44 protein-coding genes and 1 tRNA gene (1 of these 45 running past the window's edge) are annotated in these 57,671 nt (G+C 40.1%); 28 read left to right on the forward strand and 17 right to left on the reverse strand.

Translation table 11 applies throughout. The features are described 5' to 3' along the window. The first annotated feature begins 413 nt into the window (after positions 1–413). From rhaT to ACK2WI_RS00375, 4 genes are read left to right on the forward strand one after another with little or no spacing between them, the layout of a single operon-like run. Positions 414–1,487 (forward strand): L-rhamnose/proton symporter RhaT, encoded by a 1,074-nt coding sequence (gene rhaT / locus ACK2WI_RS00360; protein ID WP_409149180.1) that lies wholly within the window; start codon positions 414–416, stop codon positions 1,485–1,487. 20 nt (positions 1,488–1,507) lie between these two features. Then, the gene (locus tag ACK2WI_RS00365) at positions 1,508–3,616 is read left to right on the forward strand and encodes a bifunctional aldolase/short-chain dehydrogenase (RefSeq protein WP_409149182.1); all 2,109 of its coding nucleotides are present in this window, start codon (positions 1,508–1,510) and stop codon (positions 3,614–3,616) included. 30 nt (positions 3,617–3,646) lie between these two features. After that, entirely contained in the window at positions 3,647–4,921 is a 1,275-nt protein-coding gene (locus tag ACK2WI_RS00370) for a TIM barrel protein (protein ID WP_409149184.1), read from the forward strand. A 9-nt stretch (positions 4,922–4,930) separates the two neighbouring features. Next, positions 4,931–6,286 carry an FGGY-family carbohydrate kinase gene (locus ACK2WI_RS00375; protein ID WP_409149186.1) on the forward strand — a complete coding sequence of 452 codons (1,356 nt, stop codon included), beginning with the start codon at positions 4,931–4,933 and terminating at the stop codon, positions 6,284–6,286. A gap of 151 nt (positions 6,287–6,437) precedes the next feature. Here ACK2WI_RS00375 and ACK2WI_RS00380 read toward each other — a convergent pair whose 3' ends face one another. Both ACK2WI_RS00380 and ACK2WI_RS00385 read right to left on the reverse strand, forming a co-directional pair. Then, positions 6,438–7,082: an outer membrane lipoprotein carrier protein LolA gene (locus tag ACK2WI_RS00380; protein WP_093100220.1), complete on the reverse strand. Its 645-nt coding sequence runs from the start codon at positions 7,080–7,082 to the stop codon at positions 6,438–6,440. 3 nt (positions 7,083–7,085) lie between these two features. Next, positions 7,086–9,689 carry a DNA translocase FtsK gene (locus ACK2WI_RS00385; RefSeq protein ID WP_093100218.1) on the reverse strand — a complete coding sequence of 868 codons (2,604 nt, stop codon included), beginning with the start codon at positions 9,687–9,689 and terminating at the stop codon, positions 7,086–7,088. A 212-nt stretch (positions 9,690–9,901) separates the two neighbouring features. Between ACK2WI_RS00385 and ACK2WI_RS00390 the strand changes: the two genes are divergently transcribed. Beyond that, entirely contained in the window at positions 9,902–10,603 is a 702-nt protein-coding gene (locus ACK2WI_RS00390) for a DUF4397 domain-containing protein (RefSeq protein WP_409149189.1), read from the forward strand. A gap of 70 nt (positions 10,604–10,673) precedes the next feature. Here ACK2WI_RS00390 and tyrS read toward each other — a convergent pair whose 3' ends face one another. Beyond that, complete coding sequence (gene tyrS, locus ACK2WI_RS00395) at positions 10,674–11,954, reverse strand: tyrosine--tRNA ligase (RefSeq protein WP_409149191.1); 1,281 nt, start codon at positions 11,952–11,954, stop codon at positions 10,674–10,676. 84 nt (positions 11,955–12,038) lie between these two features. On the opposite strand from tyrS, the gene ACK2WI_RS00400 reads away from it, so the two are divergent. Both ACK2WI_RS00400 and ACK2WI_RS00405 read left to right on the forward strand, forming a co-directional pair. After that, a complete protein-coding gene (locus ACK2WI_RS00400) occupies positions 12,039–12,722 on the forward strand; it encodes a hypothetical protein (protein WP_093100214.1) in 684 nt (227 codons plus the stop codon). A gap of 41 nt (positions 12,723–12,763) precedes the next feature. Beyond that, positions 12,764–14,455: an amino acid permease gene (locus tag ACK2WI_RS00405; RefSeq protein ID WP_409149193.1), complete on the forward strand. Its 1,692-nt coding sequence runs from the start codon at positions 12,764–12,766 to the stop codon at positions 14,453–14,455. Between the two features lie 48 nt (positions 14,456–14,503). Here the strand turns inward: ACK2WI_RS00405 and ACK2WI_RS00410 are convergent, their stop codons facing one another. Beyond that, positions 14,504–16,444: a KUP/HAK/KT family potassium transporter gene (locus ACK2WI_RS00410; RefSeq protein WP_409149195.1), complete on the reverse strand. Its 1,941-nt coding sequence runs from the start codon at positions 16,442–16,444 to the stop codon at positions 14,504–14,506. 207 nt (positions 16,445–16,651) lie between these two features. Between ACK2WI_RS00410 and ACK2WI_RS00415 the strand changes: the two genes are divergently transcribed. Continuing rightward, entirely contained in the window at positions 16,652–17,098 is a 447-nt protein-coding gene (locus ACK2WI_RS00415; RefSeq protein ID WP_093100209.1) for a T9SS type A sorting domain-containing protein, read from the forward strand. 137 nt (positions 17,099–17,235) lie between these two features. On the opposite strand, the gene ACK2WI_RS00420 is transcribed toward ACK2WI_RS00415, so the two are convergent. After that, entirely contained in the window at positions 17,236–18,525 is a 1,290-nt protein-coding gene (locus ACK2WI_RS00420; protein ID WP_093100208.1) for a citrate synthase, read from the reverse strand. Positions 18,526–18,838: 313 nt separating this feature from the next. Between ACK2WI_RS00420 and ACK2WI_RS00425 the strand changes: the two genes are divergently transcribed. After that, positions 18,839–19,201 (forward strand): BlaI/MecI/CopY family transcriptional regulator, encoded by a 363-nt coding sequence (locus tag ACK2WI_RS00425; protein WP_093100206.1) that lies wholly within the window; start codon positions 18,839–18,841, stop codon positions 19,199–19,201. A gap of 4 nt (positions 19,202–19,205) precedes the next feature. Continuing rightward, entirely contained in the window at positions 19,206–21,176 is a 1,971-nt protein-coding gene (locus ACK2WI_RS00430) for a M56 family metallopeptidase (RefSeq protein ID WP_409149198.1), read from the forward strand. Between the two features lie 73 nt (positions 21,177–21,249). On the opposite strand, the gene ACK2WI_RS00435 is transcribed toward ACK2WI_RS00430, so the two are convergent. From ACK2WI_RS00435 to pth, 3 genes are all read right to left on the reverse strand, one after another. Continuing rightward, positions 21,250–22,035 carry an SPFH domain-containing protein gene (locus ACK2WI_RS00435; protein WP_093101668.1) on the reverse strand — a complete coding sequence of 262 codons (786 nt, stop codon included), beginning with the start codon at positions 22,033–22,035 and terminating at the stop codon, positions 21,250–21,252. Between the two features lie 17 nt (positions 22,036–22,052). Next, positions 22,053–22,235: a hypothetical protein gene (locus ACK2WI_RS00440; protein WP_409149201.1), complete on the reverse strand. Its 183-nt coding sequence runs from the start codon at positions 22,233–22,235 to the stop codon at positions 22,053–22,055. 78 nt (positions 22,236–22,313) lie between these two features. After that, on the reverse strand, positions 22,314–22,877 hold the full coding sequence (pth, locus tag ACK2WI_RS00445; protein WP_093101671.1) for an aminoacyl-tRNA hydrolase: 564 nt from the start codon (positions 22,875–22,877) through the stop codon (positions 22,314–22,316). Positions 22,878–23,036: 159 nt separating this feature from the next. Here pth and ACK2WI_RS00450 point away from each other — a divergent pair, with 159 nt between their 5' ends. From ACK2WI_RS00450 to ACK2WI_RS00480, 7 genes are all read left to right on the forward strand, one after another. Beyond that, positions 23,037–24,017: a hypothetical protein gene (locus tag ACK2WI_RS00450; protein ID WP_409149203.1), complete on the forward strand. Its 981-nt coding sequence runs from the start codon at positions 23,037–23,039 to the stop codon at positions 24,015–24,017. A 236-nt stretch (positions 24,018–24,253) separates the two neighbouring features. Then, the gene (gene azu / locus ACK2WI_RS00455; RefSeq protein ID WP_409149205.1) at positions 24,254–24,802 is read left to right on the forward strand and encodes an azurin; all 549 of its coding nucleotides are present in this window, start codon (positions 24,254–24,256) and stop codon (positions 24,800–24,802) included. Between the two features lie 66 nt (positions 24,803–24,868). Next, positions 24,869–27,106 carry a nitric-oxide reductase large subunit gene (locus tag ACK2WI_RS00460; RefSeq protein WP_409149207.1) on the forward strand — a complete coding sequence of 746 codons (2,238 nt, stop codon included), beginning with the start codon at positions 24,869–24,871 and terminating at the stop codon, positions 27,104–27,106. A 4-nt stretch (positions 27,107–27,110) separates the two neighbouring features. Next, positions 27,111–27,833, forward strand: a complete 723-nt coding sequence (gene ric / locus ACK2WI_RS00465) for an iron-sulfur cluster repair di-iron protein (RefSeq protein WP_409149209.1) — start codon at positions 27,111–27,113, stop codon at positions 27,831–27,833. Between the two features lie 274 nt (positions 27,834–28,107). Further along, positions 28,108–29,547, forward strand: a complete 1,440-nt coding sequence (nirK, locus tag ACK2WI_RS00470) for a copper-containing nitrite reductase (RefSeq protein ID WP_093101365.1) — start codon at positions 28,108–28,110, stop codon at positions 29,545–29,547. Positions 29,548–29,596: 49 nt separating this feature from the next. Then, positions 29,597–30,361 carry a formylglycine-generating enzyme family protein gene (locus ACK2WI_RS00475; protein WP_409149211.1) on the forward strand — a complete coding sequence of 255 codons (765 nt, stop codon included), beginning with the start codon at positions 29,597–29,599 and terminating at the stop codon, positions 30,359–30,361. A gap of 8 nt (positions 30,362–30,369) precedes the next feature. Then, positions 30,370–30,984 (forward strand): SCO family protein, encoded by a 615-nt coding sequence (locus ACK2WI_RS00480; RefSeq protein ID WP_197700943.1) that lies wholly within the window; start codon positions 30,370–30,372, stop codon positions 30,982–30,984. A gap of 86 nt (positions 30,985–31,070) precedes the next feature. Here ACK2WI_RS00480 and ACK2WI_RS00485 read toward each other — a convergent pair whose 3' ends face one another. The 5 genes from ACK2WI_RS00485 to ACK2WI_RS00505 form a co-directional block, all read right to left on the reverse strand. Next, a complete protein-coding gene (locus ACK2WI_RS00485) occupies positions 31,071–31,667 on the reverse strand; it encodes a 50S ribosomal protein L25/general stress protein Ctc (RefSeq protein ID WP_312696838.1) in 597 nt (198 codons plus the stop codon). Between the two features lie 173 nt (positions 31,668–31,840). Then, positions 31,841–32,797 carry a ribose-phosphate pyrophosphokinase gene (locus tag ACK2WI_RS00490; RefSeq protein WP_093101373.1) on the reverse strand — a complete coding sequence of 319 codons (957 nt, stop codon included), beginning with the start codon at positions 32,795–32,797 and terminating at the stop codon, positions 31,841–31,843. Between the two features lie 202 nt (positions 32,798–32,999). Beyond that, positions 33,000–33,632 carry a response regulator transcription factor gene (locus ACK2WI_RS00495; protein ID WP_312696837.1) on the reverse strand — a complete coding sequence of 211 codons (633 nt, stop codon included), beginning with the start codon at positions 33,630–33,632 and terminating at the stop codon, positions 33,000–33,002. Next, a complete protein-coding gene (locus ACK2WI_RS00500; RefSeq protein ID WP_409149215.1) occupies positions 33,625–35,586 on the reverse strand; it encodes an ATP-binding protein in 1,962 nt (653 codons plus the stop codon). Before ACK2WI_RS00500 ends, ACK2WI_RS00495 begins: the two co-directional genes overlap by 8 nt. A 576-nt stretch (positions 35,587–36,162) precedes the next feature. Further along, a tRNA-Gln gene (locus tag ACK2WI_RS00505) sits at positions 36,163–36,233 on the reverse strand. Between the two features lie 264 nt (positions 36,234–36,497). Between ACK2WI_RS00505 and ACK2WI_RS00510 the strand changes: the two genes are divergently transcribed. The 11 genes from ACK2WI_RS00510 (at position 36,498) to ACK2WI_RS00560 (ending at position 53,893) form a co-directional block, all read left to right on the forward strand. Beyond that, positions 36,498–39,521, forward strand: a complete 3,024-nt coding sequence (locus ACK2WI_RS00510) for a protein O-mannosyl-transferase family (RefSeq protein ID WP_409149217.1) — start codon at positions 36,498–36,500, stop codon at positions 39,519–39,521. 1,080 nt (positions 39,522–40,601) lie between these two features. Further along, complete coding sequence (locus ACK2WI_RS00515; RefSeq protein WP_409149219.1) at positions 40,602–42,521, forward strand: Ig-like domain-containing protein; 1,920 nt, start codon at positions 40,602–40,604, stop codon at positions 42,519–42,521. A 151-nt stretch (positions 42,522–42,672) separates the two neighbouring features. Continuing rightward, positions 42,673–43,218 carry a bifunctional pyr operon transcriptional regulator/uracil phosphoribosyltransferase PyrR gene (pyrR, locus tag ACK2WI_RS00520; RefSeq protein ID WP_093101390.1) on the forward strand — a complete coding sequence of 182 codons (546 nt, stop codon included), beginning with the start codon at positions 42,673–42,675 and terminating at the stop codon, positions 43,216–43,218. A gap of 21 nt (positions 43,219–43,239) precedes the next feature. Next, the gene (locus tag ACK2WI_RS00525) at positions 43,240–44,175 is read left to right on the forward strand and encodes an aspartate carbamoyltransferase catalytic subunit (RefSeq protein ID WP_094257766.1); all 936 of its coding nucleotides are present in this window, start codon (positions 43,240–43,242) and stop codon (positions 44,173–44,175) included. 511 nt (positions 44,176–44,686) lie between these two features. Further along, positions 44,687–47,716 (forward strand): tetratricopeptide repeat protein, encoded by a 3,030-nt coding sequence (locus ACK2WI_RS00530; protein ID WP_409149221.1) that lies wholly within the window; start codon positions 44,687–44,689, stop codon positions 47,714–47,716. Between the two features lie 12 nt (positions 47,717–47,728). Then, entirely contained in the window at positions 47,729–49,444 is a 1,716-nt protein-coding gene (locus tag ACK2WI_RS00535) for a hypothetical protein (protein WP_409149223.1), read from the forward strand. A 37-nt stretch (positions 49,445–49,481) separates the two neighbouring features. Further along, positions 49,482–50,531, forward strand: coding sequence for a hypothetical protein (locus ACK2WI_RS00540; RefSeq protein WP_409149225.1), 1,050 nt, complete (start codon positions 49,482–49,484; stop codon positions 50,529–50,531). 34 nt (positions 50,532–50,565) lie between these two features. Then, positions 50,566–51,264 (forward strand): MotA/TolQ/ExbB proton channel family protein, encoded by a 699-nt coding sequence (locus ACK2WI_RS00545; protein WP_093101400.1) that lies wholly within the window; start codon positions 50,566–50,568, stop codon positions 51,262–51,264. A 31-nt stretch (positions 51,265–51,295) separates the two neighbouring features. Then, complete coding sequence (locus ACK2WI_RS00550; protein WP_093101402.1) at positions 51,296–51,703, forward strand: biopolymer transporter ExbD; 408 nt, start codon at positions 51,296–51,298, stop codon at positions 51,701–51,703. Positions 51,704–51,760: 57 nt separating this feature from the next. Beyond that, positions 51,761–52,582 (forward strand): energy transducer TonB, encoded by an 822-nt coding sequence (locus ACK2WI_RS00555; RefSeq protein ID WP_093101404.1) that lies wholly within the window; start codon positions 51,761–51,763, stop codon positions 52,580–52,582. Between the two features lie 9 nt (positions 52,583–52,591). Then, a complete protein-coding gene (locus ACK2WI_RS00560) occupies positions 52,592–53,893 on the forward strand; it encodes a bifunctional folylpolyglutamate synthase/dihydrofolate synthase (protein WP_409149228.1) in 1,302 nt (433 codons plus the stop codon). Here the strand turns inward: ACK2WI_RS00560 and ACK2WI_RS00565 are convergent. The 4 genes from ACK2WI_RS00565 to ACK2WI_RS00580 all read right to left on the reverse strand — a co-directional run. After that, the gene (locus tag ACK2WI_RS00565) at positions 53,880–54,902 is read right to left on the reverse strand and encodes an asparaginase (RefSeq protein ID WP_093101408.1); all 1,023 of its coding nucleotides are present in this window, start codon (positions 54,900–54,902) and stop codon (positions 53,880–53,882) included. The two genes, ACK2WI_RS00560 and ACK2WI_RS00565, sit on opposite strands and share 14 nt — an antisense overlap. 3 nt (positions 54,903–54,905) lie before the next feature. Next, positions 54,906–55,700: a TatD family hydrolase gene (locus ACK2WI_RS00570; RefSeq protein ID WP_409149231.1), complete on the reverse strand. Its 795-nt coding sequence runs from the start codon at positions 55,698–55,700 to the stop codon at positions 54,906–54,908. Positions 55,701–55,809: 109 nt separating this feature from the next. Continuing rightward, the gene (locus ACK2WI_RS00575; protein ID WP_093101412.1) at positions 55,810–56,802 is read right to left on the reverse strand and encodes an FKBP-type peptidyl-prolyl cis-trans isomerase; all 993 of its coding nucleotides are present in this window, start codon (positions 56,800–56,802) and stop codon (positions 55,810–55,812) included. A 27-nt stretch (positions 56,803–56,829) separates the two neighbouring features. Beyond that, positions 56,830–57,671: the 3' portion of a DHH family phosphoesterase gene (locus ACK2WI_RS00580; RefSeq protein ID WP_409149233.1), read on the reverse strand. 166 nt of this gene lie beyond the right edge of the window; 842 of the gene's 1,008 nt are visible here — the last part of the coding sequence; its start codon lies off the right edge, out of view; the stop codon is at positions 56,830–56,832.

The following is a 57,671-nucleotide window of genomic DNA, read 5'->3' on the forward strand; positions in this document are numbered from 1 at the left end:
TCCATCAAAATTTAAATCCGTATTTTGTCGTAGCATAAGATTAGGATTTATGTTGTTATTTTGGTTATATAAAAATATAAACAAATAATCTTATGCTATCTCTTTGTGTTAGCACGTCCTAAATACAAACATACGGCCTACGAATTTTGGTGAAATTATTGTTGAATTTAATGCCAACGATAATCCTGTGCCGGGTCTCGACTTCGCTCCTCCATCGGGACAATGATCTTGGTCCATCCGGTGGGTGAGCGGCATCTCGGCTTCGCTCGATAACCGTCGAATCCAATCCTAGTTCAAATTATCTAATGCCTTATGTCTAAATTACCAACAGCATGACAGTGCATAACAGTTGAATGAAAGAATTAAAATATCTTCGAAATAACTTAAAAACCTAAATCACTTTTTGATCACGTATGAATGCATTAGCAGGAGTAATATTTCATTTTATTGGTGGCTTTGCGTCTGGAAGTTTTTACGTTCCGTTTAAGAAGGTAAAAGGCTGGTCTTGGGAGGCTATGTGGATTTTAGGTGGTTTGTTTTCCTGGATCATTGTTCCGCCGATTGCGGCATGTTTGACTATTCCTAATTTTTGGAATATTATCAGCAATACAGGAAGCAGCATTTTGGGTTATACGTTCTTATTTGGAATACTGTGGGGAATTGGGGGCTTGACCTATGGCTTAGGGGTGAGATATTTAGGAGTATCCTTGGGAAGTAGTGTAATACTGGGGCTTAGTATGGTTTTTGGATCATTGATGCCTGCGATCTATTACTTTTTCAATAAGACTGATGGGAAACATGGTATTGATTACTTCTTTACGGAGAATGCAGGGATATGTGTGATGGTAGGCTTATTGGTCTGTGTGGTTGGGATTTATTTATGTGGGAAGGCCGGCGTGTTGAAGGAAAGGAGTTTGGGTGCCTTGGCTTCGGAGGCTAAAGCGGATTATAATTTTGGGCTGGGGATTGTAGTCGCTATAGTATCTGGGGTGTTGAGTGCCTGTTTTAATTTTGGGATAGAATCGGGCAAACCTATGGCAGAGGTCGCCAATAATTTATGGAAGTCTGCGAATCCGGGGCAAGGTGAGTTTTTGTATCAAAACAATGTGACCTATATTGTTATCCTTTGGGGCGGATTTACCACGAATTTTTTATGGTGCTTGTACCTATTGATCAAGAACCATTCGTTTGTAGATTATACGAAAAAGAATGTCCCATTAGGAAAGAACTTTTTGCTCTGCGCCATAGCGGGCACAACATGGTACCTACAGTTCTTTTTCTATGGCATGGGTGAGAGTAGGTTGGGCAATGGGGCGAGTTCCTGGATATTGCACATGGCATTTATTATCTTGATTTCGAATGCCTGGGGAATTGCCTTGAAGGAATGGAAAGGTGTCAGTAAACCAACATATACAGCGATAATCGCTGGAATAGCCACTATCATTTTATCGATATGCATAGTGGGATTTGCGAAAACATTAGAATAATAAACTAAATACATATAACTGTGAGAACATACAAACACGTTAATTATTTATGGGACGATGAGTACGCTCAACAGCTTGCGGGTGATGAGGTAGCTCTGTTATTATACCGTTCTAACATTTTAGGATCGGATTTAAGGATTACCAATTACGGCGGAGGGAATACCTCTTGCAAAGTAATGGACAAGGACCCCTTGACAGGTGAGGAGGTAGAGGTAATGTGGATCAAAGGTTCGGGAGGGGATATAGGGACATTGAAGAAGTCAGGCCTAGCTGCTTTATATGTAGATAGGCTTCGGGATCTTGAAAAAGTTTATCGAGGGATAGAACATGAGGACGAGATGGTTGAACTGTTCAACCACTGTATCTTTGATCTGGCTTCGAAAGCGCCTTCGATCGATACCCCTTTACATGGATTTTTACCATTCAAACATATTGACCACCTTCACCCCGATGCAGCGATTGCTATCGCAGCGGCAAAGGATGGCCAGAAGATTACGCAAGAGCTTTTCAACGGGACCATTGGTTGGGTTGATTGGCAAAAACCAGGCTTCGACCTTGGTCTTCAATTGCGTGAATGTCTTGAGGAAAATCCTGGTATCCGTGGTATCATGTTGGGTTCCCATGGTCTATTTACTTGGGGCGATAATGCCAAGGATTGCTATATCAATTCTTTGGATGTGATTGAGGCATGTGCGAATTACCTTGAAGAAAACTATGGTAAGAACAGGGCGATTTTCGGCGGTCAGAAAGTGGAAAGTCTGGACCCTAAAGGAAGACAAGTACAGGCGGCTAAAATAGCGCCTATTTTAAGAGGGTTTTGTTCCAGTGAACGCCACATGATTGGTCATTTTACAGATGACCACCGTGTACTGGAATATATTAACTCCAATGATCTGGAGAAATTGGCGCCATTAGGTACCAGCTGTCCAGATCATTTCTTGAGAACCAAAATACAGCCCCTGATCCTGAACTTGGACAAAGATGAGGACTTGAGTGATGTAAATGCACTGAAGGAGAAACTTGCACCTTTGTTTGAGGATTATAGAGCGATGTATACGGAATATTATGAATCCTGTAAACATCCGAATAGCCCTGCAATCAGGGATCGAAATCCGGTGATCATTATTTATCCTGGAATTGGGATGTTTGCCTTTGCGAAGGATAAACAGACGGCAAGGGTAGCAGCTGAGTTCTATACCAATGCGATCAATGTCATGAAAGGTTCGGAGGCGGTAAGTGAATATACTTCATTGCCAAGGCAAGAGGCCTTCAATATTGAATACTGGTTGTTGGAGGAAGCAAAATTACAGCGTATGCCGAAGCCAAAAGCTTTATCTGGAAGAATTGCCTTGGTAACGGGCAGTGCCGGCGGAATAGGAAAGGCAATCGCCAAGAAATTTGCAGAAGAAGGAGCGGTCATTGTATTGAATGACCTAAATGCAGAGCGATTGGCAGGTGCTAAAAAAGAATTTGAAGCTGCTTTTGGAAATGACAATGTAGTATCTGTACCTTTAGATGTAACCAATGAAGAGCAGATTAAAGTCGCATTTGAAAAAGCATGTTTGAATTATGCGGGTGTTGATATCGTGGTAAACAATGCTGGACTTTCCATTTCTAAGACGATTGAAGATCATACCGAAAAAGATCTTGACCTTTTATACGATGTTTTGGTGAAAGGACAGTTTTATGTTACCCAACAAGCGGTACGCGTTATGAAGTCGCAAGGAGTCGGTGGTGATATCCTCAATATAGTTAGTAAGAATGCATTAGTGAGCGGCCCAAACAATGCTGGTTACGGCAGTGCGAAAGCCAGTCAGTTACACCTTAGCCGATTAAATGCTGCGGAATTAGGTCCGGATAAGATCAGGGTAAATGTGGTTAATCCAGATGCGGTTATTTCAGATAGTAATATCTGGGCCGGCGGATGGGCAGAAGGAAGGGCAAAAGCCTATGGGGTCTCGGTGGAAGAATTGCCGGCTTTCTATGCCAAACGGACCTTGTTGAATGAGGTTATCCTTCCTGAGGATATTGCTAATGCATGTTTTGCCTTTGTTGGAGGATTGTTGAACAAGTCAACCGGGAATGTATTGAATGTGGATGGTGGCGTTGCGATGGCCTTTGTAAGGTAAGAGCCCTATCCAAAATATAAAGCAGATACGATGAGAATTGCGAAAGAACAGATTGAAATACACAATAAGAGATTGGAAAGTAGGCATCAGCGTGCTTTCCAATTTCTGAAAGAAGATATTCAAGGGATTGAAGCGATTGTATCAAAGTTAGAAAAGTTTCAGATCGCCATACCGAGTTGGGCATTGGGAACGGGGGGTACTCGTTTCGGTCGATTTACAGGTAAGGGTGAGCCTGGAACTTTAGAAGAAAAGATTGAGGATGTAGGTTTATTGCATGCCTTAAACAGGTCGAGTGGTGCCATTTCATTGCATATCCCTTGGGATATCCCTAAAGATTCCCAAAAGATCAAGGATTTGGCGGCTTCTTTTGATTTGAAATTTGATGCGGTAAACTCCAATACTTTTCAGGACCAGAAGGATCAGGAATTAAGCTATAAGCATGGTTCTTTGCATCATGTGGATCCGAAGGTCAGGAGACAGGCGGTGGAGCATAATAAAGAAGTCATCGATCATGGTATAGCCTTGGGATCAAAAGCGCTGACCGTTTGGTTGGCGGATGGTTCTTCCTTTCCAGGTCAATTGAATTTTCGGGAAGCTTTTCAGCATACTTTAGAAAGCCTGAAGGAAATCTATGCCCATCTACCTGAAGATTGGAAGCTATTTATAGAGTATAAAGCTTTTGAACCCTTCTTTTATTCGATGACCATTGGAGATTGGGGGCAATCCTTGTTATTGGCCAGTAAATTGGGGCCTAAGGCATTTACACTGGTTGATCTGGGACATCATCTCCCTAATGCGAATATAGAACAGATTGTTTCTTTATTGCTGATGGAAGGAAAGTTAGGTGGTTTCCATTTCAATGACAGTAAATATGCTGATGATGACCTTACTGCCGGAGCAATTAAGCCTTACCAACTGTTTTTGATCTTCAATGAATTAGTGGAGGGAATGGATGCCCGAGGTATGGACCATGCCAGTGATTTGGGTTGGATGATCGATGCTTCGCATAACCTGAAAGATCCATTGGTTGATTTATTGCAATCCGTTGAAGCAATTATGATTGCCTATGCGCAGGCACTATTGGTGGATCGTAAGGCATTGAAAGAAGCTCAGCAAAATAATGATATCGTAAAAGCACAGAATATATTGCAAGATGCATTTCGCACGGATGTTCGTCCGATCGTAGCGGAGGCAAGATTAAGGGCTGGAGCAGCTTTGGATCCTTTGCAACTGTTTGATGAATTAAACGTTAGGACGCAATTGGTAAAAGAAAGAGGTGAAAACTCGGTAGCAACTGGATTATAGCATAAAGAAATGGGACAAAAAGATCGTATACCTGTTGTTGCCATTTTTGATGTTGGCAAAACGAACAAAAAGTTGTTCTTGTTTGATGAACATTATCAGATCGTTTTTGAGAAGTCAGCGCGCTTTTTGGAAACGGTAGATGAGGATGGGGATCCTTGTGAAAATATTGAGAGTTTAAGGTTGTCCGTATTTGACTCCTTGCATGAGATTTTCCGTAAAACGGAATTTGAAGTCAAGGCAATCAATTTTACGGCTTATGGAGCCAGTTTTGTGCTGATCCGAGAGGATGGACAGCCTTTGACTCCTCTGTACAATTACCTGAAGGAATATCCGCAGGAACTGAAAGATGAACTCCATAATCATTATGGAGGATTGGAAAAATTCAGTTTGGATACTGCATCTCCGGATTTAGGAAGCCTGAATTCAGGTCTGCAATTGTTTCGAGTGAAAAAAGAAAGGCCGAAGGTATTCGATGAAATCCATTGTGCGCTTCATCTCCCACAATACCTTAGTTTTTTGCTGTCTGGAAAGCTTTATTCGGATAAAACCAGCATAGGTTGCCATACAGCATTATGGGACTACAATAAGCAGGATTATCACCAATGGGTGAAAGATAATGGCGTTGATAAAAAGTTGGCGCCGGTTGTGCAAGCGGAGGAAGTGTTTTCGGCAAATTTTCCGGGGAGTACCTTCCTGATCGGTTCTGGTCTTCATGATAGTTCATCGGCTTTGATACCGTATTTATTGAATTTCCACGAGCCATTTGTGCTGATTTCTACCGGAACTTGGTGCATCTCGTTGAATCCATTCAACCATAGTCCACTGACTAAATCTGAGCTGGAACAGGACTGTTTGTTTTACCTGTCCTATGCGGGTGATCCTGTCAAAGCTTCGCGTTTATTTGCAGGTCATGAACATGATGTGCAATCGAAGCGGATAGCTGATTATTTCGGTGTAACCACTGCCAAGTTCAGGAATATGGAGATTGATTGGAACTTGATCAGGGCTTTACAAACCGAGGAGCTATCTGATGAGTTGGATGCTTTCTCAAAACTGGATTTAAGCCAGTTTAAGGACTTTAAAGAAGCTTATCACTCCTTTATGTTGCATTTGGTCAAGGCGCAGGTGCGATCGACCAATTTGATCATGAATGAAGGAAAGATCAGTAGGGTGTTTGTGGATGGTGGATTCAGTAAGAATTCGATCTATATGAACTTGCTGGCGAAGGAGTATCCGGAGGTGGAGGTTTATGCCGCATCCATGGCACAAGCTACAGCTGTAGGGGCAGCCTTGGCGATACATGAGCATTGGAATTCATTGCCAGTGCCAAACGACCTGATTGAGCTTCGCTTTTTCAGAGCATAGATTAGAATTTTCATTATAATTTTTTAGAATAAGTATAAAAGGGCCTCGACTAAGAGGCTTTTTTATTTTAGGGACTTAAAAACCATCGGTATCAAAAAGGCGAGCAACTTTGGGTTGACTCGCCTTTTTATTATATGAAATGTTTGGTTTCTTAACGTAAATCTACCACTTCAAAGCCTGGGTAATTTCCTTTGTTGAATTGGAAAGTTGAGCTAGCAATAGGGCTGTTGACATAAAGTCCATTGATGGTATATGTATATTTTGCACCAGATTTGTCAAAGATGGTTACATCATGGATATGTTTGTTCTTGTTGATGCGAACCTGGATCTTTGAATAGTTGCTTTTAGCATCTTCAGGAGTCAAGTCGATTGCGGTCAGTTTCCCTGCAGCAGCATCCGACTGATTGGAAGAACTTCCGAATTTATATCCTGATTTGTAAAAGGTGAAAATATTGTTGGGTCCAATGGCTTGTCCTGAGTTATCAGCTTCAGAGACCTGAACTTCTTTATCTTCTTTAAGAACAGACCAAGTGGATTTGCCATCGGATATCAGATCCTGTGCTGCTAATGAAATCTTATACTGATTGGAAGGTTTGTTCAAGAACAGCTTTCCTTTATCGGTATAATTCTCACCATTCGCTTGAGTGGCTTTAAAAGTAAATTCAGACTGGATGGTTTTGTAACCATCGTATTTTTGGGACACTTCATCCAAGATTTTCTTGGCTGAACCATTTTGTCCGAACGCTAATGTTGCACTGAAAAGGGCAACAAATACATACATAAATCTCATCATCATTAATTAATCTTTTCTTAATGTTTCCAAATATTGTTCCAATGAGTATTCATCTGGGTAGAGCACCTCGCGTGCTTTACTACCTTCAAAAGGACCTACAATACCTGCAGCTTCCAATTGATCGATGATTCTACCAGCGCGGTTGTAACCTAATTTTAACTTGCGCTGAATCAATGATGTTGAGCCTTGTTGATGCATAACGATCAGCCTTGCAGCTTCTTCAAACAACTGATCTCTGTCGGACAAGTCGAAATCCGATAAGCCTGAACCTTCACCATTTTCATCAATGTACTCTGGCAATAGGTGGGCAGATGGATAACCACGTTGTGATCCGATGAAATCAGAAATCTGATCAACCTCAGGGGTATCGACAAAGGCACACTGGATACGGATTAGGTCACTACCTGTTGCAAGCAACATGTCACCACGACCAATCAATTGGTCTGCACCGCCACTATCCAAGATGGTCCTTGAGTCGGTTTTCGAAAGTACCCTAAAGGCAAGTCGAGCTGGGAAGTTAGCTTTGATCGTACCTGTAATGATATTCACGGAAGGTCTTTGGGTTGCAATGACCAAGTGGATACCCACGGCACGGGCTAACTGAGCAAGACGAGCGATTGGTGTTTCTACCTCCTTACCGGCTGTCATGATCAAATCGGCAAACTCATCAATTATAAGAACTATAAATGGTAAGAATCGATGACCCTCCTCAGGGTTTAATCGACGATTGATAAATTTTGCATTATATTCCTTTAAATTCCTTACCTGCGCATTTTTTAAGAGATCATAACGTTGATCCATTTCAATACAAAGGGAATTTAAAGTGTTGATTACTTTTTTCGTATCGGTGATGATAGGTTCATCCTCATTAGGCAGTTTTGCCAAGAAATGCCTTTCGATTTTCTTGAATAAGGATAACTCTACCTTCTTAGGGTCGACAAGGACAAACTTTAATTCTGCTGGGTGTTTTTTGTAAAGCAGGGAAGTTAAGATGGCGTTGATACCAACCGATTTACCCTGACCTGTAGCACCCGCTACCAGTAAGTGTGGCATTTTTGCCAAATCGGCAATATAAACCTCATTGGATATGGTTTTTCCTAAGGCAATAGGTAAGTCCATATCCGACTTCTGGAATTTCTCCGTTGTTAAGATAGAGCGCATCGAAACCATTTCAGGAGTTGAGCTTGGTACCTCGATACCAATGGTTCCTTTACCCGGCATTGGCGCAATGATACGGATACCTAAAGCCGCTAAGCTAAGGGCAATATCATCTTCCAAATTCTTGATCTTAGAAATACGGACCCCTGGTTTCGGGATGATCTCGTACAGAGTCACCGTTGGACCGATGGTAGCCTTGATATGTTCGATTTCAATGCTGTAGTTCCTCAGGGTCTCTACAATTCTATTTTTATTGGCTTCGAGTTCTTGTTGGTTGATGGTGATTTTGCCAGAACCATAATCTTTCAATAGATCTAATCCAGGATATTGATAGCCTGAAAGGTCTAGTTTAGGGTCATATTCTCCAAATTTCTCCACTAAGTCATTGGCAGAGATCGGTTTTTCTTCAATGACTCTTTCCACTGTTAATGCGGGTTCAGCAGCTTCTTCAGTTTTCTTTGCTGGGGCAGGAGGAGGTTCGATACTGAGTTCGATTTCCTTCTGTTGGTTCTCCACGAAGTTTGTGTTTGGCTTGATTGCATTTACGTTCAAAGGAAGCGAAACTGGAGTTTCTTCTTCTTTATTGCTCGTGAATTCTACACTGCCGATTTCATCCTCTTCTTCATCGGGAACAGCATAAGTATCTGTAGCGATATTTTGCTGGGTATTTGTCTTGATCTTGTTGTTGACCGTACTGTAGTTTTGGTCATCCTCTTCAAATTCTTCATCCTCGTCTTCCAATTGTTTTTTAGAAGATTGGAAAGAGAACCTTAAATCGTAATTGTACAACAACACTAATGCGGTCAAGAAAATAAAGACCAGCAATCCACCTGTTCCTACGGTTCCGATTTGGTTTTTCAGGATCTGATTGGTCCAGAAACCGAATTTACCTTCTAGGATATGTGGGGTATTGGATATGAAATCTTGGGCAAAGCCAAGTGTAATCGACAAAAGGATGATGGCAACAAGTGAATAGATCACTGTTTTCCATACCGGGAGGATGGATCTTTTGTAAAGGAATTTATATCCGATAACAAATAAGACCAAGATAAAGAGGAAGGAAGCTACTCCGAACCACTCATACATGAATTGGTTGGCTAAAAGGGCACCGAACTTTCCGAGTTTGTTTTGAACGATCGGTGTTTCTATGGTTTCATCGTGGATTTCGTCTGTTGTTTGCATTAAAGTGCTCCATCCGCCATTGCTTTGGGCGATGTAGCTTTGGTCAGACTGCCAAGTGAACAAATAGGAAACAAAAGCAACAGTGAATAGGCCAGCGAGCAATAGCAGGAATAGGCCTAATATTTTGAGAGCCTTTCTTTGACCTTCAGAAAAGTTGAATTGATCAAAAGACTTGGTTTTTGCTCTTTTTTGATATGAAATAGTAGTGTTCTTCGTCTTCTTAGTCCCAGTGCTACCACTACCGTTTTTAAATGTATTTAATTTAGCCATTAATATGACGTGATTTACGTTAGTACAAACTTAAAAAAAAACTTTTAGGATTCAATTTTGTAGGTCATTAACGGGCGAGGTAGAATGTCCTGTTTAAAACAATTGGAATCGGTCAAGCTATTACATAAATAGTTCATTGATTTGAATTCATTGAGCTGTAGCAATAAGCTCTCCAAATTCGTTGTATCTTTGAATATAAAGATTTTTGAAGTATGTTTCCAAGAAATAAAAATTTGCTGGCTATTGTCTTGTTGTGTTTTTCAGTTTTCATACAGAGTTGTGCAAAGGATGATGGATTAAATCCTGAAAATTTAGATGGCCGTGACGGTTTTTCGGGGATTGCAGCCTTCAATGCGATTGAAGGAACCAGCAAACTTGAACTTTTTGTTGACGGTAAATTAGTCAATAAGGACGGCGAGGATTTCAGCACGGGAGGATACTTAAGCCACCGTACTCTGTTTCCAGGGAAAAGGTCGTTGGAACTGAAAACTGGGAAAGGTGCTGTATTGTATGCTACGGAGAAGGTTTTCCAAAGTCCCAAAATGTATTCTTACTTTTTCTTTGGTGAATATAAACGCGAACCGCTTGTAACAGAGGATGATGTAATCAAGCCTGATCCTGGGAAGATGAAATTAAGGTTGGTAAACCTGGTTTCGGATTCCAAGCTGAAGTTAGATTTTAAATACCTGACTTCTACGATAAGCCATAATCTGGAGGATAGGGTTTTTGGATTAAATGAATATGCTTCGAAGGAAGATTTTACGTTCAAAATCACTTCAACCGACCAGAAATATGAGGATATTGAAATCCATTTGGATGGAAAGGATCGCTCGGTGATTTCAGTCGTTTTGTACTCTGACCTTCAGGTGGAAGGAGATAAGAAAGTGATAAAATATAAGATATTGGAACTCTAAGAAGGGATAGAAATAAAAAAAGAAAGCCCGTAATCTGCTGATTACGGGCTTTCTTTTTTTATTCTGCTTCTTATGCTACAGTGATTAAGTAGTAGTTCTTTTTACCACGTTGAGCTATAAGGTATTTATCATTGATCAAATTGCTGGTGTTTACAAACAATTCAATGTCGGTCAATTTCTCACGGTTCAAAGAAACGCCTCCACCTTGCAACATTTTTCTGGCTTCACCTTTGGAAGGGAACACTTGTGTCTCAACCAATAGGTCTAAAATATTGATGCCTTCAGCTAATTTTGCTCTATCCAAGTTGGATTGAGGAACACCGTCGAATACTTCAAGTACAGCTTCATGATCTAAGTTAGCCAAGAAAGAAAGGTCTCCGTTTCCGAAAAGGAATTCGGAAGTCTTAACCGCTGTTTCGTAGTCTAATTCAGAGTGCGTACGGGTTGTGATGTCCTTAGCCAAAGCTTTTTGAACAATTCTCAAGTGAGGCGCAGCATCATGCTCAGCGATGATGGCATCAATTTCTTCCTTGGTTTTCAAAGTAAAGATCTTGATCCAGTTTTTAGCGTCATCATCTGTTGCATTCAACCAGAATTGATAATATTTATAAGGAGAGGTTTTCTTAGCGTCCAACCATACCGCACCTGATTCGGTCTTGCCGAACTTCTGTCCGTCAGACTTTTTGATCAATTGCGTAGTTAATCCGAAAACAGTCCCTTGTTCTAATCTGCGAACGATTTCACTTCCAGTAACGATGTTACCCCATTGGTCAGAACCACCCATTTGGATTTTACAGTTCTGGTTTTTCCAAAGATAATAGAAGTCATAACCTTGAATTAATTGATAGGAGAACTCAGTGAAGGAAAGGCCGTTTTCGCCTTCCAAACGTTTCTTTACAGAATCTTTGGCCATCATATAATTCACGGTAATCAGCTTACCAACATCGCGGATGAAATCAAGGAAACTGAATTCCTTGAACCAATCGAAGTTGTTCACCATTTTTGCATCGGTATCACCTTCGCCAAATGTTAAGAATTTGGTCAATTGATGTTTCAAGGATGCAACATTGTGAGCTAACGTAGCTTCATCAAGAAGATTACGTTCAGCTGATTTGAATGAAGGGTCTCCGATCATTCCTGTCGCACCACCAACTAAGGCAATAGGCTTGTGGCCAGCATGTTGAAAGTGGATCAGGGTCATGATTTGAGTTAAATGACCAACATGTAGAGAATCGCCTGTCGGGTCGAAGCCGATATATCCCGCTACTTGTTCTTTGTTTAACAATTCTTCTGTTCCTGGCATGATGTCTTGAAGCATGCCTCTCCAGCGTAGTTCTTCTACAAAGTTCATAATATACCCTTAAGATTTTTATTTAAGTTGCAAAGATACGAGATTAAACTGTATCTTTCAGATATTAATTGTTTGATATAGCGGATGAATTTTCTCTCACATTTCTATTTTGAAAGGTTTGCAACTATCCCGGAGCGCGTCCTTGGCTCTTTGTTGCCAGACTTGTTGAAGAATGTTGATAAGTCCTATATCTTTCATCCCCAAAAATTCGAGGAACAACTCTTTGCCCACCCCTTAACCATGGAAATATCAGAAGGCTGGTACCGACATGTGGAGGTGGACAAGATATTCCATAGTAGTGAATTCTTTTTGAACCATTGTCACCACCTGAGACGTAAGCTCGACCCTGTTTTGGAAGGTACTCCGATTCGTGGCACCTTCATGGCACACATCGCAGTGGAATTGATGCTGGATCATCTGTTGATCAAGCATCAGCTGGTCAATGTTTCGAGATTATATGAACATTTAGAAAATGTTCACCGACCAATTATGAAAAATTATTTGAAAACCATCGGTGTGGAAGATATTGATGGGTTTGTTGCCTTTTATGATAAATTCTTAGCATGGAAGTATATTTTTGATTATAAGGATCTTGATCAGATTTCAAAGCCACTGATCAATATTTCTAAACGTATCTGGACCTTTGAGACCCCAAAGGGAATACATGAAGGATTAACTGCAGTCCTGGTCGATTATTGCAATGAAGATATGAAGGATTTCAAAGATATCTACACATATATTCAGGATAACTTGACGTATTTGTCATAATTTTTTTCACTTTTGTTACTTGTCCAATAAATTAACTTAATATGGCTAATAGACTTTTCCGAAAGAAAAGCGTAGATCAAATTCTTTCAGACGCTGAACATGGTGGTTCTGGATTAGCAAAAATTTTAGGAGTTCGAGATTTAGTTTCACTTGGTATTGCAGCCATCGTAGGGGCTGGTATTTTCAGTACCATCGGTTTGGCCAGCTACAATGGTGGTCCGGCCGTATCGCTGCTCTTCGTGTTTGTGGCTTTTGCCTGTGTGTTTACTGCTCTTTCCTATGCTCAGTTTGCGAGTACCGTGCCGGTTTCCGGTAGTGCATATACCTATGCTTATGTGGCATTTGGTGAATTGTTTGCATGGATTATAGGCTGGGCCCTGGTGCTCGAATATGCCGTTTCCAATATGGTGGTTGCCATTTCATGGTCGCAATACTTTGTTTCCATGCTGGAAGGCTTCGGCATCCATCTCCCCAAATGGATGACCATGGCGCCGGGTTATGCACTTGACGCTCATCAGAAATTCCTGGAGGTCGGGATAGAAAATATGGAGAAGATCGATAAGGTTGCCCTGCAAGCTTATGATACGGCTCCAAGGATCCTGGATATCCCGATAATCTTTGATATGCCCGCCGGATTGATCACCTTCTTGGTGACTTGGCTGGTTTATATCGGGATCAAGGAATCCAGAAAAGCTAGTAATATCATGGTGTTGATCAAGATCGGGATTATCCTGGCGGTGATCATTGGTGGTATTTTCTTTGTAAAGCCAGAGAACTGGACACCGTTTGCACCGAATGGTATCGGAGGGGTAATGAGTGGGGTAGCAGCGGTATTCTTTGCTTTTATCGGTTTCGACTCCATTTCAACGACTGCGGAGGAATGTAAGAATCCTCAAAGGGACCTTCCAAAGGCGATGATCTATTGTTTGTTGATCTGTGCTGTGCTTTATGTTGCGATCACCTTGGTGTTGACAGGGATGGTGAACTATAAAGAATTGAATGTAAAGGATCCTTTGGCCTATGTTTTCGAATATGTAGGTTTTGACCACATGGCTGGGATTATATCAGTGACTTCCGTAATTGCGATTACAAGTGCTCTACTGGTGTTTCAGTTGGCTCAACCAAGGATTTGGATGACGATGAGTAGAGATGGATTGTTATGGAAGAAATTTGCAACCATTCACCCGAAGTATAAAACGCCTTCTTTTGCTACGATCGTTACTGGTATCGTGGTGGCCATTCCAGCCTTGTTCTTTAAGATGGATTTCTTTGTTGATTTGACCTCTGTAGGTACATTCTTCGCTTTTATCTTGGTGTGCTGTGGGGTATTGTATATGGATCATTCTGGATTGTCCAAACGTTCTAAGTTCAGAGTGCCTTATGTCAATGGAAAATACATCGTAGGGATTGGCTTGATTGTCGGATTGATCTTGGCGGTTAGGTTCAGTGGAGAGTCGATCTCGGATTGGATGAGCATGGGATCCTCGGCGATCCTATTGCATAAATCTTTGGTGATCGTGTTTTGGTTGGCTTGGTTAGTGTTGAGCGTTCTGAGCTTTAAATATAACTTTTCACTATTGCCGGTGATCGGAATCTTGGTAAACCTGTATTTGATGTCTGAATTAGGGGCGAGCAACTGGATTATCTTTATCCTATGGTTGTTGGGTGGTTTAGCGATATACTTTGGTTATGGCTATAGAAATTCGAAATTGAGAAATATCGATACGAAATAAAAAGAGAATAAATAGAAATAGGAAAGGCTGCCAAATGGCAGCCTTTTTTTATAATCTAGTAAGTTTTACTTCTTCCGTATTAGGGATGGTGAGTGGAACTCGCTCAAGCGTAACAAAGCTGCTGTCGAGACCAAATCCCTTCTCTTCTGAAAGACTGAATTTCTTCAGGATCTTATAGATCTCAAGGATGATTTTCTCATTCCATTTCAGGAAGTGGGTTTTCGAAATAACTTTCTCTAGGACTACGAAGTTGAAATCTCCAGGGATATTGTGTTTCTTCAAAGTCTCGTAGTTACTTGTGATATCAATTTCACCTTTCTTCACCATATCTTCAACAACCTTACGGAACAATAAACTGATCTTCTGTTCCTCACGGAAACCTAGGTGGAAGTCAATACGGATAAGCTTTCCGGGGATTAATTGAGTGACTTTATATTCCCTTGTGTGTGGGTTGTCCATTACATCCACGTGAACCAACCAATACACATCTGCACGCTTTGGTTTCTTGTTGATGATGGAATAAGTGATCTTAGCTTCTACTTCGGTCAGGTTATTTGCACTGGTCAAATAAACCAAGTGAGAGGAAAACTGAGGAACGGTTTTATCCTCGCTTAGCTCAGACAGGATAGGGTAGTAATCTTGGATATTGACAAATTTGACAAACCTGTTCTTGATCTTTCTTGCACCAAACCAGCTGTACATCACCACAAACAAGGTCAATGCAAGCAATAAGGTCAACCAACCACCATGAGCAATTTTACTGATATTACCCACTAAGAAAGCTAATTCGATGACGGTGTATACAGATGCAAACAGACCAATCAAGATTGGGTTGATCCGTTTTCTGATCATGAAGACCGTCATGAGGATGGTGGTCATAATAAAGGTCAGGTTAATCGCTAGACCATAAGCGGCCTCCATATTACTTGACTCTTTGAAGATCAGGATAATCAACATACAGCCTAGATAAAGGATGAGATTGACTGAAGGGACATAGATTTGACCTTTATGATCGCTTGGATATCGAATGGCAACTTTAGGCCAAATATTCAATCGTACCGCTTCCGCTATTAAGGTGAATGAACCTGAAATCATGGCCTGGCTGGCAATTACCGCAGCAATGGTCGCGATAGTAACCCCCCAGATAATAAACCAATCTGGCATGATTGCATAGAAAGGATTAACCTCCCCGATTTTAGTACCAACATGACCTAACAACCAAGCGCCCTGTCCAAAGTAGTTGAAAATCAACATCAGTTTTACATAGATCCAGCTGATACGGATATTGGATTTTCCGCAATGTCCCATGTCAGAATAAAGAGCCTCAGCTCCCGTGGTACAAAGGAAGATTGCTCCGATGATGAACCAAGCTTTTGGATAGTTTGCAAGTAATTGGTAAGCGTAGTACGGGTTAATGGCTTTCCAGATCTCAGGATTATGCCCTAAATAAGAGAATCCCAATATCCCTATCGTCGTGAACCAAATGAACATTAAAGGTCCGAATACCCGGCCTACGATATTGGTTCCAAAACGTTGGATGATAAAAAGCATGGAAATGATCAGGACAACCACAGGAATGGTCGGGAAACCTGGAGTTTTGATTGCTAAACCTTCAACTGCGGAAGAGATGGTGATCGCTGGCGTGATCATCCCGTCTGCTAAAAGGGTGCTACCCCCGATGATGGCCGGAATAATCAACCATTTTGCTCTTTTTCGAACCAAGGAATAGAGGGATAAAATCCCGCCTTCACCTTTGTTGTCCGCGTTCAGGGTTATGATGACATATTTAACGGTGGTCTGCAACGTAAGCGTCCAGAAAATACAAGAAAGGCCACCATAAATCATGATTTCTTGAATTTCACCTTTGTTAAAAATTGCTTTGAAAACGTAGAGGGGAGAAGTACCGATATCACCGAAAATGATACCTAGACTGATTAATAAACCTGTCCAGCTTAGGCGCTGTAGGTTTTGTTTATGATCTCCTGACATATATTTAATTATGTTTGATATCTTATCTGAATTAGAGGCGAAATTACAACTTTTAATGCGACAACGTATTTTCTTGTTAAAAATTGTTAAAGGCCCTAAAAAACTCCTAAAAAAAAGCTAAAATTAATTACTTTTGTATTAGGAATTCTCGAATTATTGTTTACATTTGATTAAACCATAACCTTAATCGAGTATCCATATTGAAACATGAAATTAGAATTTAGAAATATATCACACCTTGCTATCTGTTCACTATGCCTATTAATCGGCTTAGGAGGTACAGCACAGGCTTCTAATTCTGAAGTTTCAACCCCACATTATTCTAGCTATTCAACACTTGAAGCTTCTTCATTTGATCTGAACAAGGCGAAAGAAGAAGACAATGATAAGCTTATCAACAATGTTAAAGTCTTCTACAATCCCATCTCAGAACAGATCTCTGTGACTTTCAAGCTCGCAAAGGTAAATAATATTACGATAAAAGTAATGGATGCCCTTGGGAATGAAGTCCTAAGTCTTCACAATGGTAGCTTAGATGCAGGAATGCAGAACTTAAGTTTTGATACCCAACAAAAACTTTCTGAAGGTTTTTACTTCGTGAGAGTGTCTGGAGGCTCAGAAACCATCGTTAAGCGTATTTCAATCAGACAATAATCGTTAGATTTATCATAAAATATTAAAGGCTCCTCATTAGGAGCCTTTTTTGATTGCTGTAGAAAATTATTGACATTCAATATAAAAGCCCAACCACTTTCTCAATGGTTGGGCTTTTAAATATGAATTGATAATTCTTATTTTCTATCTGAGATTTCAACATAAGGACGAAGGTTTTCGCCAATGTATACTTGTCTTGGACGGCCGATAGGCTCTTTGTTATCACGCATCTCTTTCCATTGTGCAATCCATCCCGGAAGACGACCTAATGCGAACAATACAGTAAACATATCAGAATTGAATCCTAGTGCACGGTAGATTATACCTGAATAGAAGTCTACGTTTGGATATAATTTACGATCGATGAAGTATTGGTCATTCAAAGCAGCTTCTTCAAGACGCTTAGCGATATCCAAAACTGGATCTTGAACACCTAATTTCTCTAGAACGTCGTCACATGCTTTTTTGATGATCTTAGCACGCGGATCGAAGTTTTTGTAAACACGGTGACCGAATCCCATCAAACGGAAAGGATCGTTTTTGTCTTTTGCTTTCGCAAGGTATTTATCAGCATCACCACCATCTTCTTTGATTGCCTCAAGCATTTCGATTACCGCTTGGTTAGCACCGCCGTGCAGTGGACCCCAAAGGGCATTGATACCAGCGGAGATAGAAGCATACATGTTTGCATTCGATGAACCTACCATTCTTACTGTTGAGGTAGAACAGTTCTGTTCGTGGTCAGCATGTAAGATCAATAATTTATGCATCGCATCAATCACCAATGGATCGAATGTTTTGTCTTGGTTTACTTCACCAAAGATCATATTCAAGAAGTTCTCGATATAACCGAAGTTATTCTTAGGATAAACTACCGGATGACCTAATGATTTCTTTTGGATCCATGAAACGATCGTAGGCATTTTAGCCAATAGGTTGATGATCGTTTTATTTTCTTCCTCTTCTGTTTGGTTAGGGTTTAGAGACTCTGGATAGAATGATGACAATGCACCTACTAAACAGGATAATTGACCCATTGGATGAGACTTGGATGGAAAACCTGCGAAGAAGTTTTTCATGTCCTCGTGGATCATCATCTGTGCCCTGATATCAGAACGGAATTTCTCTAATACGTCTTTTGTTGGTAGCTCACCGTAAATCAATAAATAAGCTACTTCCAAGAAAGTTGATTTTTCTGCTAAATCTTCAATCGCGTATCCTCTATATCTTAAGATACCTTTTTCTCCATCTAAAAAAGTGATGGCGCTCTTTGTAGAACCTGTGTTTTTGAATCCTGGATCTAAGGTAATGTATCCAGAAGAATCTCTTAATTTTGAAATATCTAGGGCTTTCTCATTTTCAGTTCCTGTGATAACAGGCATTTCATATGTAGACCCATTTAAGTTAATAGATGCAGTTTCAGACATAATCAAATTTCTTGTATTATTTGTGTTTTATACTTTTATCGTATTCTTACAAATGTATAAAATTGATTTCTATTTTCTGATGTATAATATGAATAATTATGACACAAAACAGTCATTTTAAGACAATTTATGTGTATTAATTAGATTACTTGTCCATTCAAGCCAAATCTTTGCTCAGATAGCCCTAATTCTCCTTTTTCAACCAATTACCTGCCTTAATCCGTTCATTCCCAGCTAGCCAAGCTGATAAAATATGTTAAAATATTTTGTAGTCTACGAAAAGTTCGTAATTTAGTGATAAATACGTAGAGCAATGGAAAAACTGACCGCCCAAGAAGAAGAAGCAATGTTGTCAATCTGGCAATTAAACGGTGGATTTGTCCGCGAAATATTGGATAATTTGAAAGATAAAGAAATGCCTTATACCACTTTGGCCTCCACCATCCGAAACTTGGAAAAGAAAGGCTTTGTGAAGGCCGTTAAATACGCCAATGCAAAACGCTATGAACCTATATTGAATGCCGAGGAGTACAAGGCCAAATTCATGAATTCCTTTGTAGGCGATTATTTCAAAAACTCCTATAAAGAGATGGTTTCATTCTTTGTCAAAGAAGAGAAGCTGAGCCAAAAAGAATTGGAAGAAATCATGGAAATGATCAAGCATAATAAATCCTAAGCTCATGGAAGCTCTACTGACCTATATCATCCAAGTAAACCTGCTACTGGCGTTAATCTTTCTAGGATATCAGTTCCTTTTGAAGAACCTCACTTTTTACCGTCTTAATAGGTTTTATTTCCTCTTTGGGAGCCTCTATGCCTTTGTCTATCCATTCTTGGATATCAAGTCATGGTTTGCCAAGAGCATTACAATCCCGCAAGGGATAATCATGGAATATTTCCCAATACTAGAGGAAAGCAAGGTGGAAGCTTTTTATCTCGGTGATCTGATGGTCTATTTGGTAGCCATCGGAGGATTGGTCCTCCTGACCAAGTTGTTGATACAGCTCGGTAGCTTATTACGTATCCATTGGCATTCAAAGCCATCGCAGTGGCGCGATTTTATTTTCCGGAATGTCCTATTCCCGATTACCCCATTTTCTTTTTTCAACAAGATCTATCTGCACAAAGAACAGCACCAGGATCTGGAGCTATACGATATTTTCAAGCACGAACAGGTACATGTGAGAGGCCATCACAGCATCGATGTTCTGTGGTTTGAAATAGTGTTGTTGTGCTGTTGGTTTAATCCCTTCGTATGGTACATGCGCAAAGCCGTACGTCAAAATCTGGAATTCTTGACTGATCAACAAGTTCTGGATAAGGGTGTGGACCGACAGACCTATCAATACTCCTTGCTGAATGTCACCAAGCAGGGTGCTTCGGTCGGCATCAGCAATCAGTTTAATTTTAAAACCTTAAAAAAGCGCATTATGATGATGAACAAAAAAAGATCATCCAAACTGCAACTGGGAAAATATGTCTTCCTGTTGCCCATCTTGATCATTGCTGGAATCACCTTCACGGTAAACCAAGCTGAAGCTAAAATTGAAAGGGTGGTAGTCAAATTGAATGAAACAGACCTCAATCAACAAATCAAAGAAGTCATTATTCCGCAACCTAAAAAAGATACGACAGACCTTGATTCCATCAGGAACATAGATACCAAGGAATACGCAGACTATGTTCAAGCTGGGTCTGGTCCTAACCAAACTGGTAATCGTATTAAATCGGTCAATATTACTCGTTTGATTCATGCAGATCCGAATAAGCGTCCTTTAGTGATACTTGATGGTGAAAGAATGCCTAAGAACTTCAATATTGCGGTTGTTAATCCTAACTCTATTAAGAGTTTAGATATTCTAAAAGGTGCTGAAGGGAATAAATATGGAGAGGAAGGAAAGCATGGCGTATTTATTATTGAGACGAAAAAAGATGCTGCTGGGCAAGGAGCATCGAGCTCAAATGAGCTTAGAGGAGAATTTTTAGGAATGAGAGCGAATGCAACTATTAGTAAAGACTCCCTGCCAGTAAAAGTCATTACCAAAGTCGAATTCAAAGAAATCCCAAAAGACACAAAAATTATCATTGATGAAAAAGAGTCCACTATTGAGGAGTATAAAAAATTGTCCCCAAATGAACTGGCGAATGTTCACGTGATGAAGGGTTCCAATGGAGAGAAACCAACCATCAAGCTCACAACCTTAGAATTTGCAAGGAAAAACAATATTGGATCTACGTCTGTCCCCGGAAAACCTGCCTCCGAACCTAGAATCACCGTAAAGGGAGAACCAGGTTCAGAGCCAGCAAGAATAACTGTTAAAGGCCGAGCGATTACCGAAGCCGGAAACAATACATTTGAAGCTCAGTCAGACTCTGAGATAACGCATGTTTACATTGGCAAACCCGTTCATGGTCAAAATGGCACACCCGGAGCAGTGAGAGTTAGAGGATCATTATCTAAAGATGCACTAAAAGACAAGCTTATAGTCATCGATGGAAAAATCGCGAATAAGAAAGCTATCGACAAACTGGACTATAACGAAATTGAATACTATAACCAGCTGGATCCAAAAGGAGGCAAAGCCTTATATGGGAAAAAAGGTGAAAAGGGAGTGGTGATCATTGGGACAAAATCCAATAAATCGAAATAAAGATCTTTATTAAATTTTTATTATTTACTAAATCAAATCAGGCAAGAAAGGCAACCCTAGGGCTGCCTTTTTATTATTTCAATTCTTTAAAGATCACAGGGCTATTGCCATAGAGCGGGGTCGAGCCATCCCATTTTTCGATAAACTGCTGTTGTATGATCAATGGAGAAAGGGTTTGCTGTCTCAATTGGTTGGCCTTGGATTCCGCTTCCGCCTGAACAATCATTTTTCTGGCATCCGCTTCCACTACCTTCAGCTCATTTTCAGCTTGCTGAGCCTTCTGAATGGCCGCATTTTTAGCATTGATGGCTTGGGTGATCGATTCAGGATACTGTATCCCAGAAGTCAATTGCTCCAAGATAAAGCCTTCTCCTTGCAAAAACTTAATCATTTTATCTTGTACGCCATTTTCAAATTTCTCTCGATTACTGATAATGGAATCCGTAGAATATTTGTTGAATTCAATCCTATATACATCCTTGATGTGGTTTACCAAGGTCATGTTCAATATCTCGTCCACTGGCCTTCTATATTTTGTAAAGATCTTAGGCGAACTACCGGTCAATACCCGCAGGGATAGGGTGGGATCAACGGTAAAGACCGATCCATCCTTGGCATTCACTGTAAAGTTTTGATAATTGACGGTCTGAACATAAGTCGGAAACTCGTAGATTGATTCGGTAATAGGATTATACCAAACCCTTCCGGTTACTAAACTCACGTCCTGAACGCCTTTCTCAGAACCATAGAGTTTAACCTTGATCCCTTCATAACCGGCGTCGATTCTTTCCGTGCAAATGATCCAAACAAGCAAAGCGATAATTAGGGTTGCCCCCACAGCAATAAGATTTCTTTTCATAAATAAAATTGGTTGGTCTATTTTTTCAAGATATACATAATGAACTTATATAGTATGGCAATCAGTAAAAGTGACAAACAAACGCCCACAAATACATCCCAATCCGATGCCGCACTCAATAAATGAAATGCCTGCGTCGATCCCCAAATAAAGAAAACCAAGATGATCGGAATGGTAATAAATGGTCGTATTCTATCCATATATTATGTCTTGTAAATATGCTAATAATATACGAAAAAAATGCCTAAATCTTTAACCTAATCTGAGGCTTAACAGATTTATTTCGTGTTCAAGTTTGTCATGGTCAGCTCAATTCCGATATTAATGAAGCTGTTCACCATTTTTACGGAATGTTCAATCAGGGCAGGAAGTTCTCGTTGCTCTTCATTGTCAAATGGCCCTAAGACATAATCTACCTGTCTTCCTTTGGGGTAATTGTCGCCGATGCCAAATCTTAAACGGGCATAATGTTGTCCGCCCACCGAGCCTTCAATGGATTTCAAACCATTGTGGCCAGCTGCAGATCCCTTAGGTTTGATTCGCAAAGACCCAAATGGAATTGCCAAGTCATCAACGATAACCAAGACATTCTGGATTGGAACTTTCAGTTCTTGCATCCAATAGTTAACGGCTTTACCGCTTAGGTTCATAAAGGTGGTAGGTTTTATCACAAAAACGTTGTGACCTCTTTGCTTGTATTCGGTGTAATAGGCATGTTTCAGAGTCGACCATGTCGTACCGGCCTGGTTTGCCAGTTCGTCTGCAACCATAAAACCTATATTATGACGGGTATCAGCATACTCCCTTCCAATATTTCCTAATCCAACTATCAGATAATTCATGCCTGCAAAAATAGGATTTAATTATAACAGAATGAAAAAGAATAGTGGCTGGCCTAAAGGGGAGGTGTATGATTGAAAATTCCTTAATTGAAATATAATATCCCAATATTAATTAATTATCCTAATTATTATATTTGTATATATCTAACTATTATTAACATGAAAAATAGAATACATTTCTTCATTGTGGTATTCACCATAATGTTGGGCTGCTCTAAAGATGGAGAGCAAGGGCCAAAAGGCGATCAAGGTGATAAAGGAGAACAAGGTGATGTGGGTGCGAAAGGAGCTGATGGAACCAAGGTCCTTAGCGGAACTACAGCACCAGCAGCCAATCTTGGAAATATTGGTGATTATTATATTGACCTAGCACTTACTAATATCTATGGACCAAAAACAGCAAATTCATGGGGCAATCCTACCTCACTAAAAGGAGCGCAAGGGGAGAATGGGGAAAATGGAAAAGACGGATTGAGTTTGTTAAGTGGAAATGTAGCTCCAACCATGGACATTGGTAAAGTTGGGGATCTATATTTTAATTTATCAACCCTAACAATCCACGGACCTAAGAATCTTGATAATTGGGGTACATCATATCCCTTAGCCAGTACTCAAAATTCAGGCGTACATGTCTTCCTAATAAAAAATGTTAAGTTTTCATTACCTGCAAAAGAAGGGGAGGATTATAATCTGACCAAGCCCAATTTCTCTTATGTCAATAATGAAATTAACTTGGGAAATGTCAACATCAATAAAGGAATTAGCTTTATTTATTGGAGATACAATGATCCTATTCTTGACAATGGGGTATTCTACTCAAATTATTTCCGTTATCAATGGAATGACCTCGTAAAAAATGGGGACTATGTAAATTATGGTAGTCCCAGCATTAATTTAAAATACAGAATAGCCCCTTTTAAGGTAGGTTATAATACCGTCACTAAGAACAATTTTTTACAGGTGTTATTGGAAGGGAACGAAATCCTCTCCTCGGGACAACCAAATCCGGTTGAATTCAATGCCTTCCTTGCGAATGCCAATTTTGATATCCTTATCAAATATATTCCTGAGAGCTCTGCGGTTCAAATGCAAGCTTCTGGAAGAAATGTTCAAGAGCTCTTAAGGATAAATCCGAGGTAAGACTTTGTAGTTCAGTCAATAGAAAATACATCTTATTTAATCTAAACCTTCAGGTTAATTCCTGAAGGTTTTTTAAATGTCCAAATCCTATAAAGGGCGGTTTCAAATGGCCTTTAATCCAGCCCCAAATGTTGATTTAAAGTAAAATATTACTAGCATCACTGAAAAATGTGACCGATGGAATTTTTTTCACGGTACAAAAAAGACAATTTTGTCTTAAATACAAAACACATTATATGAAAACTACCTTTAACATTGGGACTCTTGCATTATGCTCATGCTTATTTTTAGCTTCTTGTGGTAATTCAGAACAATCTAAATCCGAATCTACCGATCACAGTTCACATGCTACCGAAGCTCCAGCGACCGAAACTCCAACTCCTACAGCTGAGCCTGAATCCACTGCTGCCGCAACTTCAAATACCATTGTGGTAGAAAGCAACGATCAAATGCAGTTCAATGTAAATGAATTACATGTCAAAGCCGGAGAGCCAATCAGCCTTACATTAAAGCACGTTGGTACAATGAAAAAAGAAGTGATGGGACATAACTTGGTTGTTTTGAAACCAGGTACTGACCTAATCAAATTCGGAGAAGAGGCAATAAAGGCACAAGCTACAGACTATGTTCCTGAATCAACAGAGGTTCTAGCTCATACCAAATTAATTGGGGGTGGCGAAGAAACCAAAATCGACTTTACCCTAGAAAGCCCAGGAACCTATGATTTTATCTGTTCATTCCCTGGACACCTTGCGGTAATGAAAGGAAAGATCATAGCCGAATAGTTTGAAACAAATTTTTGGTGGTCCCCTAGATAGGGGCCCATCTTATCATGCTAAAGCCTTTAAAGAATGAAAAGAGAGAAAAAATTATGGTGGGCCTTTATCCTAGTGGTAGTATTGTCATTTTCAGTACTGCTATACTACGGTTATGAGATCTACCAAGTTTCCCCGCCAATTCCAGAAAAAATCGTCGATGAATCTGGAGAACTTATTTTTACCGAACAAGATATTAAAGATGGACAGAATATTTGGCAAAGTATAGGAGGTCAAGAAGTAGGATCTATTTGGGGGCATGGTGCTTATGTCGCTCCAGATTGGACAGCAGATTGGCTGCACCGCGAAGCCTTACATATCCTGGATATTTATTCAAAAAACGAATTTTCTAAACCATATAATGAAATAGGCGAAGATCAACAAGCTATGTTGGCAACCCGCTTGAAATCAAAAATCAGAAAAAACACCTTCGACGCTGCTAGCAATACCATTACCATTGATGCTGATCGGGTTTCAGCCATCCAAGCGCTGTCGGAGTATTACAAGGGCTTATTTACCAATGATCCCAAATTCGACCAATTGAGAAAGGATTATGCTATTCCTGTGAATTCGATTAAAGATGAAGCAAGGATGCATAAGATGAATGCCTTTTTCTTCTGGGCTACCTGGGCGACCGTGACCGAAAGACCCGACTCCAAGGTTTCGTATACCCATAATTGGCCCAATGAGAAATTGGTCGGCAATGAAATGACCATGGACCTACTGGCTTGGTCCGGGGTAAGTATCATCTTATTGATCTTTTGTGTGGGTGCGTTGGTGTTATGGCAAGTTAGGGCAGGTGCTGAAGACGAACTGCTTTATCCTGCTGAAGATCCCTTGTTGAGACAAGGAGTGACCCCATCCATGAAATTGGTGAAGAAATACTTCTGGGTGGTCAGTCTCTTGATGCTGGTGCAGGTCGGCTTAGGGATTGTCACAGCGCACTACGGAGTGGAAGGTGATGGGCTTTATGGAATTCCTATCGATCAATTCCTTCCTTATTCTGTAACCCGTACTTGGCACACCCAATTAGCTATCTTCTGGATCGCTACAGCCTGGTTGGCTACCGGTCTCTATATAGCTCCGGCGGTTTCCGGAAAGGATCCTAAATTCCAGGTCTTTGGCGTGAACTTCCTCTTTATCGCGCTATTGATCATCGTGGTGGGTTCTATGGTGGGCCAATGGTATGGCGTGATGCAAAAACTAGATTTAGTCCAAAACTTCTGGTTTGGCCATCAAGGTTATGAATACGTGGATCTAGGAAGATTCTGGCAGATTTTCCTTTTCATTGGGCTCTTTGTATGGTTGGCATTAATGGTGAGACCATTGATCCCGATCCTGAAAAACGGAGGCGAAGAAAAGAACTTGATCGTGATGTTCCTTATTTCCTGTTCAGCCATTGCGCTTTTCTATGGTGCAGGATTGATGTGGGGCATACAGACCAATTTGGCTATCGCGGAATACTGGCGATGGTGGGTAGTGCATTTATGGGTAGAAGGATTCTTCGAAGTGTTTGCCACTGTAGTAATGGCCTTCCTGTTCGTACGATTAGGCTTATTGAAACCAAAGAGCGCAACATCCAGCGTGTTGTTCTCTACCATCATATTCTTGTCGGGCGGTATCCTAGGTACATTCCACCACTTATATTTCTCAGGAACTCCAACTGCAGTTATGGCCTTGGGTGCTACATTCAGTGCCTTGGAAGTTGTTCCATTGACCATTATCGGATTTGAAGCTTATCACAACTATAAGATTTCGAAAGCCACCAAATGGTTAGAGGATTACAAATGGCCAATCTATTTTCTGATTTCCGTAGCATTCTGGAACTTCCTTGGGGCAGGAGTATTTGGGTTTATCATCAATCCTCCAATTGCACTTTATTTTGTGCAAGGCCTGAATACAACACCTTTGCATGGTCACACTGCGTTGTTCGGAGTGTACGGGATGCTAGGAATCGGATTGATGCTCTTTGTTCTGCGCAGCTTGTACCGCGATGTCAAATGGAATGATAAACTGATCAAGGTTGGTTTCTGGAGCTTAAATATTGGATTGCTCGGAATGGCTATGTTGAGCTTATTACCTGTCGGGATCTGGCAGGCTATCGAAAGCATAGGCCAGGGGATGTGGTATGCCCGTTCTGCCGAATTGATGCAAGAACCAGGAATGGTGTTCCTAAAATGGATGCGTACGCCTGGAGATATTGTATTCGCCATCGGGGTATTTGCATGTGCCTGGTTTGTATTTGATTTAACACTTAAAAATAAAAAACAATAAAATCATGGAAAACTTAATAAATGAAAAAATCGGTAATGTAGTTGCTAAGAATTTCAAGACTGCTGCTGTATTTACCAAATATGGAATGGATTTCTGTTGTGGTGGACAAGTTGCCATTGGAACTGTTGCTGATAAAAAAGGCATCAATAAGGAAAGCCTATTGGATGACCTAAATAATGTATTGAATGAATCTGCAGGCGAGCAAATCGATTTCAATTCATGGCCTTCTGATTTATTGGTATCCTATATAGTAAAAACCCATCATAGATATGTGCGCGAAAAAACGCCAGTATTAATGGCTTATATCAATAAGGTGGCTCGAGTACATGGCGAAAGACATCCAGAACTTTATGAAATCAATAAATTGTTTGAAGAAAGCGCATTGGATCTTGGTCATCACATGGAAAAAGAAGAAAAGATTTTGTTCCCATACATTGAGAAATTAGAGGAAACCAAATCAAATCCAGCAGCCTATGTTCAACCGGGTTTTGGTTCTGTTCAGAATCCAATGAGCATGATGATCCATGAACATGAAACCGAAGGCGGACGCTTTGCGAAAATTGCCGAATTATCCGACAATTATACCGCACCCGAAGACGCATGCAATACTTACCGCGTGGCATTTGATATGCTTCGCGACTTTGAACAAGATTTGCATAAACATATACACTTAGAAAACAATATCCTATTTCCCAAATCTATCCGATTAGAGGAAAATACGAAATAAGAATTCTCCATAAATTTTGACTCAATTTTTGCGCCAGCAAAAATCCTTAAACACCGTTGAATAAATTTTTTATTGAAAAAAGAGGCTCTCCCAAAGCCTCTTTTTTTCATTATTAGCCCACATTTTCCAAGGCATGATAATCATCATCGAGTTTGTCATAAAAATGTAATGAAGGCCACTTTTTTGTATGGTTGGTGTCATTTAAAAACCCTCGGATTTCCAGTATTTTTAATTAGTAAGAAAGAGGAGAATTATTAAAAAATAATGCTGAAACATGAAAAACAAAATCACTTTATTTAGTATGCTGTTGGGGGTTGCAGTGGCATTTACCGCTTGCAAGCATTCCGCAGAAAATAAACAGATTGATACGAGCAAGATTCCAGTGAAAGGAGAGATCGTAGCTGAGCTGACTTCACCACCTTTAGTGCCAAAACCTATCGGTAAAAGAGATGCAGCAAAACTAAAAGTTAGTCTAGAAATTTTAGAGTTGGAAGGTGAAATGGTCGATGGTGTTAAATATACCTACTGGACTTTTGGAGGTTCTGTACCTGGCCAATTTATTAGAGCCAGAGTAGGGGATGAAGTTGACTTTTTACTCAAGAACCACCCTGATAATAAATTGCCGCATAATATTGACTTACATGCCGTAACAGGTCCTGGTGGTGGTGCTGAATCATCATTGGTTGCACCTGGACACGAGGTTTCATTCTCTTTTAAGTGTTTGAATCCAGGTCTTTATGTCTATCACTGTGCTACCGCTCCGGTGGGGATGCACATTGCCAATGGGATGTACGGCTTGATCTTGGTAGAACCTGAAGGCGGATTAGCGCCTGTGGATAAGGAATACTATGTGATGCAAGGTGACTTCTATACCGAAGGTTCCTATGGTGAACAAGGCTTACAAGCATTTGATATGAACAAAGCGATCAAGGAAGAAGCAGATTATGTAGTATTCAATGGTAATGTAAATGCATTGGTCAATGATAATGCACTTCAAGCCAAAGTGGGTGAAACTATCCGTCTATTTGTGGGGAATGGTGGACCGAACTTGGTGTCTTCTTTCCATGTCATCGGCGAGATCTTTGATAAGGTGCATGTAGAAGGCGGTGACCTGATCAACAATAATATACAGACTACCCTTATACCTGCGGGCGGAGCAGCCATCGTAGAGTTTAAAGTAGATGTTCCAGGTACCTTGGTGATGGTGGACCACTCCATTTTCAGAGCCTTTAACAAAGGTGCATTGGGTATGTTGAAAGTGGAAGGTGAAGAAAACCACCAAATCTATTCAGGTAAAATTATGGAAGGGATCTATCTGCCTGAAGGAGGTACCATCCAACACATGCCTAAAATGGCTAAGAAAAAACCTATTATCGCAAAAACGCCTGATCAATCCATCGCTGATGGTAAATCAGTCTTTGCAAGGACCTGTTTGGCTTGTCACCAGAGTGAAGGACAAGGGATTAAAGGGGTATTCCCTCCATTGGCAAAATCTGATTTCTTGAATAACAACAAAGAAAAAGCCATTGATGCAGTCTTGTTTGGCTTGAAAGGCGAGATTACCGTAAATGGGGAAAAATATAACTCAGTGATGCCTGGACAGTCTCTGACTGACCAAGAAGTTGCTGATGTGTTGAACTATGTGTATAACAATTGGGGAAATAATAAAACTTTCGTGACTCCTATCAATGTTAGGGATCGTCGTGCAAAATAATACAGCTTGGGGAGTGCATAGCTGTGCTCCCTAACCTTACGGAGATTAGATGATGTGGAAAATATTTAGCTACTTATTGTATTGTTTACTCAGCTGTCAAGCTTTATATGCTCAAGACATGGTCCTGATCAAAAAAGGAAACTATGTCCCCTTATATGGTACGGCGGATAAGCGACCGGTTTCAGTGAATTCATTCTATCTGGATGTGTTCCCTGTCACCAATCAAGAATACCTAGAATTTTTAAAGACGAACAAGTCCTATAGCAAATCGCAAATCAAAAAATTGTTTGCCGACAAAAGCTATTTGGCTTATTGGAAGTCTGATCTTGATTATGCTCCGGCCAAGGCTAAATCCCCAGTGACCAATGTTTCTTGGTATGCCGCTAAAAAATACTGTGAAAGTAAAGGAAAGCGATTGCCGACCATGGATGAATGGGAATATGCAGCGATGTCGGATGCGAAAACAATGGATGCCAGGACCAAGAAATCCTATAATCAATATATCCTAAGTTGGTATGAGACAGCTAAGACTTATAACAATGAAGTTGGAAGTACCTTTAAGAACTATTGGGGGGTATATGATATGCATGGATTGGTCTGGGAATGGACCTCAGATTTTAACAGTATTTTCTTGACTGGCGAGTCCAGAAAAGATAAAGGTGAAGATGGAAATCTGTTCTGTGGAGGGGCTTCCGTGAATGCCTCAGACCTGATGAATTATGCTGCTTTCATGCGTTATGCTTTTCGTGGCAGTATGAAAGCTTCTTATAGCAGTAGGAACCTAGGGTTCCGCTGTGCTAGAGATATTAAATAAAGAATGTTATGATGAAGAATTTATTATTGACCTTGTTTGCGTTAGGTCTTTTGGCTCAAGCTTGCCAAAATCCTGAAACGAGCACCCAGGTAGAGCTCAAGCAGCCTATCTTGACTGATTCTCTTTCTGACCTTTCGGTTTATAATCTTCCCTCGCATTGGACCAACCAGAATGGGGAAGAAATGGAACTGAAAGATCTAAAAGGAAATGTGGTAGTCGCGGTCATGATCTATACTTCTTGCAAGGCCGCTTGTCCAAGATTGGTTGCCGATATGCGCCATATTGAAAAAACAGTGAAATCCAAAAACAAGGACAAGATCAAATTCTTATTGGTCAGCATTGATCCCAAGGTCGATACCCCTGAAAGGCTGAAGCAATTTGCTATTGAAAATGAAATGGATAGCGAGCAATGGATATTCCTTAGATCGAATGAAGAAGATACTCGAGAGTTTGCTGCAACTTTAGCAGTGAATTATAAACAGATATCACCGATCGATTTCTCGCATTCCAATATCATCAGCTTATTCAATGCCCAAGGCGAATTGGTTTATCAACAGGAGGGTTTAGGGGTCGATTATGGTCCAACCATTGAAGCTATAGAAAAGGAAGCTTCACAGATGTAGAAACATTTAACTCTTATATATTTAGTTTGAACAAAGAAGGCATCGAAATTTCGATGCCTTCAATTTTTTTATACTGTGCTAGTAAATTATTTTTTACCACCTTTAGCAGCTTTCGCAGCTTCTTGCTCCGCTTGACGAAGAGCACGTGACATAGTAACGGAAACGATAGTATCGTCAGCGTTGTTTAATACTTTAGCATCAGTTAAAGTTACTTGACCTACGCGGAAAGATTTACCCACTTCAAGACCTTCCATAGGAACCTCGATATCTTGAGGTAAGCTGTTAGGAAGAGCTTTAACGCGAAGGTTACGTAATTTTTGAACTAATTTACCACCCATTTTAACACCTGGAGAAGTACCTACCAATTTGATTGGAATGTTCACAGAAACTTCTTTGTCATCAAATAATTGTAAGAAGTCTACGTGAGTAACTTCGTCAGTTAATGGATGGAATTGAGCTTCTTGAACGATAGCTTTTGATTTTTTGCCACCGATTTCCAATTCTACGAAGATAACTTCTGGAGTGTAAAGAACTGGTTTCAAATCAGCTGCGGATACCGAGAAATGTGTTTGTTCTTTACCACCGTAAAGAACTGCAGGGATTTTTCCCTCGTAACGCAATTCCTTAGCATCTCTTTTCCCTACGTTCTGTCTTGCAGAACCGCTAATAGCAATTGATTTCATGTTTTAATATATTAAAATTTGAGGTGCAAAGATAATCATTAAAATGGATTGCTGAAAGAATTTTTGACCCTATTGCAAAAATAAATTGCTGTTACTCTGCCAACTAAATCCCAATAATGCAGAAAGGATACTCTTTTGAAGTACCCTTTCGCTTGTTTTATTTGAATAATGGTTTATTTAACGTCGAATAAATCCGAAATAGAACCATGTTCATTGACATTCTTAATTGCGTTTGCAAATAGATCCGCAGTGGAAAGAACCTTGATTTTAGTGCATTGAGCAGCTTTCTCTGGGTTCAATTGAATGGTGTCTGTCACAATCATTTCTGATAATACAGAGTTTTCAATGGTTTCATAAGCTTTACCCGATAATACAGCATGTGTACATACCGCACGAACGGATCTTGCACCATTCTCCATAATCAAGGCAGCCGCTTTGGAAAGCGTACCTGCTGTGTCACAGATATCATCGATCAATACCACATCCTGTCCTGTAACATCACCGATAATCGACATCGACTCGATTTCATTTGCACGTTTTCTGCGTTTATCACAGATAACAACCTCAGCATTGAAGAATTTCGCAAATGTACGTGCTCTGTATGATCCACCCATATCTGGAGAAGCGATCATCAAGTTTTCCAATTTCAATGATTTGATATATGGAACGAAGATAATGGCACCATCCAAGTGATCAACTGGGATGTCAAAGAATCCTTGGATCTGAGCAGCATGCAAATCCATCGTCATGATGCGGTGTGCACCCGCAGCAGTGATTAGGTTAGCGATCATTTTTGCTCCAATTGCAACACGTGGTTTGTCCTTACGATCCTGACGTGCATACCCAAAATAAGGGACAACTACCGTGATGTAGTGCGCTGAAGCACGCTTAGCCGCATCGATCATCAACAATAACTCTAATAGATTGTCTGTGGGTTGATTGGTAGATTGAATTAAGAACACATCACTTCCACGAACGGACTCGTTGTAGAAAGGTTGAATTTCGCCGTCAGAAAACTTCGACAAAGTCATGTCTCCTAGGGGTTTTCCGTAAGATTTTGAAATCTTGTCTGCTAGTTCTAAGGTTCCTGATCCAGCAAATAATTTTACGGTGTTAAATTGCAAAGGCATGGTGAAATGATTTATTGGGGTTTTTTATATTGATATTTCGATTTCTGCAGCATTTTAAAGCTTCTTTTGAGCCTGTTAACTTTATGTAGCCGCAAAGTTAGATAAATGTTTCAGATTATAAAATATGAATGCCGATGTGTCCACATTATTGCTGCCAATTAGGCTCTCTTTTTTTATTGATGATGCATTTGTAATCAATAAATTATATCATCTTGTTTTCAATGAGTAACACCAATAGCTCACTGCTGTTTTTGACATTGAATTTCTGGAGGAGATTCTTACGGTAGGTGTCCACCGTAAATTTGCTCAAGGATAGTTCAGTTGCAATTTTACTGGTGGTTTTTCCCTTGGCCAGCAACTGGATCAATTGCTTTTCCCTTTTGGTAAGCGAGGGTAAGCTCTGCGTCTGCTTGGATTGGCTAGCCAAAATATTTTTGACCTCAGCACTCAAGGCCGTTTCTCCCTTGACGACTTGATCCAAACCCTCCATGATTTCGTGTGAAGGAACCTCTTTGAGTAGAAATCCAGATGCCCCATTTTCAAGCATCATGGAGATCACGCTATATTCCGCTTGGTTGCTTAGGCCAACGACCTTGGTCCTGGGGCTTTCTGTCTTTATTTTTTTGCAGACCTCCAGTCCATTGATATCTGGCAATGAGATATCCAACAAGACAATATCTATATGATTATCATGCAAGTAGTTTAAAATAGAAAGGCCATTAGAAAAGCAGATTAAATCATACTGCCCATTCCACTTGGACAAGACAGATTTGAGTCCTTCAATTACGATAGGGTGATCATCGACTAGTGCTAGTGTTTTCCTTCCTTCAGACATTGAGTTCAATATTAACTGTTGTCCCTTCAGAAATCGTGGAATCCATTTCAAAGATGCCCTGCATCAAGTCGATCCTTCGCCTGATATTATTAATTCCCATCCCCATGTTGTTCTTCAATATCTCTTTGTCAAATCCTTTGCCATTATCTTCAAGTACGATAAAAAACTTATTTTCTGCCTGGCTGCACTGTACCAATATCTTACTTGCCTGACCATGTCGGATACTATTGGTCAGCAATTCTTGGATGATCCGATATATATTGAGCTGTTTGTCTTTGGAGATGCTGGGTTGTATACTAAAGGAATGGTATTCCACTTGCAGATAATCGGTAGCCAAAGATGCACACAGATCTTTTAGTGCTATATCCAGTCCAGACTGGACTAGGGTGCCAGGCATTAGGTTTCTCGAAATTCCTCGGAGATCTGAAATCGAGTTTTCCAATTGCTTATTGATCTCCTTCATCAAATCCGGGCTACTGTTTGCCGGATCCATGGATAGTTTATACTTTATTGCCGAAAGTGTTCCGCCCAAACCATCATGTAATTCCTGGGCTATTCGATGTCTTTCGTTTTCCTCGGCATGCATAACTGCCTGCGCTACCTCAATTTTATTCTGCTGTTCCAGCATATTGAGCTTTATTTTCCCCGTTCGCCGGTTGTTCTGAAATACATAGATCAAGAAAAGAACTAGTAATAAGAGGATAAAGCTGCCTACCGCTATTAAACTATGTATTAACTGTTGGTTTTTGTGGATCAAGCTGATCTGCTCATTGTCGGACTTGAGCTGGTTGATCTGCCTCTCTTTCTGGGAAAGTTGCAGCCTTTTTTCCATGGCATTGATTTCCCTCCGGGAATCCTCGTTATAGACCGAGTCCCGGATCTGAAATGCCAGGTGGGCATAGCGATATGCCGAAGGATAATCATGCAGTTTTTCATAGACCTCCGCCAGTTTGGAATATCGTATTACTGTATTAATCGCAGATTTATAGGGTTCGTATTGCATCCCTTGGTAGAGGGCCTCTTTTGCGAGATTAAATTTATTGCTGCCGAAATAAGCTTTGTACAGTTGGAAGTAAAGAGCATTGATTTTATAGGTATGCGAATCAGCAACATTCTCCCTTTTTGCAGCTTCAATTGCAGGTAGCAATAATTCCTTTGCCGCTAGGAACTCCCTGGATTCATTGAGCTGATTGGATTTGACGGCAATGAAATCATAGAAAAGACTGTTTTCCCTGATTTCCATGGCGACAGGTTCTGCTCTGTCAATAAACATTTTTGCAGAGTCCAGTTTTTGTAAGAAAAGAAAATTCCGGGCGGTATTCACGAGTATTTCTAAATGGTCTGCCTGATCTACGGGTGGATGCGCCTCCATGGTCTTTAATCCTTTATGGAAATAAAAAGATGCAGTTTGGTAATCCTGGTTATTCATCAGCAGCATCCCGATTTCCCCAAGATAGAGCGCAGTCTGTCCATGATCCTGCGCTTTTCGGGACAACGGTATGCTATGTTCACTCAGGATTTCCATAAACTTCTTTGGTTCCCCCAAAAATTGATATTGAACCCCGATGTTATGCCAAGATTTCGCTTGAAAAGAAAGGCTTTCCCTGCCCTCAACTTTTTCAAAGCACTCAATGGCGTATTGATATTCCCGAATAGCGAGTTCAGAATCTAGGTAGAAATAGATCCCTGCGAAATAATGATGGTATAAACCTTTGAGGAAATTATTGTTTCGTATTAGTTTTCTCCCCGATTCTAGGTAGGATTTGGAGAGAGTCGTATCTTGGTAGAAATAATCGGAGAGCAGAAAGCTAGCTCGAGCCTTAATACTATCATTTTTTCCGTTTTTTTGGAGATTGATTAAGCTATCTACAATAGGATTTTGACTCAGCGATTGCTGCCCAAATAAGCCAATGCTGAAATGAAGAAAAAGGAATAGGTAGAAGCTTTTTTTCATGTAAGTAGCAAAAGTCAAATATGCTTATTTAACTTGCATTAAAAAATACCTAATAATAGGAGGGTATAGATCGCTATTCCATTAAAATAACCATTTATTAAGTCTTTGACCTGTCTTCATTTCAATAAATTTTGCGAAATAGCAGGTTTGTATTTAACCATATTCGAGATTCATTCGGAAATTTCGCAATATGTTCAAAAGAATATCCAATTCCTCCTCGAAGCTGTCCTAATTTAACTTCAATAGAAAGCAAGAAAGGGTTAAGGAAATTGTTATTTCGATCCAGTAGATTTCTGCAATTGGGTTCGATTTTTCTCCTAGCATTTTCTAGGCTTTTCCCGAATATGTCTCGAATGAGACTCGAATGAAAGTAAGTTGATTGTTGCTTCTTTTCGGGATCCGTTCTGAATTAAAATCCAAGGATTATGAAACGAGTGATATGCCGGAAAGGGCGAAGACCAAAGGTTTTGGAATCGCTGGATGAAGGCTAGTTCCAATATTTTTGGAGCTGACCATAAGTAGGATTCCAAAATAACCAAAAAAGGCTCGAAACATTGTTTCAAGCCTTTTTTTGAGTTGCCCAACCTGGATTCGAACCAAGACAAACGGCACCAAAAACCGTCGTACTACCATTATACTATTGGGCAAACTTTTGTGGTTTTGTCATCGGGTTGTTCCCTTTTGACGATGCAAATATACGTCGAGTTTTCTATTCTGCAAATAAAAAAGTGCGTTAATTATTAAATATACTGATTTTCAAGCCGATATTTTTTCACTTTATCTTTCATTAGACCATCGGTAGCTAAGATTATGGGTTTTTGCTACTAGAAAATAGAAACTATTTGTCTAATTATAATTTGTATTCCTTATTTTCGAAGCATAATTTTTAGAAAACCCTTCTATATTTTAGTATGAACTATAAAAAAATCAATAACCTGTTAGGATGGGTAGTGGGTATTATTGCCACACTGACTTACATTTTGACGCTTGAAAAGACAACAAGCTGGTGGGATACAGGTGAATTTATTGCTTCGGCGTACAAGTTGCAAATTGTGCACCAGCCGGGGGCGCCCTTATTTTTAATGATCCAAAACTTGTTCTCCAACCTTGCGATGGGAGATAACTCTCGCATTGCTTATTGGATGAATGTGGGTTCTGCCGTTTGTAGTGGTTTGACCATTACCTTCTTGTTCTGGACCATTACCGCACTTGCCAAGAAAGCTTATGTGAGCCTTTCTTCTAAAGAGGAAATCTCCGAAGGTAATTTGATCAAGATCATGGGGGCAGGGGTTGTCGGTGCATTGGCTTATACCTTTTCGGATACCTTCTGGTTTTCGGCAGTTGAGTCTGAAGTATACGCAATGTCTTCATTATGTACTGCGGTTGTATTTTGGGCCATACTAAAATGGGAAGCAAAGGCTGATGAACCTGGTGCAGACCGTTGGTTAATCTTGATTGCCTATGTGATGGGTTTATCCATTGGCGTCCACTTATTGAACTTATTGGTGATTCCAGCGATTGCCTTGGTAATCTATTTCAGAAGAACATCGAAAGTAACAGGAGGTGGGATAGCAAAAGCTCTGATCATCGGTGTCATCGTTTTAGCGGTGGTATTATGGGGTGTTATCCAGTATTTGATCAAATTTGCAGCCTTCTCTGACCTGTTTTTCGTGAACAGTTTAGGCATGGGATTTGGCACAGGTGCCACTTTCTTCACTTTGTTGGTTGCGGGTCTATTGCTTTTTGGAATCTGGTATTCATGGAAAAACGTGAAGCCGATCTTGAATATATCGCTATTGAGTTTAGCATTCGTGATCTTTGGATATAGTTCATTTACAATGATCTTGGTAAGGGCAAAAGCAAACCCAACCTTGAACAACTCTGATCCAGACAACGTATTTACTTTCTTAAGCTACCTAAACCGTGAGCAATATGGTGATGAGCCTTTGTTGAAAGGAAGGTACTTTGATGCAAAACCAACTGATGTTTTTGAAACAGGAAACATCTACCGTAAGGATGGTAACAAATATGTCGTAGCTAAGAAAAAATTCGATTATACCTGGAGCCACAGTACGCTGTTTCCACGTATCTATTCCGATAAGCACGAGTCCTACTATAGAGAATTCTTGAACTTAGGTCCAGATGAAGTACCTACCATGGTCGATAACCTGAAGTTCTTCTTCGGTTACCAGATCGGGCAGATGTACAGTCGCTACTTTATGTGGAACTTTGTAGGTCGCCAAAATGACCAACAAGGGCAAGGTTCCTTTACTGAAGGAAACTGGATCTCGGGTATTAAGCCGATCGATAATGTAAGATTAGGAGGTCAATATGCACTCCCAACCTCAGAATTAGAAAATGCGGGTAGAAATACCTATTTCTTCCTTCCATTGATATTAGGGATCTTAGGAGCCATGTGGCAGTTCAAGAAACAGCAACGTGATGCTTCTGTAGTAACTTTATTGTTCTTCTTTACAGGTCTTGCCATTGTGCTGTACCTGAACCAAACCCCATTGCAACCACGTGAACGGGATTATGCTTATGCTGGTTCCTTCTACGCATTCTGTATTTGGGTTGGGATGGGTGTAATATGGATTGCAGATTTACTATCGAAGAAAGTCAATGCGAAAAATGCTGCCATCGGAGCAACAGCTGTTTCCTTACTTGCAGGACCAGTTCTTTTGGCAAGCCAAAACTGGGATGACCATGATCGTTCGGAGAAGTTCTTGGCTCGTGATATGGCAAAGAATTATTTGGAGTCTTGTGCGCCAAATGCCATTCTATTCAGTTATGGTGATAACGATACCTATCCTTTATGGTACGTGCAAGAAGTTGAAGGTTTCCGTACCGACGTACGTGTGGTAAACTTAAGTTTACTGAGTGCAGATTGGTACATGAAGCAAATGATGCACAAGGTGAACGATGCTGATGCATTGCCATTGAACATCGATCCTGAGAAAATCAAGGATGGTGTGCGCGATGTGATTTACTTCAGTGACATGAATATCCCTGGATATGTAGATGTAGAAGACCTATTGCAGATCATGCTTTCGGATGATCAGCAATATAAGGTTCAATTGCAGAGCGGAGATTGGGCGAATATCCTTCCAACCAAGAAAATGCAGTTGAAGGTTGATAAACAAGCTGTAATAGCAAACAAAGTGGTTCCTAAAGAGTGGGAAGATGCCATCGTTGATACGATGCAATGGAATTACAGTGGAGGAATTGTAAGTAGAGCGGATCTTTCGATCATGGCGCTATTGGCCAACAACGGTTGGAAACGTCCTATTTATTTTACTTCTACTACTCCAGAAGAGAATATGATTGGTTTAGAGAAGTTCTTGGTTTCAGAAGGATTTGCGATGCGCTTGATGCCTGTGGCATTAGCTGCCGAAGGTGAGGTTACAGGACCGATTACCGATGTGGAAGGAACCTACAATAATATAATCAATAAGTTCACTTGGGGTAATATTGCCAATTCTAATTACTTAGATCCAGATTCTTACCGTTATATCAGTATGTATGCTGGTAATATCTTTGGTGAGACAGCTCAAAACCTATTATCAATGGGCAAGAATACCGAGGCTAAGAAATTGGTTAACAATGCTTACGAAAACTTACCTAAGCGTGCGTACTTGATGTCAGAGGTGTTCTCATATACAACCTTGATTGATGCCATGTACAAAACTGGTGAGGTGGAAAAAGCGAATGAAATCGTGAAGAGAAACTTGAAATTCCTTCGCGAAAACATGGCTTATTACATGAACATCGCAGAAACTAAGCCTAATCTTGAATTTAGAAATATGCGTTTCGGTTTGGCTGCCATCCAGAATTACCAAAGGGTATTGACGGATGCCAAACAACAAGATCTCTTGAAAGAAGTTAATCAGATCTTTGAAACCTATAGACCATTATACGAAGCAGCAAGTCAATAAGATTTTTTGTTTTGAATTGAAAAAGGGTTGTCAGGAATGGCAACCCTTTTTTTGTGGGGGGGGATTGTATTCGGGTATTTGAACCAGGATGGAAGGGATGAGAGGATGGGCCAAGATCGGGGCATGAACCAGGATGGAAAGGAAGAGAGGATGGGCCAAGATTTACAACAATTTTAACCTTAATAAAGGGATTTAAATTAGGGCTATTTTTAATTAAAAAGGTAAAACCCCAGGGGCAATGTCATTAAGTTAAGGGTTTTTCATTCTGACGAAGGAAGAATCTCGGGGAAATGAAAACATCCAAAATTAAAAAAATCATTTTTTGCACTGCCGTACAGGTCCTCAATCTTCGATTGAGGATGACAAAATGTATTGGACATTTAGGTACAGATTCTTCACTCATCGTTCAGAATTAGAAATGCATTTGGGAGGGATTCAGAGTGAAACAAAGAATCAATTTTTGGTTTTGAGGGATGCATGTCATCATGAATCGTAAGATGAACCAACTATTTTCAAATAAAGAGTGGGGTAGTTCCGAGACCCTTCGGCGGATCATCCTCTACCAATTACAAGTTTGTTAAATCTGAGGTTCTAGGTATTTAGACCCATATTTATTTCCACAAAAATCTATTTTTTGCGATTTTCTGCCCTATAAGGGCAGAATTATTTTAGCAATGGTATCGAATAAAACAGGGGTAGCGAAAAAATGCTGTTCGATTAATTGAACAGCATTTTTTCGCTACTTCTAGGCTAACGTTCTATTTTTTCTAAAATAATGTAACCCCGATGGGGTTCTTCTAATTCAAAAATACAGTTCAGCGGGCGAATTCAATTCGCCCCTACACTGCGTATTACCAATCTAGGGTTTTTATTTATCCCACGATAATAATCTTGGCCCATCCTCTCATCCCATCCATCCTGGTTCAAATTCTCCAGACGAATTCAATATTCTATACAGCAACCTCCTTCCCAAAAACAACCACTTATAACAATGCTTAATTTATTGAATTACGGTAAACCGTAAACTTTCTGTTTTCTGCTTTTCTACATTTGTGCCCAATCAAACTTAATTATTACCCTATGAAATTTTATTTTCCATTTAGCAAGTACAGCTTGGTAGTTTTGACATTTGTCATTTTTTTTATTTCCTGTAGCAAAGACAAGGAGGAGGCAATTCCTGAAAAAATAACCAAAATTGAATTTATTGAAAAAGAAATTCAATTGTTTATTGGGAAGTCCGATACTTTGAATGTAGTACACAACCCTCAGAAATTACCTAAACCAAAATACAAATGGTCTAGTTCAAACACAGAAGTGGTTAGTGTGAATGAACTTGGAGTAATCAAAGCCTTAAAAGAAGGTAAATCAGAAATTACTGCAACGATATCCGGAGAAAATATGAATGCAAGGGTTCTAGTAAATGTTCTTCCGATTATACCAGAGAAATTAAAGTTAGAACTAGTTAATTCTACCCTTTTTGTGGGAGATTCTGTTAACGTTAAATATTCAATAGATCCGCCTAATACAACAAATGCTGGTCAGTATGGCATTGATTGGAGTTCTAGTGATAATTCTGTTTTTACTGTAATGGAAGGGAAGGTTAAAGGATTGAAAGCAGGGAAGGCAAAACTAACTGCTACAATAAAAGGAACTAATGTTTTTTCTGAAATAGAAATTATTGTGAAACCAGTATTACCTTCAGCGATTGAATTGAATATTACTTCGGGGCAAGTAGAATTGGGTCAAGCCATCAAACTGATAGCCAAAATCAAGCCGGATAATACGACAGATAAGGATTTGGTATGGGAGTCTTCTGATAGCAACATCGCTTCCGTTGTTGACGGAGAAGTAATAGGTAAGAAGGAAGGAGAAGTGGTTATTACCGTTAAAACTAAAGAAGGGTCAATTTCTGGGACAGCCAAAATAAAAGTTTTTACTGTTAAGGCAACGAAGATAACCTTAAATCAGACCCAAGTTGAAATAATGCCTGGTCAATCATTTGTTCTAACAGCTGAAGTTAGTCCGCAAAATACTCATAATAAAGACTTAGTTTGGAGTTCAAGTAATTCATTAATAGCGACAGTTGATCAATATGGAAATGTAATAGGTAAGAAGGAAGGAGAGGTTGTTATTACCGTTAAAACTAAAGAAGGGTCAATTTCTGCCACAGCCAAAATAAAAGTTTTTACTGTTAAGGCAACGAAGATAACCTTAAATGAGACCCACGTTGAATTAATGGCTGGTCAGTCATTTGGTCTAACTGCTGAAGTTAGTCCGCAAAATACTCATAATAAAGGCATAGTTTGGAGTTCAAGTAATTCATCAATAGCGACAGTTGATCAATATGGAAATGTAATAGCAAAAACTGAAGGGACCGTACAGATAACTGCAAAATCTTCAGAAAACCCTAATATTTCCGCTTCATGTTCAATCAAAGTTATTCCTGCTAGGGCTGTTTCAATTAGTCTTAGCGAGCATTTAAGAAGTTTAGAAATTGGAGGCACTTTTACAATTTTTGCAACGGTATTTCCAAATAATGTCAAAAATAAAGGGATAATTTGGAGTTCTAGCAATCCGAAAATTGCATCCGTGGATCAAAATGGAGTGGTAAAGGCTATATCTTCGGGTACTGTTGAAATTATCGCTACTTCACAAGATAATCCAAGCGTCATAAATTCCTGTACTGTTATGGTAAAAGAACTTGATTCGGGTGTGAAAGTTGGTAAAACCTCATCTTCTATTACTAATATAAATGGCTATTACACAGCGTCAATTACACACTTTATTGCTAACTACGGCAGTAAGAAAATAACTGTTTTAAAAATGGAAGTCGTAGATGGAGATGGAATTGTTAGATCTGTAAATAATGAACAAATTGAACTTTATTCGAACCAGCAAGTAACCTATACATCTAGATTTAGTAGTATTTATAGACCACAATTTCATTACTATTTTGAAATCGATGGTAAACAGTTTAAACGGGTTTTAACTTTAGACTAAAAGGATGTTCTTGAAGAAAATTGGTGGAAATTCATAATAGATTAGCAACGAGGCAGCTTATTAATAAGCTGCCTTATTTTTTCCAATCCAATATGGCTTAAATTACGATTTTTGGAAAAAATGCCTTAAGTTTGCCTAAATAAATCCATAGATGAAACAATCGATATTATTAGATGGACCGAAGTTTCAGATTACGCTCAAGCGATTGTCTCAACAATTAATTGAAAACCATGGAGATTTCTCCAACGCTGTAATCATTGGAATTCAACCTCGAGGTACCTATTTAGCTGAAAGATTAGTACAGGAAATCAAAGAAATGACAGGTGTTCAAGTGCCATTGGGTATTTTGGATATCACTTTTTATCGTGATGATTTCAGGATGAAAGGTGCCAGCCCATTAGCTGCGAACAGTACGGTCATTGATTTTATTATAGAAGGCAAAAATGTGATCTTGGTTGATGACGTGCTTTGGACTGGGAGGACGATCCGTTCTGCCATGGATGCTATCCAGGCGTTTGGTCGGGCCAACCGTATTGAATTGATGGTCTTAGTAGATCGTCGTTTCTCGAGACAGATTCCTATCCAACCAGACTATATTGGGATCCAAGTCGACTCCATCGATTCGCAAAAAGTAATTGTAAGCTGGAAAGAGGTGGATGATAACGATAGTATTGTGTTGATCACCGAAAAGAAATAGAAAGATTTTATTGTTTAACAAATGTCAACATCTGAACAACTTAGTACCCGCCATTTATTAGGTATCAAGGATTTAAATAGCAACGATATCCAATTGATCTTGGATACGGCAGCAAATTTCAAGGAAGTACTGAATCGTCCGATTAAAAAGGTACCTTCTTTGCGTGATATTACCATTGCCAATGTGTTCTTCGAGAACTCTACCCGTACCCGTCTTTCTTTTGAACTTGCTGAAAAGCGTTTGTCGGCTGATATCGTCAACTTTGCGGCTTCCTCGTCTTCTGTAAGTAAGGGTGAAACCTTGATCGATACGGTGAACAATATCTTGGCGATGAAAGTGGACATGATCGTGATGCGCCACCCTTATGCAGGTGCTGGTGTTTTCTTGAGCAAGCATGTGGATGCCCAGATCGTGAATGCCGGCGATGGTGCCCATGAACATCCTACCCAAGCTTTACTGGATTCCTTTTCTATCCGTGAAAGGTTAGGTGAAGTGGCTGGTAAGAAAATTGCCATTATTGGAGATATCTTACATTCAAGGGTTGCTTTGTCCAATATTTTATGTTTACAAAAACAAGGAGCGGAGGTTATGGTCTGTGGACCGACGACCTTGATCCCAAAATATATTACCTCATTAGGCGTGAAGGTAGAGCATGATTTGATGAAAGCTTTGAACTGGTGTGATGTAGCGAATATGTTGAGGATCCAACTGGAGCGTCAGGATATCGCCTACTTCCCTTCATTGCGTGAGTATTCCATGCTTTATGGTTTGAACAAACAGATCTTAGACTCCTTAGATAAAGAGATTGTCATTATGCACCCAGGGCCAATCAACCGCGGTGTGGAGATTACCTCGGATGTTGCTGACAGCAACCACTCCATTATCCTGGACCAAGTAGAAAACGGAGTAGCCGTGAGAATGGCAGTTCTGTATCTGTTGGCAGGGAAGAGGGGTTAGGAATATGAGTACTTAGATATGAGATGTGAGATTTGAGATATGAGATAGAAATCTAACTAAAAAAGATAAAAAACAGAAAACAAGCCTGAAATCACATGATTTCAGGCTTGTTTTTTTGTAAAAATATTGTTTAAAACTTTATCGGTTTATTATTCGATGTTGGAACAAATTTTGAAGCTGAATTGTCAAGGATCAATAAGGATAATTCGTTTATATTTTACGGAAAAGCTTTAGGAACATATTGCTTAAATAGTAGAATATATCCAATAGTTTCAATAAATATTAAGTAATAAAATGTCTCATATCTCACATCTCAAATCTCAATTCCCGACCTAATGTTAAATAAAGTTAAATAGGTCAGGTTATCCACAGTTGTTAACAACTTTTGAGGAAAACATTGAAGTTATCCATTAATTTCGTAGGTTGAAGGCTTGTACCATTTGATCAAGGTGTTACAGGTCGAATTTCAATAAAAATACTGACGCATTCATTTTAAGGAGTATTCAATCATATGTATAAAAAAATTTACCAGTTAGGTGTGGCGATGAGCTTATTGAGTACACCGGTATTGGCGCAACATTCTGCATGGCAAGAAGTGAATAAAGCCTACAAGGATGGACTGGAGTTGTATGAAAGAGGGAAATTTAGTTCTGCTGCAAAACAATTTGATAAGTTTGAGGAAATCAGGACCAAATCATCACTTCAGTTAGACGAAACAAAGGAATTAAGCTTACTCAAAGAGAATGTTAGATATTATCAAGCTGTTTGTGCTTTAGAGTTAGGGGAGACAGATGCTGAGAGCCGTTTCTTAAAATACATAAAAGATTATCCAGCAAGTGCCAATTCCAAAGCGGCATATTTCCAAATCGGGAAGTCATATTATGCTCAAAAAGACTATCCAAAAGCTATTGAGTGGTTCGAGAAAATTGACAGTAAGAATTTAGCAGGAGCAGAGAACACGGAGTACCGTTTCAAATTGGCTTATGCAAAGTTCATGACAGGCGATTATGAGGCTGCTAGACCTGTATTTAATGAACTGAAAGATTTAAGGGGACAATATCAAGAGGCATCGATCTATTACTCGGCTTATTTGAGCTATTTGAACCAAGAATATAAAACAGCTTTGAATGAGTTTGAACGTCTGGAAGGATCTAAAACTTATGAGAACAGTTATCCATATTACATCACGGCCTTATACTTCTTGGATAAGCGTTATGATGATGTGTTGAGTTATGGATTGCCTAAGTTGGAGACGACCAAGCAAGAGAGTGAAACGGAGTTGTTGCGCATTATTGCAGCGACTTATTTCATCAAAGGGGACCTGGAGAAATCGAAGGAATTTTATGATAGGTTCCAAGCTCAAGACCAAGGCAAAACTCAAAACAACCAAGATAGCTACCAGATCGGTTATATCAACTATAAATTAGGGGAGTATGAGAAAGCGATTTCGGAATTAGAGAAATTGGAAGAACCGGATGCATATTTCCAAAGTGCCATGATCACTTTAGGGGATGCATTCTTGAAAACAGGAAATAAACAAAGTGCAAGAAACGCATTCTTCAGGGCGTCAAAACTAGATTTTGATCCTCAATTGAAAGAAGAAGGTTTGTTCAACTATGCAAAATTGTCTTATGATCTAGAGTTTCACCAAGTAGCATTGGATGCTATCAATGAGTACATGCAGACCTACCCAAGATCAAAACGCCAAGAAGAGGCGAAGACATTATTGGCTGAGGTTTTATTGAGCACCAAAAATTACCGTGCAGCGGTAGATGTTCTGGAAGACCTTCCAAACAGAGGAAAAGACGCAAATGCAGCTTACCAAAAAGTAACTTATTACCGCGGATTAGAATACTATAATGAGCGTGCATTTGAAAATGCTATTTCTATGTTCATGCGTTCAGAGGCTAACCGTTATGATGAGGAAATCTATGCATTGGCAACTTACTGGAAAGCGGAAGCCATGTATGAGGTTCGCAAGTATAAAGAGGCCGTATCTGCTTTCAATAAATTCCTGCAATTGCCTGCGGCTAGAAAAACAGAGGTTTATAATTATGCAAATTATGCTTTGGCTTATGCAGCCTTTAGAGCGGATAATTATAGTACGGCAGCCAATTACTTCGAACGTTTCTTAGCGGGTGGAGGTAAAGACGGCATTGACTTAAATACCAGGAACGATGCGATGGCGCGTGCAGCTGACTCGTACTTAGCCATCAAAAACTATAGCAAAGCAGCTAATTACTACGATCGTTTGATCGCTTCAGGAGCGCAGAGCCAAGATTATGCCTTGTTCCAAAAGGGTATCTTACTAGGGCTTCAAGGGGATAATAATGGTAAGATTTCGACCTTGAATTCGGTGATCGCGAAATATCCTAAATCGAACTACGCGGATGACGTGGCGTTTGAAATCCCTTATACTTATTTCTTAATTGGAGATCACGATCGTGCGATCGATGGTTTGCAAAAAATGGTAGAGCAATACCCAAGAAGTTCGTATGTGCCTAGAGCCTTGACAACGATCGGTCTAGTACAATATAACAAAGATGATAATGATGCGGCATTAGCTACTTTCCAACGTGTGGTAAACCAATACCCGACTACGGATGAAGCTAAACAAGCTTTAGCATCTATCGAGAACATCTATCTGGATAGAGGTGATGCTTCTGGATATATCCGTTATGCTACAAGCACCAATATTGGAGATTTAAGTACAGCAGAGCAGGATTCACATACCTTCTCTATCGCGCGTACCTTATTTGATCGTGGCAACTGGCAAGCGGCAGTGGAAGCGGTGAATGCTTACTTCGATAAATTTCCTAAACCGATTCAAGAGAAACATGCTCGTTTTATCCGTGCAGAAAGTAACGCGAATTTAGGTAAGGATACAGAGGCGATGCATGATTTCAACATTATCATGAATGACTGGACCTCAGCCTATACAGAGCGTACCTTGATCTCTGTTTCTAAATTGCACTTGAGGAATAAAGCTTATAACGAAGCGGTTCAAGTGTTGAAGAAATTGGAGTTGACCTCGGAATACAAAGAGAATTACGGATGGGCTGTAAACAACCTATTGGTAAGTTACTTCAACATGGGGGATTATGCTGAGACCTTGACTTATGCGAATATCATCAAGAAGTACGAGAAGTCTTCAGAAGAGGATATAGCTAAGGCGCACCTATATGCAGCAAAAGCATACTTATCAACCTCGAAAGGATCTGAGGGAATGAAAGAATTGAACTTGGCGGCCCTGAAATCAAAAACGGAGACAGGTGCTGAAGCGAGATTCTTGGTTGCGGAACAACAATTGAAAAATAAAAATTACGATGGTGCAATTAAATCTGCACTAGATATATCTGATTCCTTCTCTTCATACGATTATTGGGTAGCGAAAGGATTTATTGTGATGGCTCAGGCATACGAAGGCAAAGGCGATAAATTCCAAGCTAAATCAACATTGGAAAGTGTGATCGACAATTACGAAAACACGGAAGATGGTATTTTGAATGAAGCGAAACAATTATTGGAAAAAATTAAATAAGAATAGGAAAAGATGAAGTTGAATACTGTTTTTAAACAATCTGCTATATTAACCTTGATGTTGGGGATGGGAGTAGGGGCTTATGCTCAAAAAAGAGATACGACCGACCGTCCTGTAACATTGGATTCATTTGATATCGTTCGTGATTATAGACCTATTCTTGCTGATGCAGTAAAAATCCGTCGTAGTCCTGATATGTCAAACAAAAGAGAATATATGCCTAAGTTAAACTATGGCAATGTTCCTGATAAAAAATTGGACATCAATACCGGTCTTAGTGAATTACAGATTATGGAAACTCCGTTTTCTAGAATCATGGACCATAAGAGTAATTATGTGAAATTTGGTGCGGGTAACTTCAATACCATCTTGGGTGAAGCTTACTTTGCGGTGGAAGACTACGAAGACATCCGTTTTGGTGGATTCGCAAAACACTTAAGCCAAAAAGGAAATTTGGAAGACCAGAAATTCTCGAAACAGGAAATAGGGATTTTTGGACGTCGTATTTTGCCTATGTTCACTTTGGATGGGCTAATTGGATATAATGGGTATGGAACTCGTTTTTACGGTATCCCTGCGAACCAAGACGGCACCATAATCAATCCGACCCGTGAGGCACAACGATTCAATGATATTTACTTCTCTGGAGAGTTGACCAGCAATTATGATCCTGCAAATGAGGATGCATTAAGCTACTCGGTGAAAGCGGATGCCTATACTTACAATGATAAGTTTGAGGCAGGAGAGAATTCCGTTGCCTTAGCTGGTTACTTGAACAAACGCTATCGTGCTTTCAATGCAGGCGCTAATGTGTCATTAGACTATAATGGTGTTAAGGGTGTAAATACATCCACCGGAAAATTGAACAACTCGATTGCATCAATCAATCCTTATATCCGTTTTAAAGGAGATAATTACAACATTACTTTGGGGGCAAATATCGTTTCAGAATTTGGAGACAACTCTAGGTTCAACGTATTCCCTGAAGCAGAGGTTGATTTTGCATTGGCTCCGGAATACTTCTACATCTTTGGAGGAGTAACAGGTAATGTGGAAAAAGGTTCGTTCCGTGATTTCACACGTATCAACCCTTATCTAGGTCCAAATGCCAATATCCAAAATACCGTTGAGCGTATGAACATCTACGGTGGTATCAAGGGTAATGCCGGTGCGACCTTTGGTTATAAAGTAAAGGGTTTCTACATAAAAGTAGAAAGCATGGCCATGTTCGTGAACAATATGGAAACTCCATTCAACTTTGATTTGGTTTATGATGGCAATGGAGACGATGCGGTTAAGCATGTGGGAATCGAAGGAGAGATCAATGTAAGGTTATCATCATTGGTGAACTTGGGTGGTCGCTTGAACATCGACCAATATACCATGGTTGAGCAAGAAGAAGCTTGGCACATGCCGAAGATGCGTTTAGCAGCAAATGCTAGATTTAATATTTCTGAGAAATTGTTCATTGATGCCGAGGCATTGTTCCATGGGAATGCTTATGCGCAAGAGTTCACTTACTTAAATGGCGTGCCTGATGGCAACCCTTATCAAAAGAAAACCATTCCATCGTTCTTTGATTTGAGCGCTGGAGCAGAATATAAAGCAACGAAATACTTAGGTGTTTTTGTAAAGGCAAATAATATGTTGAATACAGAATACCAACGTTATTTATACTATCCAAAATTAGGATTCAATATTTTAGGTGGTTTAAATTTTTCGTTTTAATCTAACAAACTTTAAATTTGCAGCAGCAAAGAAATAAATGGATTTAGGAAGATACATTCATCAGCTATTAAAGCATAGAAACGAAGTGTATGTGAAGGGTTTGGGAGTTTTCAAACGCATTCACACCCCTTCTGTATATGATGATCGCCGCGGAGTGTATTTGCCTCCAGTGACCTATTTGGAATTTGATGGGAAATCTACTGATGGTGTTGATTTTATAGATTACATCCAACAGTCGAAACAGATTTCTCGACAATCAGCAGAGGCTGAAGTGCATGATGTTGTATTCAATCTGCTGGAAACAATTAAGGAGAACGGATCGGTTACATTGAACCATTTGGGACAATTGATCAAGCACGGATCCTCGTTGGTGTTTAAGGCAGAGGACCTGAGCGGATTTCAGCTGCAACCTATTGAAGGCGCGGCAAGCCCTGTTTCTGAGCCAGAGATTAAACCTGAGCCAGAGATTGAAGTCGAAGAAGAGCAGCTGGAGACGGAAGAGCCAGAGGAAAGTGTTGAGGAACCTGTAGTAGCGGTAACTGAACAAGAAATCGTACCGGAAATTTATGAGGAGCCACAAGCTGCTGGTAAATCAAAGTGGTATATCTGGGCTGCGGTCGTTGCAATTGTGGTTATTGCTGGTTTGTTTTATCTGAACCATACGAACAGTTCCCGAAGAGCACAGGAGCGAGCTGACAGCATCTTGAATGCCGGTATCGCAGAACCTGATACAACGGTTGCAAAACCGGTAGACACAAGCAGCACGGTTACGACTCCAATAGTAGATAGTACAGCAAATACAAATACAGAGACAGGTAAGAAGGTCTATAATCCTTTGATCCCTGCAAATCACACCTATCAGATTGTCATAGGAACGCATGCTACATTGGCTCAGGCGTATGAACAGGCCGAGTCGTTTAACAAAGCGGGAATTGAATCTGTACGCGTAATACCGAGTAACCTGGCACATAACAAGAAGAAGGTCATTTGGGATTCGTATGAAACGAAAGAACAAGCGGATTCTGCATTGAAATATGTTAGGAAGCACTATGTTGCAGATGCTTGGCATCAAAAAATAAACAAGTAAATCAATCAAACAGCACAAAATACGTTAATTAACTATGTCATTAGTACAAAACCCTGCAATCGTTGATACCTTGAATCAAGTTCAACAACAACCGGTAGCTCTAGCTACGACAGACGATCTTAACCTACTTGAACTTCTGATGAAGGGTGGGTGGATTATGATTCCGATCCTTTTATTATTTTTCTTGGGATTGGTCATCTTTTTTGAACGTTACATTACTATTCGCAAAGCCAGTAAATCCGAGAGCGGATTATTAGCTTCAGTGAAAAGCAGTGTATTGTCCGGAAAAATCGATGCTGCTATGGCTGCTTGTCGTTCAAACAATTCGGCATTGTCCAGAATGTTGCAGAAAGGTTTGACCCGTGTAGGTCGTCCGATCAAGGATATTGAAGGCGCGATCGAGAACCAAGGAAAATTGGAAGTTTCCCGTTTGGAGAAGAACATCAATATCTTGGGTATCATTGCCGGTATTGCACCCATGTTAGGTTTCGTAGGAACGATCTTTGGGGTAATCCAGATCTTCCGTGAGGTGGAAATGGCTGGTGGTATCGATATTGGTTCGGTATCAGGTGGTCTTTATGTGAAGATGATCACTTCGGCTTCAGGTCTTACCATCGGTATCTTGGCTTATATCGGTTACCATATCCTGAACATGATGGTGGAGCGCTTGATTTTGCGCATTGAGACTGATGCAATTGAATTTATCGATTTATTGGATGAGCCTAGCATGTAAGCTGGTGTGACCCCGAATTGAAAGGCTAAAAATGAATTTACGTAATAGAAGAAATAGACCCGCTGCAGAAGTACATACAGCTGCCCTGAATGACATCATGTTCTTCTTGATGTTGTTCTTCCTGTTGGCTTCCGCGGTATCCAATCCACAGGTGGTAAAATTGCTTTTGCCAAAATCCAGTGCTGGAGAACAGTCAGTCGCTAAGAAGACCATGACGATTTCCATCACCAGTGATTTAGTATACCATGTGGACAAACAACCTGTTCCATTGGAGAACCTGGAATCTTATATCCAATCCAATATTGCAACTGGAGAAGAACTGACTGTGATGTTATATGCTGACAGTACAGTGCCTATCCAAAATGTGATTTCGGTAATGGATATTGCCAACAGATTGAAGGTCAAAATGGTATTGGCAACAGAGCCTAAGAAAGACTAATATTTAATATTAAACGTTTTAGGCTTTAGAAGGTCGAATTAGAAGAGATCAAGGAAAATGTACTACAATCAATATCGAGAAGAAAATAATCTTCCAAAGGCTTTAGGTATTTCATCACTGGTAATGGCTGGATTAGCTGTTATTGGTTTCTTTATTGTATTTGGTCAGAATCTTCCAGAATACGGTATGGGTGGTATCATTGTAAACTATGGTACTTCTCCAGAAGGTATGGGTGAGGATTACATGAGTGTGGACGAACCATCGATGGATGAGAATGCCAACAATGTGAAACCAGATAAAATTGACCCGAATTCAACGCCTATTCCTACGCCTTCTCAGCAGATTGCTGATAAAGCGGTAGCAACCCAGGATGTTGAGGAAGCGCCTGTTGTCCCTAAAGCGGAGAAGCCAGTGAAAGCGAATGCAGAGCAGGCTACTACCGAGAAAAAGAATGCAACGCCAGCAGTGAATCCTAATGCTCTGTATAAAGGCAAGAAAAATAATGCACAAGGTACAGGTGATGGTACTGGATCTACTCCAGGGAACCAAGGTTCTAAACTTGGGGATCCATTAGCTAGTAACTATGGTGAAGGAGGTTCTGGATTTGGTGATGCGATGTTATCACTGGAGAACAGACGTTTTACGGTGCCACCGAAAATAGAAGACAATGGGCAACAAACCGGTATTGTCAAGATTGAATTTACTGTTGACAAGAGCGGAAATATCGTGCGTGCTAGACAGGCTAAAGGTACGACCATTGCTGACTACAGATTAATTGAAAAGTGTATCCGTGCCGTTGAACAAGCGCGATTGAATGCACTGCCTAATGCGCCTCAGACCCAAACGGGGCTAATTACCTTCAGATTTAGAGTTAGATAATTCAATAATATGAAAACATTTGCAGAGGTAATCGAGTATTTATTTGCTCGATTACCTATGTTTACTCGTGATGGCGCTAGTGCCATCAATCCCGATGTAGACAAAACTCTTTTGCTTTGCCAGGCTCTTGGCAATCCCCATCAAAAGTTTAAATCAATACATATTGCTGGAACCAATGGAAAAGGTTCTTCTTCGCATATGCTTGCCTCAGTCTTGGCAGCATCTAAATTGAAAACCGGACTGTACACCTCGCCCCATTTGGTAGATTTTAGGGAAAGGATCAGGATTGATGGGAAGATGATCCCTGAGCAACTGGTTGTTGATTTCGTGAATGATCACCGCGAGTTGATTGAAGACCTGAAGCCTTCTTTCTTTGAAGTGACCGTGGCGATGGCCTTCGATTATTTTGCAAAGGAGAAGGTCGATATAGCCGTGATCGAAGTGGGATTAGGTGGAAGATTGGATAGCACCAACATTATCTTGCCTGAGCTTTGCCTGATCACGAATATCGGTATGGACCATATGAATATCCTTGGTGATACGTTGGAGCAGATAGCAGGGGAGAAGGCCGGTATCATTAAGCCAAATGTTCCGGTGGTTATTTCGGAGAAGCAAACTGAGATCGAACATGTTTTCATCAATAAGGCAAAAGAAGGGGATAGCCCGATCTTTTTTGCTGAGGACTATTACGAGGTCCATCAAGTAGAAAAGAAGCAGACGGGCTTGGATATCACTGTTGAGAGCAAAACAACAAAGGAATGCCTGACTTGGCAATTGGATCTTTCTGGTTCTTACCAAAAGAAGAATATCCTTGGGGTATTGACAGCTATTGATCAATTGAAGGAGTTAGGGTATGAGTTAGCTGAAGAAGATATCAGGGAAGGTCTTAGCAATGTGCAAGAATCAACAGGTTTGAGAGGAAGATGGCAGACCCTGTCGACTGATCCTTGGATAATCTGTGATACTGGTCACAATGAAGATGGAATAAAGGCGGTGGTTCGAAATCTGAGTACCTTAAACTTCAATAACCTGCACTTTGTCATCGGGGCTATGAAGGATAAAGATCTTTCACACATTTTGCCTTTATTACCAAAACAAGCGACTTATTATTTTGCGGCACCTCAGATGCCAAGGGCAATGAAAGCAGCCGACTTGGCTGAGTTAGCACATTCATTCGGCCTGAAAGGCCAAGAATATGCATACATTGATGAAGCATACGAGGCGACGCTAAAGAATTACCAAGAAGGTGATCTTATATTTATCGGTGGAAGTACTTTTGTTGTTGCAGAAGTATTGACTAATCATTTTTAGTCAATTCACCACGCAGACTCTGCTGTACCCAATGTGCGACATCTTCTTGACTGTCTAATTCACCTTGAAGGTACATAAGCTTGGTTACAGCAGTTTCAAAGGTCATATCATAGCCATTGAGCACCCCGATACATTTTAAGCCCTGAGAAGTCTCGTAACGGCCTAATTCTACAGAACCTACCTTACATTGTGAAATATCCAGGATATTCTTTCCAGATTTGATGGCTTCCTGGAGCAGTTCGAGGAACCAGCTATCGGTCATGGTATTTCCGCTACCAAATGTTTCCATCACAATACTTCTGACGTCTGAATTCAAAACAGCCTTGATGGTTTCTGGACTGATCCCCGGGAACAGTTTAAGGACACCTACGCGGTTGTCGATATGGTAATGGCAAATAAAATCTTGGCCGGCATTATTGGCCAACACCTCATCATTGTATCGGATATGGATTCCAGCTTCGGCTAAAACAGGGAAGTTCGGTGAGCGGAAAGCTTCGAATTTATCGGAATTGTACTTAAAGGATCGATTGCCTCGGAAAAGTTTGTTGTCAAAAAGGATACAGACTTCTTGGATGATGGATATACCATCTCTTTTTGCCGAAGCAATCTCCAAGGCCGTCATTAGATTTTCACGGGCATCGGTACGGATCTCGCCAATTGGCAATTGGGAGCCGGAAAATATGACGGGTTTCTGAAGGCCTTCCAACAAAAAGCTAAGCATGGATGCCGAGTAAGCCATGGTATCGGAGCCATGAAGGATTACAAATCCGTCATAAAGCTCGTAATTGTCTTTGATGATCTTGGCCATCTCTAACCAGATGCTTGGACGCATATTGGATGAGTCGATGATGGGCTCAAAAGAGTGCACAGTCAGTTTATAGTTCAGGCGACTTAAATCAGGCAGGTTCTTTTCAATCAGTTCAAAATCGAAAGGAATAAAAGTTCCGGTTTCTGGATCTTTTACCATACCAATGGTGCCACCGGTATAAATGATAAAAATATTGTACATCAATTAAATCTTAAATACTTGTTTAGAATTGTTGGTCGTTATTTCCGCGATCTTCTCTATTCCCATCTCATGTATGTCCGCAACCTTTTGGGCTACATATAGCAGATAACTACTTTCGTTTTCTTTTCCTCTGAAAGGCACAGGAGCCAGATATGGTGCATCTGTTTCCAATACGATATGTTGTAGGTCGATTTCTTTGACAACGGCATCCAAGCCCGCTTTCTTAAAAGTTACCACTCCACCGATGCCTAATTTGAATCCAAGGTCAATCGCTCGGTGAGCCTGTTCAAGGCTACCGGTAAAGCAATGGAAGATACCGAATAATTTCTCATCGGCCATTTCATCCAGAACATCAAATACCTCATCAAACGCTTCCCTACAGTGGATAGATATTGGAAGGCTAAGTTCTTTGGCCCATTGGATCTGTTTCCTGAAAGCATCCTTCTGGATTTCCAGCGTCGATTGGTCCCAATAGAGATCAATCCCTATTTCTCCAATGGCATATATTTTTGATTCTTGGATCTTGGCATAGATCTGATCCAATTGCTGTTGATAGTCGTCTTTTACATCGCATGGATGTAGACCAAGCATAGGGAAACAGTTTTCAGGATAAGCTTCAACGGTTTGGAAAACCTTATCGATCGATTCGACATCTACATTTGGAAGAAACAGCCTACTGATACCATTCTTGAAACATCGCTCAAGCTGTTCTTTCAGTTTAGGAGTTCCAGCTTGATAATAGATATGAGTATGCGTGTCGGTTAAAGTCTGATTTTTCAGATCAATTTGCTCTTCCATGCTGCCAAAGTTAATATATTGTTAGTTAATCTAGTTCTATTGAATAAAAAAACGCAGTTCTCATAATGAAAACTGCGTTTTTTTATAAATTTTGTAAAAGAACTCCTGATTAGTTAATTGGAGTTTCTACTGGAGCCCCTGTTGGAGCAATAACTTGTGGAGTATCTCCTTTCGGACCAGGGATAATATCTAATACTTCTACATCAAATACCAATGGAGCATAAGGAGGGATCAAGTTACTTTGCTGACGCTCGCCATATCCTAATGAAGATGGGATAATCAACGTTGCTTTGCCACCTTTTTTCAATAACTGAAGACCTTCAGTCCATCCTGGGATAACTGGGGTATGACCAACACGTACGCGTAATGGCTCGTATTGTTTCATTGGGTGGAAGATTCCTTTTTCTTTAGCTACTTCTGGGTTGCTGGTATCGAAGATTTTGTCGTTTGTCAAACCACCAGTATAGTTGATCACAACAGTATCACCTACTACAGGGTTTGCGCCAGTACCTTCGGTTTTGATTACATATTGAAGACCAGTTGCAGTTTTCTTAGGTTGCAATTTGTTTTTCTCTACGTATTTAGCAATTTTTCCTTCTTCAGATTTTTTCAAACCTTCCATTTCAGCCAAGTAATATTTGTTTACTTGTTCGAATAAAGCTGAATCTGTTAAGCTTCCTTTTTTGAAAAGTTTCTTAACCTTGATGGTGAATTGAATGTATTTATCTGCGAAATCAGGTTTTGGTTGACCTGTTTTAGCAGCCATAGTATCTAAGTCCAATTTGAAAGTAGCACTATCACCTTCACCTAACATTTTCAAGATCGTGTTGTTGTCACCAGCGTAACCACCTTGAACCAATGAATCAGGGATTACCGGAGCGATTTGAGGCAATCCTACATCATAAGTGCTTGCCAATAAAGAGTCACGGTCTGTCTTAACAACAATATCCATGGCTAGAACGTCTCCACCTACAGCTTTTTCACCACCTTTGTCTTCGAAGAATTTATATTCTAGACCACCTTCACCTTTTTTGAAACTTTGGCATGATGAAGCTAGAAAAAGACCAGCTAATGCTGTTAATACTAAAATCGATTTTTTCATTTTTTTATTTATAACGCTTATTATATTTTATGTTAAATAACTTTTGTACTCTGGAAGGATAGATTTGAATTTTGCTACCACCTCTTCCAGACTATCTGTTGAATTACCTCCAGAGGCATTCAAATGCCCGCCACCATTGAAGTATTTCCTGCAGATCTCGTTGCAAGGGATATCGCCAATGGAACGCAAAGATAATTTAATTAATTCAGTTCTATCAATAAATAAACCAGCTAACCTAATCCCTTTTATCGATAACGCATAGTTCACTAAACCTTCCGTATCTCCGGTGCTCACATTGAATTTCAAGAGGTCTTCTTTAGTCAATGAAAATAATGCCGTATGGTATTCCGGAATTACTTCTAAACAGTTCAAAAGACTATAGCCTAAGAACTTTAAACGGTTTTCTGTTGAACTATTGTATATATTCTCATGTATTTCCCAATTCTTTGCTCCTGCATCAATCAGGTTGGCAATGATATGGTGAACTGCTGAAGTCGTGGACCTGAAACGGAATGAACCTGTGTCAGTCATGATACCCGCGTATAAACATGAGGCTATTTCTGCTGTAATGGATTCCTTATCGTGATAAACATCCGCGATAAAGGTATACACTAACTGTGCTGTAGCCGCTGCGCTAGAGTCCCAGTATTCTACCGTTGCGAAATCTTCGGGATCTAAATGATGGTCAATCATCCATTTTTGCCCTTTGGCCTCACGGATGATTGGCTCCAGAATATTTGTCCTCGAAAGCGCACTATAATCTAAACAGAAGATAATTTCTGCTTCATCAAATAGCTTTTGGGATTCCTCAGGTTGATCAGGATAGTATATTAAGTCTTCAAAACCCGGCATCCAGCTTAAAAAATCTG

Origin of the sequence: Sphingobacterium sp. BS-2 (assembly GCF_046161205.1) — a bacterium.
Taxonomy (GTDB): domain Bacteria; phylum Bacteroidota; class Bacteroidia; order Sphingobacteriales; family Sphingobacteriaceae; genus Sphingobacterium; species Sphingobacterium mizutaii.

What these genes read in the sequence shown, in the direction of transcription:
- rhaT (WP_409149180.1), top strand. Translation starts at nt 414, where the DNA reads ATGAATGCATTAGCAGGAGTAATATTTCATTTTATTGGTGGCTTTGCG.
- ACK2WI_RS00370 (WP_409149184.1), top strand. Translation starts at nt 3,647, where the DNA reads ATGAGAATTGCGAAAGAACAGATTGAAATACACAATAAGAGATTGGAA.
- ACK2WI_RS00375 (WP_409149186.1), top strand. Translation starts at nt 4,931, where the DNA reads ATGGGACAAAAAGATCGTATACCTGTTGTTGCCATTTTTGATGTTGGC.
- ACK2WI_RS00380 (WP_093100220.1), bottom strand. Translation starts at nt 7,082, where the DNA reads ATGATGATGAGATTTATGTATGTATTTGTTGCCCTTTTCAGTGCAACA.
- ACK2WI_RS00385 (WP_093100218.1), bottom strand. Translation starts at nt 9,689, where the DNA reads ATGGCTAAATTAAATACATTTAAAAACGGTAGTGGTAGCACTGGGACT.
- ACK2WI_RS00390 (WP_409149189.1), top strand. Translation starts at nt 9,902, where the DNA reads ATGTTTCCAAGAAATAAAAATTTGCTGGCTATTGTCTTGTTGTGTTTT.
- tyrS (WP_409149191.1), bottom strand. Translation starts at nt 11,954, where the DNA reads ATGAACTTTGTAGAAGAACTACGCTGGAGAGGCATGCTTCAAGACATC.
- ACK2WI_RS00400 (WP_093100214.1), top strand. Translation starts at nt 12,039, where the DNA reads ATGAATTTTCTCTCACATTTCTATTTTGAAAGGTTTGCAACTATCCCG.
- ACK2WI_RS00405 (WP_409149193.1), top strand. Translation starts at nt 12,764, where the DNA reads ATGGCTAATAGACTTTTCCGAAAGAAAAGCGTAGATCAAATTCTTTCA.
- ACK2WI_RS00410 (WP_409149195.1), bottom strand. Translation starts at nt 16,444, where the DNA reads ATGTCAGGAGATCATAAACAAAACCTACAGCGCCTAAGCTGGACAGGT.
- ACK2WI_RS00415 (WP_093100209.1), top strand. Translation starts at nt 16,652, where the DNA reads ATGAAATTAGAATTTAGAAATATATCACACCTTGCTATCTGTTCACTA.
- ACK2WI_RS00420 (WP_093100208.1), bottom strand. Translation starts at nt 18,525, where the DNA reads ATGTCTGAAACTGCATCTATTAACTTAAATGGGTCTACATATGAAATG.
- ACK2WI_RS00425 (WP_093100206.1), top strand. Translation starts at nt 18,839, where the DNA reads ATGGAAAAACTGACCGCCCAAGAAGAAGAAGCAATGTTGTCAATCTGG.
- ACK2WI_RS00430 (WP_409149198.1), top strand. Translation starts at nt 19,206, where the DNA reads ATGGAAGCTCTACTGACCTATATCATCCAAGTAAACCTGCTACTGGCG.
- ACK2WI_RS00435 (WP_093101668.1), bottom strand. Translation starts at nt 22,035, where the DNA reads ATGAAAAGAAATCTTATTGCTGTGGGGGCAACCCTAATTATCGCTTTG.
- ACK2WI_RS00440 (WP_409149201.1), bottom strand. Translation starts at nt 22,235, where the DNA reads ATGGATAGAATACGACCATTTATTACCATTCCGATCATCTTGGTTTTC.
- pth (WP_093101671.1), bottom strand. Translation starts at nt 22,877, where the DNA reads ATGAATTATCTGATAGTTGGATTAGGAAATATTGGAAGGGAGTATGCT.
- ACK2WI_RS00450 (WP_409149203.1), top strand. Translation starts at nt 23,037, where the DNA reads ATGAAAAATAGAATACATTTCTTCATTGTGGTATTCACCATAATGTTG.
- azu (WP_409149205.1), top strand. Translation starts at nt 24,254, where the DNA reads ATGAAAACTACCTTTAACATTGGGACTCTTGCATTATGCTCATGCTTA.
- ACK2WI_RS00460 (WP_409149207.1), top strand. Translation starts at nt 24,869, where the DNA reads ATGAAAAGAGAGAAAAAATTATGGTGGGCCTTTATCCTAGTGGTAGTA.
- ric (WP_409149209.1), top strand. Translation starts at nt 27,111, where the DNA reads ATGGAAAACTTAATAAATGAAAAAATCGGTAATGTAGTTGCTAAGAAT.
- nirK (WP_093101365.1), top strand. Translation starts at nt 28,108, where the DNA reads ATGAAAAACAAAATCACTTTATTTAGTATGCTGTTGGGGGTTGCAGTG.
- ACK2WI_RS00475 (WP_409149211.1), top strand. Translation starts at nt 29,597, where the DNA reads ATGATGTGGAAAATATTTAGCTACTTATTGTATTGTTTACTCAGCTGT.
- ACK2WI_RS00480 (WP_197700943.1), top strand. Translation starts at nt 30,370, where the DNA reads ATGATGAAGAATTTATTATTGACCTTGTTTGCGTTAGGTCTTTTGGCT.
- ACK2WI_RS00485 (WP_312696838.1), bottom strand. Translation starts at nt 31,667, where the DNA reads ATGAAATCAATTGCTATTAGCGGTTCTGCAAGACAGAACGTAGGGAAA.
- ACK2WI_RS00490 (WP_093101373.1), bottom strand. Translation starts at nt 32,797, where the DNA reads ATGCCTTTGCAATTTAACACCGTAAAATTATTTGCTGGATCAGGAACC.
- ACK2WI_RS00495 (WP_312696837.1), bottom strand. Translation starts at nt 33,632, where the DNA reads ATGTCTGAAGGAAGGAAAACACTAGCACTAGTCGATGATCACCCTATC.
- ACK2WI_RS00500 (WP_409149215.1), bottom strand. Translation starts at nt 35,586, where the DNA reads ATGAAAAAAAGCTTCTACCTATTCCTTTTTCTTCATTTCAGCATTGGC.
- ACK2WI_RS00510 (WP_409149217.1), top strand. Translation starts at nt 36,498, where the DNA reads ATGAACTATAAAAAAATCAATAACCTGTTAGGATGGGTAGTGGGTATT.
- ACK2WI_RS00515 (WP_409149219.1), top strand. Translation starts at nt 40,602, where the DNA reads ATGAAATTTTATTTTCCATTTAGCAAGTACAGCTTGGTAGTTTTGACA.
- pyrR (WP_093101390.1), top strand. Translation starts at nt 42,673, where the DNA reads ATGAAACAATCGATATTATTAGATGGACCGAAGTTTCAGATTACGCTC.
- ACK2WI_RS00525 (WP_094257766.1), top strand. Translation starts at nt 43,240, where the DNA reads ATGTCAACATCTGAACAACTTAGTACCCGCCATTTATTAGGTATCAAG.
- ACK2WI_RS00530 (WP_409149221.1), top strand. Translation starts at nt 44,687, where the DNA reads ATGTATAAAAAAATTTACCAGTTAGGTGTGGCGATGAGCTTATTGAGT.
- ACK2WI_RS00535 (WP_409149223.1), top strand. Translation starts at nt 47,729, where the DNA reads ATGAAGTTGAATACTGTTTTTAAACAATCTGCTATATTAACCTTGATG.
- ACK2WI_RS00540 (WP_409149225.1), top strand. Translation starts at nt 49,482, where the DNA reads ATGGATTTAGGAAGATACATTCATCAGCTATTAAAGCATAGAAACGAA.
- ACK2WI_RS00545 (WP_093101400.1), top strand. Translation starts at nt 50,566, where the DNA reads ATGTCATTAGTACAAAACCCTGCAATCGTTGATACCTTGAATCAAGTT.
- ACK2WI_RS00550 (WP_093101402.1), top strand. Translation starts at nt 51,296, where the DNA reads ATGAATTTACGTAATAGAAGAAATAGACCCGCTGCAGAAGTACATACA.
- ACK2WI_RS00555 (WP_093101404.1), top strand. Translation starts at nt 51,761, where the DNA reads ATGTACTACAATCAATATCGAGAAGAAAATAATCTTCCAAAGGCTTTA.
- ACK2WI_RS00560 (WP_409149228.1), top strand. Translation starts at nt 52,592, where the DNA reads ATGAAAACATTTGCAGAGGTAATCGAGTATTTATTTGCTCGATTACCT.
- ACK2WI_RS00565 (WP_093101408.1), bottom strand. Translation starts at nt 54,902, where the DNA reads ATGTACAATATTTTTATCATTTATACCGGTGGCACCATTGGTATGGTA.
- ACK2WI_RS00570 (WP_409149231.1), bottom strand. Translation starts at nt 55,700, where the DNA reads ATGGAAGAGCAAATTGATCTGAAAAATCAGACTTTAACCGACACGCAT.
- ACK2WI_RS00575 (WP_093101412.1), bottom strand. Translation starts at nt 56,802, where the DNA reads ATGAAAAAATCGATTTTAGTATTAACAGCATTAGCTGGTCTTTTTCTA.